The following is a 57,671-nucleotide window of genomic DNA, read 5'->3' as shown; positions in this document are numbered from 1 at the left end:
TGATGATCGCTGAAGCACGCTTCATCACAGGTTCCCAATCAGGATCGGTCATGTCAGAGACCAAGACGTCGCCATCTTGAACCTTACTCATTTCATTTAAATTGGTGACGATACGCACTTTACCGCTACCAACGCGCTGACCGATCGAGCGCCCTTCTGTTAGGACTTTGGCGCCTATTGAGTCGATCACATAGCGCTCCATGTGATTTTTGTCTTGGCGAGATTTAACCGTTTCTGGTCGTGCCTGTACGATAAAGATTTCACCGCTATCACCATCTTTTGCCCATTCAATATCCATTGGGCAGCCGTAGTGCTCTTCAATGATCATGGCTTGTTTTGCCAAGCGGGTTAGCTCTTCGCTGCTCAAGGCAAATTGATTGCGCTCAGCTTTATCGACGTCAACGATTTTGGTAGACTTGGTGGTACTACCTTCATCACCATAAATCATTTTCTTTTGTTTTGAGCCCAAATTACGACGCACAACCGCAGGGCGATTTTGTTCAAGCAATACTTTTGATAAATAAAATTCATCAGGATTGACCGCCCCTTGGACGACCATCTCACCCAAACCGTAGCTTGCTGTAATGAATACTACTTCATTAAAGCCTGTCTCGGTATCTAGCGTAAACATCACACCAGAGGTGCCCGTCTCTGAACGCACCATACGCTGAATGCCAGCTGACAGTGCAACGCCTGCGTGCTCAAAGCCTTTGTGCACGCGATACGCGATGGCACGGTCATTATATAATGAAGCAAAGACTTCCTTGATGGCGATCAGCACATTATCAATACCGCGAATGTTCAAGAAAGTCTCTTGCTGACCTGCAAATGAGGCATCTGGCAAATCTTCAGCCGTGGCTGATGAGCGTACAGCGACGGCAATATCTTCACCTTTTGACAATTCTGCAAAAGCAGTACGAATCTCATCTTCTAAATCTTTTGGCAGTTCTTGTTCGATGACCCAACCGCGAATTTTGGCGCCTGTTTGGGTTAATAAATCGACATCATCAACATCCAAACCTTTGAGTTCGGCATTAATCTTATCAAGCAAACCTGTTTCATTCAAGAAGCGATTAAATGCCTCTGCCGTGGTCGCAAAACCATTAGGCACATTCACACCTAAGTTACCCAAATGGCTGATCATTTCGCCCAATGAGGCGTTTTTACCACCGACGATTTCAACATCATTTTTACCAAGTTGATTAAAGGCAATGACTTGGACTTGCTTGTTCATAGTTAACTCCGATTGGTGAACAAAAACTTTGGCACTGATGATTCCAATTCCTTTTTTTACTCGTCAAAGAAATGATGCCAAAGGCTTTGAGATATTTTTTAGCGATTATAGCGACAAATGTTGCAATTCTCAATCAATTTATCTATTTATTCATAATAAAAATATACCCATAAATTATAAAAATATAAACCCTAAAAATTCTGCACATCCTCTGGGAAGTTCGCTTGTCCATCGCGTGCAAAATGGCTTTTTTATGCTATAATGACAAAACACTTGTTTTGGTCAAATAATGAAGCACAGACATGTACGTCCACACTCCCACACCTGCTCAACAAGAAAAACAGTCAAACATCCGAAGCGCTTTTTTTATTTCTGATGGCACAGCGATCACCGCCGAAACCCTAGGAAAATCACTGCTAAGCCAGTTTAACGATGTGGAATTTGACATTCAGGTCATCCCTTATGTTGATACGCCTTTATTAGCCTGCGAAGCAGTTCAGCGTATTAATAAGGCTTATGAATCCAGCGGTCTGCGCCCGTTGGTATTTGATACCATTGTCTCAGATGAGATTCGTGAAATTATTAATTCTGCTGATGCGCACAATTTGGACATCTATGAAGGCTTGATCAATCGTATCGCCACTGAAATCAATCATAAGCCCAATCCGCACGCTGGCATGGCGCACAGCAGCGTTGATTCAGATGATTATAAAGCGCGCATTGATGCGGTGCATTTTGCTCTGGATAATGATGACGGCGCTCGTACCAACCACTATGACGGCGCCGATATTATTTTGATTGGCTTATCCCGCTCAGGCAAGACGCCCACTTCTTTATACTTAGCACTACAATATGGCATCCGTGCCGCCAACTACCCTTTAACCGAAGAAGACTTAGACACCAGTCAGTTGCCAAGAGTGCTAAAACCATATCACCACAAACTTTTTGGTTTAACCATCGACACAGAGCGCCTCGTACGCATCCGTCAAGAGCGCAAAGCTGGTAGCCGCTACGCAAGCTTGGCTCAATGTCAAGAAGAGCAAAGAGCCATTCAAGCTATTTATAGCAGCCAAAAAATTCCTAATCTGAATGTCTCTGAGATGTCTGTTGAAGAGATTGCCACCCGCATTTTACAAATTACGGGTCTAAAGCGGCGCATTGGCGTTTAAGAATTGTTGATTAATTGTTGATTAATAGTATCGAGCAAAATTATGTCAAAAAAACTTCCGATAACGTTATTGACCATCTCAGCTGACTTAGCAGTATGTCAGACCATGCCGCCAAAACCCGCCCCTTATCAGGCTCCGCAGATCGTCACTGCCAATAGTCAAATTCTTGAAGTGCTGCCACTGCGTACATCTTGTGACTCATCATCACCCATGCAATGCTTAATGGTCAAGCCTGCAGGCAATGCTGACAGCGACATTTTTGGCATTGGGTTTAATGCCATCAAAGGCTTTGAACCAAAACTGGGCGTTCGTTATAAGATTCGCGTCAGCCAAGAATTTGAAAAGAGCACCAACACACCGACAGGCTCTTGGCAATTAGAATAAATTTTATCCCAGACGATCAATTAAAAAGCTCTATTAGAACGATTATTAAGGATTATGTATGTCAAAAAAACCTAAAACCACCCAAGATGCTGACCCAGTTGCTTTGCTCGAAGCCCCTACCCAAACAAAAAAATCTCAAACTTTTGAGCATGTGGAGCACGATCACAGCCATCCTAGTCTTATCAGCCCCTTAGATGGTCAGCGCGTCGGTCTAAATCGCCCTAATAAAAATAAAATCAAGCACAATTATGAATACGATGCCATCGTGCTTGGCGCAGGTCCTGCTGGTGAAGCGGCGGCGATGAAACTTGCCAAATCTGGGCATCGCGTTGCAGTAATTGATCCGCGTGATCAAGTTGGGGGTAATTGCGCGCACGTAGGCACGATCCCAAGTAAGGCACTGCGTCAGTCTGTTTTTAATATCATTAACTTTCGCCGCGACCCTCTGTTTAAACAAACCAAAGACAGTTATCAAGTCCCACTAAGCAAAGTATTAAGCCGCGCGCGTGAAGTCATTCGCCATCAGGTCAATACACATAAGCTTTTTTATGAGCGTAACCAAATTCAGGTCATCCATGGTTGGGGAAGTTTTGTTGATGCGCATACATTAGAAGTGTATATCAGTGATCACGAACCGACTAAGACCATTACTTTTAATCAGGCGGTGATCGCGGTTGGCTCGCGCCCCTATCGCCCTGATATTTTGGATTTTAATCATCCGCGTGTCTTTGACTCAGACAAAATCCTACAAATGGACTATGTGGCACGCAAAATCATCATCTATGGTGCTGGCGTCATTGGTTGTGAGTATGCCTCTATTTTTACAGGCTTAGGCTATGTGGTTGATTTGATTAATAATAAAGAACAGCTGTTGAGCTATTTAGATAAAGAAATTTCTGATGCACTAAGCCATGACTTCCGTCAATTTGGCGTACGCATTCGCAACCACGAAGAAATCGATCACCTTGAAACGCATGATGACTGCGTGGTATTACATCTAAAAAGCGGTAAAAAAATCAAATCTGATGCCATCTTATGGTGTAATGGCCGCTCGGGCAATACCGATAGCCTAAACTTAGAAGCCGTTGGCCTCACCGCAAACAGCCGTGGTCAGCTTGAAGTGGACAAAACTTACCGCACCAGCGTACCACATATTTATGCTGTGGGTGATGTGATTGGCTGGCCATCATTGGCTTCAGCAGCCTACGATCAAGGGCGTAACGCTGCAGGATTTATGGTAGGTGATGAGGATGCTGAATTTGTCAATAGTGTTCCGACCGGTATTTATACCATTCCTGAAATCTCAAGCATTGGTAAGACTGAAGCTGAGCTGACCGCCGAAAAAACACCTTATGAAGTTGGGCAGGCTTTTTTTAAGCACTTGGCGCGCTCTCAGATTATTGGCGAGCGTTCAGGTGTCTTAAAAATCTTATTTCATCGTGAAACACTTGAGCTGCTTGGTATCCATTGCTATGGTAACCATGCTTCTGAAATTATTCATATTGGGCAGGCAGTGATGAAATGTGGTCATACGCTTGAGTATTTTATTAATACAACTTTCAACTATCCCACAATGGCAGAAGCCTATCGTGTTGCTGCCTTAAATGGTCTAAATCGGATTTTTTAGTCTATCAATAAACACAAAACAGCCGATGGTTATACCGGCTGTTTTTTATTGGTGAATTAATATAAAAATACATTTCAATTGAAATGGCTAATGATTTATTATAAAATAAAAATAATAAATCTTAACAATCTAAACAGCTTACTTAAAGGTCATACCATGGCGCGTAGAATCCTATTAGCAGCCCTGATAGCAGGGACAACTTTACTGACTGCTTGTGATGATGTTGTGAAAGGCGTCGCACGTGAAATATTAAAAGATGAAGCACCTCCTGCACAAACGGCGCAGCAGCCACAAGTACAAGATCTACAGCCTGTCATTCCCAATGGTCAGCAGCCTGTGCAGCAATACAATCAGTACGGGCAACCAATCACCAATCAGCAACAGATGCCCATGCAGCCCAATCAGATGCCCCAAACTCAAGATCCAAATGCAATGGCACAAGCTGCACCCTTGCCACCTAAGCCTGCACCTGCCCCACAAGTCAGCGAACGAGTTGTCCGTAAACGCGCCTATGTACTGACCAGCATGGCAGTAATGTCATGGTTCGTAGCGCACCAAATCGCAACGCGCGCAAAGCTGGCTACTTGTATGACGGCGAAGACATTTGGGTCGTTGGTGAAACAACCAACTGCCAAACCATCAATGGTCTATATGGCTGCTGGGTAAAAGTTGTGGATGCTGCTGGATTAACTGGTTATAGCTTTGGTGCTTATTTGCAGTATTAATTTTTTAAACCCAAGCCCAACATTGCTTGGGTTTTAGATATTTGAGTCATTATGCCCCCTAAAAGAAGTTATACCCCCAAAAACCCAAAGAAACCCAACTATCTAAATAAAATGGGTTGGGTTTTGATTGTCTTTGGCTCATTGGGCATGACTGTTTTTGGTTATCAGTTTTATCAGCAAAATCAGACAGATGAAGACAAAAATCACACTTTAATGAGTGCATTAACACAGCCTCAAATGCAACAACCGTATATGGGCGGCTCCAATCCAGTTCAGCCAGTGATTTATACCAATCAGTCAATTGAGATAAATGAATTAACCAAGCCCTTGGAGCTCACGACATCTAAGCCAGCTCGCCTGCAAGAAGTTCATGGCGTTTTTAATCAAAGCTCGATCAAATTGGTGCCCATTCCAAAAAAATACACCTTAAAGCCCGAAAAAATTCATCCTGAAGTTTATAACCCTTTGATCACTATGATTCAGGCTGCACAAGCGGATAATATTAAACTTAGCGTCGTATCAGCATTTCGTTCTTATCAAAGACAAAAGCAAATTTGGGAGAATAAATGGGGAAATCGCCCAAATGATGATATTAATCATGCCAAAAATATCCTAAAATGGTCTTCATTTCCAGGAACCAGTCGCCATCATTGGGGGACTGATGTCGATTTTAATAGTGTGGAAACAGCCTATTGGAAATCAAAAGCAGGTGTAAAGGTTTATGAGTGGCTACAAAATAATGCGTCCAAATATGGATTTTGTCAAACTTATGGTACTGATCGTCATCATGGATACAATCCTGAACCTTGGCATTGGTCATATATGCCAGTCGCTGACAGGTATCTTGCTCAAATCAGTAATCCTGCGGTTTTAGAGGTCGTATTAAACCAAGGCGTCAAGGGTTCTGAAGCAGTTCGACAATCAGGGGATTTAATGAATTATGTGACCAGTATTAACGCTTGCCAAGTCACATATCCACAAGATTCTCAGCAAAATATACAAAATGCTCAATATCTTGCACAAACTGATCTGAATCCGCCAGAGCAACACTCAGATCCAAATCCGCCAGTACTAACCAAGCCACCCTTAGGATCTAAGCCCTATATCTCTCATGAGGGTCATAAGATTGCACCAAACATCGAGGATAATCTTTCAGAACCCAAATAATAAGCAAAAAATTAGCTCATATTAAAATTCTTATCAATCTCCCACGACTTAGGCAGTGGCTTATCCATCAGCATCAAGGTTTCACGCTCAATCATTCTCACCATCATATCAAGTGCCAAATCATGATGGTCAGAGCCAAAAGGTTCTTCTAGTTGCCGTGCCAGCTCATCTAGCCCAAGCAATAAATAAGAAATAAACCCAACCAATAACGGTGTCCAAAAACCCATCGCGGATTGCAAACCAAAAGGCAGCGCCCAACAAAAACAATATACCGCCCGATGCAGTAGTGCTGAGTAGGGAAATGGCAATGGCGTGCTGTGAATACGATCGCAGCCCGCTTGGATGCCCCCCATTTCAATCACATGTTTTTGGATGGTCATATAAATGACATCACTCATTTGACCTTGCTGAACTGATTTGATTAATTGCTTTTGCATCGCCTCCAAAACTCGTTGCGGCGCATTGATCTGCTGATCAAGCCAGTCCAAATAATGATCATCAATCTTCGTGTAGCCAAACTGTGATCGCTGAATATTTTGTCCACGCAACCGATCACGAAGTGTCGCCACAAACAGTAGCATCTGATACAGTAGTGATTCACGCTCATTTGGTGCTAAAAAATGGCTATCACGGCTTAGATGACGCGTATTAGCCACCAAAGCACCCCACAGCTTACGACCTTCCCACCATCGATCATAACAAGCATTATTACGAAATCCCAAAAATATGGAGATGATAACACCAAACATCGTAAAACCAACCGCAGGCACGGTAGCGACATAATACCACTGAAACTGTGCCACAAAACCAGCGATTAAAGACAGTACCATGATACCTAATATCGTTGGCAACACTTTGGGTAGCACCGTGCCACGCCATGCAAATAGTAGTTTGAAACTGTTTGATTTATCTCGGACGATCACAGCGCTCTCCTGATTTGAATGTGGGGTAATCTAGTCAAGCAGGACAATTTACCATTGCACATCTTGTGCCATTTACCCTTTTAAGGCTTAATCACGCGAGGATTTGAGTTACCCCAAATGGTATAAAGATCCGCCAACAAAGCATCATTAATGCCTTCAATTTCACCTTGGCTGATTTGCGCCTTACCTTGGCGACCGTAGATCACCACCTCATCACCGATATTAACAGCTTGCCTAGTGATAATATCTGTCACATCCACCATCGTCGTATTCATCGATACCTTGCCCAATACTGGCGCGCGCATACCGCCAATCAGTACCACGCCTTTATTAGTGAATGCACGCCGATATCCATCTGAATAACCAAAAGGCAGATTCGCCAAATAAGAGTCGCGCTGCAAGGTATGCGTGCCATCATAGCCCACTGTTGAGCCTTTTGGATAAAATTGCACGCCTGCCACCTTAGTCTTAAAGCTCATGATCGGCTGATACGCAGGCTTAGCATCGATCGTGTCACCATAAATCAGCCCGCCTGGGCGAACCATATCCAAATGACTTTCGGGTACAGTGATGGTCGCAAAGGAATTGGCAGTGTGTAAAGTCAACTGGCTACGATCCAGTTTTGCTTCATTTATCAGCCAAGCGCTTTGCTCATTAAATCGAGCCAAACGCTCACGTACATAGTCTTCTTCTTCAAAAGCATAATGCGTCATAATGCCAGTCAGTTTCAGCGCTGATAACTTTGTAATGGCAAGCGCATCGGCTTTGCCTTGGGAGTTTTGGACATCCAGACCATTTCTATCCATGCCGCCACTGTTAAGCGATAAATGCACATTAAGCTGTTTACCATTTGCTGCAGCAAGCTCATTTAGTGCTTGGGCATGAGCCAGACTACCTGTAAGTTCAGTGACATCATATTCCAATGCAGTCTTAGCCTCATCTGTGCTTGCCAAGCGCACACGCATAATCACTCCCTGATAGCCATGTGCACGCGCGATTTTGGCTTCTTCGTTACTTGCAATACCAATACAAGGAACATTCAGCTTAATGATACTTGGCATCAACAAATCAATGCCATTACCATATGCATCCGCCTTCATGATGGCGCAAATTTTGGTTGAATCGGATAAATTGTGCTGCAAGCGCATGATATTATTTTCAAACGCTTTGACATCGATTTCAAGCCAAGCATTGGCTTTGGCGTGATTGACATAACTATAATCTTGATGTGCCTGCAAAATCGGTGCAGCTTGTGCGATACTGACGGCATTTAGCCCAAATAAAGCAGTGACTATGGCAAGTTTTAACGAAGAATATTTCATCGCAATTTCATCCTTAAATCATTCAAATAATAAAGCATTCATACAAAATAGATGCTGTGTTATTTTAAACAAAAATTAATACATCGCAAGCAGTTTTGATATTTTTATTTATAATACAAAAAAAATCCCAAGCCATAAAGACTTGGGATTTTGAGATATGGCGCAGCGGACGGGACTCGAACCCGCGACCCCCGGCGTGACAGGCCGGTATTCTAACCAACTGAACTACCGCTGCAATATGGTGGGTGGTAACGGGATCGAACCGCTGACCCTCTGCTTGTAAGGCAGATGCTCTACCAACTGAGCTAACCACCCTAAAATGTGTTTTTTCTTTAAACAGTTTACTGTGTTTAAGAAAAAGATTCGATACGGTGTCAAGGTATCAACATTTTAAGTTCTTAAACGACTTAGTGAGTGATGTCTCACTGTGTTCGTTCGTTGTGGTGCGTATTATATAGAATTTCACAGCAGTGTCAAATGCTTTTTGGGTGAAATTACCTGATATTTTGGATAAAGTTTATAAGTGATTGATATTTAATGGGTTATTTTTTAATTTTTACCATATTTATTTTGGATGTATGCCTCGGTTTCAGCGAGCCTATCAAGCGTGCCGACATCCATCCATTGATCGGTGATCCGCTCGCCGCTCACCAACTGCTGATTAATGGCAGATTTTAAATACGGCGCTAGCGGTGCGATCTGTCCTTGATCTAATGATGTTACCATCTTAGGTGACATCACACTGATCCCTGCAAAGGTCAATGCGCTATGACCATCACTTTTTAGGGTGACTGTGTCTTTGATTAATCCAAAGTCGCCCTCAGGGTGATGCTTAGGATTATCCACCAAAATCAGATGCGCCAACCTGTGATTAAGCTGATGACTCAGCAGCTGATCAAACTCAAACTCCGTCCAAACATCACCATTAACCAAAATAAATGGTGAATCATGCAGCAAGCCTTGATCCAAAGCAAACTTGATACCGCCGGCAGTCTCAAGCGGCTCACCCTGCTCAACAGAAAGCAAAATCTCAATGCCAAATTTTTGAGATAAATTGAGTGTCTTAAGTTCTGTGAGTAACACCTCAGATAGATAGCTGGTATTGATGACAATGCGGTGTACGCCTGCCGCCGCCAAGCGCTCGATGTGCCATTCGATCAATGGCTTGCTGGCAACCGGAATCAGCGGCTTAGGCTTTGTGAGCGTCAATGGGCGCATACGCGTGCCCTTGCCTGCCGCTAAGATCATTGCTTGCTCAATCATAATCCCTCCGAGTACCCAAACTTGGTGCGATAAGATGGCAGCACATTTACTTTAAGACACGCCATAAATTCACCATAGATTGACTCATTACCACGCTCAGATAGCCAAGACAACTCAGATAACAAGTCGCGCATCACCTTAGGGATATTGTCAAGGTAGCGATGCTTGCCATCACGCTCTGATAAGCGAATAAAAATTCCTAAGACTTTCAAATGACGCTGTACACCCATGATATTTGTTTGTGAAATGAATGTCCCCAAATCAACACTAGGCTTGATCAATTGATAAAATTCATGAATGCGCTTTTGGGCCCACGCTTCATCATAATCAATATATGCATCTCGCACTAGGCTGACCAAATCATAAGTATAAGCACCAATCACCGCATCTTGAAAATCAATCACACCAAGATGATCGCTGCCTTTATCCATCATCAGATTACGGCTGTGGTAATCGCGATGCACGATCACTTTGGGCTGCTTGCTGATCTGCGTGATGAGTGTTTTTTTTAAACTTTCCCATGTTTGGGCATCCTCCTTATTTAGCCCAATGCCTAAATAAGGTAAAAACCACTCGCTAAATAAGTCCATTTCTTGAGCGAGTTTTTCGTCACTGTACTTGGGTAAATCAGCGCCCTCAATCGTCTGCAGCTGAGCCAACGTCTTTAGGGCTTTGGTGTAATAGTCATCTTTTTTATCAGTATCTTTGGCGATCGCGTGAGCAAACTCCACCACCCCAAAGTCTTGCAAAAGTAAAAATCCCATCGCTTCGTCACGCGCCACGATGTCAGGCACATTCACCGTTTCGCTCATGATGTCCGCCACGTGGATAAACTCTTGGATGCTTTCTTTGTCAGGCGGTGCATCCATCAAAAGATACGTCATCTCGCGGCTGCCCTCCTCACCACTCGTCGGTAAATAAATGCGGTGGTAGCGACGAAAACTGGCATCTCCTGGCAAGCTCTCCACACGAAAGTCGGTTGCCAAATTTGCATTCAAAAACTCCATCATCTGAGTGTGGCGCGCATCGCTCATAAATTTTCTCAACGGTTGGTAATATCAAAGTGACAGTTTAGCGGATTTTGGTGGTTTAAACCAGTATCATAATGGAAAATAATCAAGCATTTGACAAACTTATCATTAAAACACTCAACCAAAAAATTGACCGCTCTATCAAGCATATGACCATGGTGTGATTGCAATTTCATCCACAAAACCGATAAAATAATCGCACCAAATGCTGAGAATGGTGTAAAATAGCAAAAATTTTATATTGATTTGTAAGGTTTAGCTGTGATTCGCTCTCGTATTCTTTCTGCCAGTTCAATGCACACCGCTCACCACCATCGCTCAAAGTCAAATTCGTATTTGACTGCCGCTATCCGTTATGCGCTGTTTGGTGCAGCCAGTTTGCCATTTGTGATGCCAACTTATGCAGAGATCAATACCAGTCGTTCACTCACAGTTGTTGGCGCAGACAGTGACATTAGCAAAGAAGATTTGCCTTATGCACCAGATGCCAAACCTACCGCTGCATCAGATCTAGATGCTGATCCACAAAGTATTGATGAGACGGCAAATGCTTTTGATGGCTTCGATCTTGAGGTCATCGCACAGCAAGCAGCCGAGCAAACTGGTGATCAAAAAAGCCAAAGCAATCATGAAATCAGCCAGCTGGATGCCTTTGCTGGTCAGCCAGATAATACAAATTCACAGACCGTCAAGCCACCTGCTGAGCATGCTACGCTCTCTGCCAGCAGAAGCTTAGCCAAATTAGCCGAAAACTATCACGCAAAACCCAGCTCAGATGCTCGCTGTCAAGGTGTGTGGATGCAGCCAATCCACCAAGCTGCACGTACAAATAACCCCGTTGCCCCAAGACTGGGTGAAAATGGCAATCCGCTTGCAGCAGGCAGTATTTTTGCTCAAGCGGATTATGGCTATTATGATGCCCAAACTTATGCCGAACTGTCTGGCAATGTCATTGTCGAACAAAACGGTCAGCGTGTGATGGCCGACAAGCTCACCTTAGATACCCAAACAGGGCAAGCCATTGCTTCAGGTCAAGTGCAGTTTAGTGATGGCAGCGCAAGCGATAACAGTACTGGCATTATCGGTGTAGCAGAAAACTTAGAATACCGTACGGACGGACAAACAGCAGTCGCGCAAGATGTTGCTTTTGCAAGTACCACCATTAACGCGCACGGTTACGCCAGTCAAATGGACAAGGTCAGCAGTAGTGAATATCAGCTTCAAGATGTCATGTTCACCACCTGCCCACCAACAGAACGCAAATGGTATTTAGATGCTGATAGCATTGATATCAATACCGACACAGGTCGTGCGATCGCCAAAAATACCACCCTGCGCATCAAAGAAGTGCCTGTATTTTACTTGCCGTACTTTAATTTCCCAATCGATGCTCGTCGCTCTTCTGGGTTTTTATTGCCATCAATGGGATTTGGTGCGTCAGACAGTTTTGAAATTAGTACGCCTTATTATCTGAATTTGGCACCAAATTATGATGCAACCATTACGCCAACTGTATTTACCAACCGCAATCCTATGCTGACTGGTGAATTTCGTTATCTGACCCAAGATTATGGATCAGGGGTGTTGACTGCTTCATATCTTCCAAAAGATCGTCAATATGATCATGAAGACCGTAGCCAAGTCAGATTTGATCACACCTGGCAGCCCAAGCAGTTTGATAAAATCACCACTTACGCACAATATCAATATGTCTCTGATGCCAGTTATTTATCAGATTTTGACACTTTAGGCATTGAGACCACCAAGCTAAATCTCCCAAGACGCATTGGCGCAAGCTTTTTGGATGAAAATGTCTCAGCTGACTTAAGATTTGAAGATTTTCAGCGCTTAGATGGCTTTAACTTAGATGGCACGCCAATCACAGACAAAGACAGACCCTATGCGCGCCTACCCCAGCTGTCAGTCAATTATCGCTTGCCTCGAACTTGGATGGGCACGCCCAGCGGTCTTGAGCTAAGCGGCATTCACAATTCAGCCTATTTCAAAAAATCCATTGAAGATAACTCTGAACCAGAAAAAAGCGGCGGCAGAATATTTAACCAATTCACAGCCAGTTACCCACTGCTGCGCTCGTGGGGATATTTCACACCTAAGCTTAGCTTGACGCATCTGTACGCCAACTATGATGAAGACAGCTTAGCCGACCAAAATCTCACCAAGCAAGACGGCAGCTATTCGGTATTTGCGCCAACGGTCAGCTTGGATGCTGGACTGTTCTTTGAAAAAGCAGGCGCGCCATTTGGCATGCGTCAAGATGCAGGTGGCTATCAAGTACTAACACCAAGATTACACTATACCTACACGCCTTTTAAAGATCAACACAATGTGCCAAATTTTGAGACAAAAATTGCACAGCTTAGCTATGAGCAGCTTTTGAACAATAACTGGTTTTTGGGTCATGATCGCATTCAAGATTTACACGCCATCACGCCTGCAGTCAGCTATCGTTATATAGACCAAACGGGTCGGACGCGATTTGAAGGTGGCGCTGCAGAACAGATCTTATTGGATGACACGCGTGTTGGTATCAATGACAGTGAAAACTATAGCAGCAGAAGCTCTGGTTTGGCATGGCAAGCCAGCCTACAGCCGAAAGATAATTTATGGTTTGATGCATCGGGTTCATTTAGAACCAATTATGATTTGAGTAGCATTGTGGCACAAATTCGCTATCGTCCAAGTGATCGTAAGTTATTTAACCTAGGTATTGTAAAAAGAAAAGAAAATCGTGAGTTTAATCAAGCCGCCCTATCGGCATATACCGCTTCTGCCGTTTTTCCGATCAATAATCGCTGGCGTGTGATGGGGCAGCTACAATACGACTACAACCTAGATTATGTCATGGATTCTTTGGTGGGTCTTAATTATGAAGACTGCTGCTATGGCTTATCGATCTATGCAAGACGCTATCGTGATGCCTTCAATCCGCACTTATCACCAAATACGGCAATGATGGCAGAAGTTCGCCTAAATGGCATCGGTGGCGGTGGTCGCTTGAATCGACTTTTGAGCGAGAAAGTTATGGGCTACGATCAAGTCCAAAATGCTTGGCAGCGCGACTATTAAGTATGCAGCCATGCCAAAAACAGTTTAAATTAACACTAATTATCAGCAAGTTTTTGGCGTGGTTTGACGCTAAGACAGACAAATGCTAAACTTTACGCATTTAAGTTAATATTTTATTATTCACAATTAAGGATTATCCAATGCAAGGTAAATTTATCATCAAAGCTTTAACCGCTGCTGTCATCAGCTGCACAAGCCTTGTGTCACAAGCATCAATCAGCGGAAACAGTCATGACGGCATTGTCGCTGTTGTCAATGATGAAATTATTTTAAAAAGTGAGCTCAATCAAGCCACTGAGTTGGTCGCAGCTGAAATTCAAAAAAACGGCGGCAATGTCACCCAAGATCAAGCACAAACGCTGGCTTTAGATGAGCTGATTAATGAAAAACTTCAGCTTGCCATCATTAATCGTGCCGGCGTCGTTCCAAATGACGCTGTGATCAATCAGCAGTTACTACAAATTGCTCAGTCTCAAGGCTTGAATAGTTTATCAGAGTTTCAATCCAGACTTGATGCCGAGCGTGCAGGCAGTTATGCTGCGTTGCGTGCAAACTTAATTCAAGATGCCGCCATACAAGCATTATGGCAAAATCAGATTCAAAGCCGTGTACGCATTACCGACGATCAGATTGACGCATTTTTAAAGAGCCCTGAATCAGCGCGCTTAAATCAAGTTCAGTACCGCCTTTTGCATATTCGTGTGCCTTATCTTGACAATACCGCCAGTGAGCAAAACCGCCAGCAAGCTGCTTTGGTTGCTGAGCGTGTTAAGTCCTCTTTAGATGCTGGCATGAATTTGGATCAAGCCATGCAAAATGCTCGTGGTAACTACACCCCCGAGCTCCAAGGTGCCGATACTGGATTGATCAATGTGGTTGCCCTGCCGCCAGCCATTGCTGCCGAAGTAGATAAGCTTGACATCGGACAAACATCGGCGCCGATCGCTACCTCAGGCGGTATTGACATTGTCAAAGTGGTAAATAAACAACAGCAAAACCAAGTCATCGTGCCAGAATGGCAAACCAGCCATATTTTAGCTCGAATTGATGATAATCAAAGCAGCGGTATCGCTGAACAAAAAATCAATGCCATTTATCAGCAATTACAGCAAGGCGCTGATTTTGAAACTTTGGCAGCGACTTATTCAGATGATGCAGGTTCAGCATCTGAGCGTGGCAGTTTGGGCTGGGTTAATGAAGGCGACATGGTACCGGAGTTTGAAGCTGTAATGAAAAATACAGCACAGGGTGATTTTTCCATCCCATTTCGCTCTCAATTTGGCTGGCATATCTTAAAAGTCAATGACGTTAGACAACGTGATGTCACCGAGCAATATCGTCGTAACGCTGCGCGCGAATATTTGTTCTCGCGACGCGCCCCACAGGCTCAAGAAGACTGGTTACAAGAGTTACGCTCGAGCGCTTATATCAAAATTTACGAATAAATAAAAAACACCGAAGATTTAATCTTCGGTGTTTTTTAAGGTCATTAAAATTATCTTAGCAGTTTAAGTCAGGCTAACTTGATGGATTTTTCAATATTTCAGTTAGCCTGGCATCTGGCAGCTATTTAAGCACTGTCAATGGATCAACATAAACGCCATTTCTAGAAATTCTAAATTCAAATAGTGCCGCACCGCTTGGCTGATTTTTCATACTTGCAATACGCTGACCGGTGCGCACCGTATCGCCGGCGCTGACTTGAGCGTCTTTGATATGAATATAGCTGGACACAAAGCCATTGGTATGCTGAATCACGATACTGGCTCCATCCATGTTGCGATCAGCCTGGATCACCGTCCCTGCATTACTGGCATTGATTACATCCCCATCTCGTCCAGAGAACCACATGCCATTACTGGTAACAGTTGAGCCTGCCACTGTCGCTGTACCAAAGCGTCGAACCACTGGATTGGTCGCACCAACAGGATAGCGAAACTGCATCACCCCTGAGCTACCAGTGGCAAATGGTGCTTCTGTCACTGGTGGGACAACTGGTGCTGGCTGCTGAACCACGGGCGGAGTTGGCGTGGTTTTCTGTACCACAACAACAGGCGGCGTGGGTTTTTGTACGACAGGATGCTGCTGCACTGGTGGTTTGCTTGACTGAATCACCACAGGCGTAGGTTTGTGAGCGGTATTCACACCAGAGCTAATACTACGCTCACGCACTTTAAGATCACCTGACCATAAAGTCAGCCACTGACCTGTATAAATAGTATAACTGCTATTTAGATGATTAATGTGTCCAATCTCACGCCAATTTAATCCATAGCGCTGAGCGATCTTACTGACAGTATCACCCTGTTTGACTTGATAGCGATTTGGTACGCCCTTGCTGTCTGTGATGACTTGCGAACCCATCCCTGAACCACCTGAGCTTGACGCACTGTTATAAGTTGGCTTACTGGCACATCCCGCCAAAATGCAAGTGGTGATCACACCAAAAACCAAGCCCAAGCGCTTGATAGGTCTTTGGGTTTGTGAATTGATTACTATCGTCACAGTCATACTCCAGTACTGATTATTAATTAAGCAGATTTGGCAAATCATTTTGCCCAAATTTTAAACGACAAATGCCCTATTGTAACATGGGAGCAGTTAACACAATACCCACAATAATTGAGCTTTTGTATTTTTTTGTCAAAGTTTTTTGCCAAAATGTAAATAATCAGCCGAATATACTTTATAAGATTTTAAAGTAAATATGACAACTCAATGATTATCAAATAAAAACGACTAAAAAACTTTAGCCGTTTTAACTGTAAAGTCAGATAAATTCAGATGACTTATCAAAATAGCGTTGGCTTAGTAATCGCCAACACAATAATACCCACATAAGCCACCGAAGCGATCATCAGCCCTGCTTTGGCTTGAGATGGGGCATTGGTATAATGACGCTGTGCCTTAATGGTGGCGGACGCAGCAACAATCAGTAAAATCAACTTGGCAAGCGCCCAGTGCTGAACACCTGCAACCTGATAAATCTGCCAAACCAATCCCAATCCAGTCAAGACAACCGCTGTGTAGAAGACATGGTTTAAGATTTTGATGGCATTTGATACTTTTGGCGCTTTACCCATAAACATGGGCAGGGCTTGAAATATGAAAATCAATAGCACAATAATCGCCAAAAGCATGTGTAAATGTTTCATAAAAATCTCTAATGATTACGCATAAATCACTTCCAAAATCTCAAACTCAGCCAGTCCGCTGGGCGTTTGGATTTTGGCTTCATCCCCTTCAGATTTACCGATAAGACCACGGGCAATTGGAGAGTTGACTGAGATTTTACCTGCTTTAAAGTCCGCTTCATCATCGCCAACAATTTTATAGCGGCGCTCAGCACCATCATCCATATTCTCAAGCACAACCGTCACCCCAAAAACCACACGACCATCTTGAGGCAGTTTAGTTGGATCAATGACCTGAGCGCCGCCAAGTTTGGCTTCAATATCTCTGATGCGCGCTTCGCACAAGCCTTGCTGCTCGCGTGCGGCATGATATTCGGCATTTTCTTTGAGATCGCCATGCTCACGCGCTTCTGCGATCGCTGTGGTAATGCGCGGGCGCTCAACGGTTTTTAGCTGTTTTAGCTCATCTTCAAGCGCCTTGTGCCCTTCGGGCGTCATTGGATAACGTTGCATAATTTTCCTTTCAATGTTCATGATTTAAATCAATTTAAGTCAATTCATTAAACATTAACTCAAAAAATCATTTAAATACAAATATTAAGAATGTAAAAAAACTTGCCAAATACAATATCTGGCAAGATTTTGTTAAATTAGATTTAGTTAGGTATTGTACTGGGTTTTAGAAAAAATGCAAGCGCAATTTGGCAAATGCTCTAAAGCGCAAAGACACAGTTATACCAAGCAAAACAAATTTGCCCAGCGCAAAAGCTTGAGCAAATTTGTTCCAAAACCCTTCTTAGGCGTGCAAATCTTGCAGCTTATAAACATCAAACGGCAAAGTGACTTGATAGGCTTTACATACCGCTTGTGCCGCACTGATGGTAGTGACATAGAATATCTTAGCTTGCAACGCACTTCGGCGAATCAAGAAAGAATCTTCTTGGGCTTGCTTACCTTCAGTGGTATTGACCACCAAATGGATTTCACCATTTTTGATCATATCCACAATGTGCGGACGCCCTTCATTGACTTTATTAATGCGCTCACACTCAATGCCTGCCTCAGCAAGTACGCGCTGCGTACCGCCTGTAGCAACCAATTTAAAGCCGTAGTCAAGCAGCTGCTGAGCAACTGAAGGCAAATTCTTCTTATCGCTGTCGCGCACCGATAAAAACGCCTTTTTAATCTCACCATCAACGGGCAGACCAGGCAGGCGCTCATTTGAGCCAATCACCGCCTTATAGAACGCCTCACCAAATGTCTTGCCGACACCCATCACTTCGCCTGTAGATTTCATTTCTGGACTTAGGATCGGATCCACACCTGGGAATTTGGCAAATGGGAAAACAGCTTCTTTGACTGAATAATGACTTGGTACAATCTCTTTGGTAAATCCTTGCTCAGCAAGCGACTTACCCGCCATACAACGTGCTGCAATCTTAGCCAAAGAAGCGCCAATACACTTAGAAACAAAAGGCACCGTACGGCTAGCACGTGGATTGACCTCAAGGATATAAACGGTGTTGTCTTTGATGGCGTACTGCACGTTCATCAATCCAACCACGCCAAGCTCTTTTGCCATCGCAATCGTTTGCTCACGAATTTGGTCTTGAATGTCTGCACTCAATGAGTATGGCGGCAAGCTGCACGCTGAGTCACCTGAGTGCACACCTGCTTGCTCAATGTGCTGCATGATGCCACCGATGACCACTTCTTTACCATCCGATACACAGTCAACATCCACTTCGATGGCATCATCCAAGAAACGATCAAGCAGCACTGGCGCTTCATTGGATGCTTGGACTGCCTCTCGCAGATAGCGCTTTAGCTCATCTTCATTATATACGATTTCCATCGCGCGACCGCCCAATACGTATGATGGACGCACCACCAAAGGGTAGCCAACCGATTGCGCCTTGACGATGCCGTCTTCGCTACTGGTAGCCAGTGCGTTAGGCGGCTGATTCAGATTCAACTGATGAATCATATGCTGAAAACGTTCACGGTCTTCGGCGCGGTCGATGGCATCAGGACTGGTGCCGATGATTGGGGCACCCGCTTCTTCTAGGGCACGCGCAAGTTTTAGCGGAGTTTGACCGCCGTACTGCACGATCACGCCTTTTGGTTTTTCGGTACGAATGATCTCAAGCACATCTTCAAGCGTAACGGGTTCAAAATACAAGCGATCAGAAGTGTCATAATCGGTTGAGACGGTCTCTGGATTACAGTTGACCATGATGGTCTCATAGCCATCTTCTCGCATTGCCAAAGCAGCATGAACACAGCAATAGTCAAACTCAATACCCTGTCCAATACGGTTTGGTCCACCACCAATGACCATGATCTTGTCTTTGTCACTTGGACGCGCTTCACATTCTTCATCATAGCTTGAGTACATATAGGCAGTCGAAGTCTCAAATTCGGCAGCACACGTGTCCACGCGCTTATAGACAGGATACACGCCCAAATCCCAACGCTGTTTGCGCAGCTGTTTTTGGCTGATGCCCATCAGATTAGCAATGCGCAAGTCGCTCATGCCTTTACGCTTAAATTGGCGCAGATTTTCAGCAGTCAAGCCGCCAAAGCCAAGCGCTTTGATTTGTGCTTCAACTGTTACGATATCTTGGATCTGCACCAAGAACCATTTATCAATTTTGGTGTATTTAAAGACATCATCCAAGCTCATGCCATGACGAAACGCCTCGGCAATATAAAAAATACGGTCTGGCGTAGGGATGCTTAAGCGGTTCTTAATTTCGCTTTCAATGGTTTCAGCTGATTTACCCTCAAGCTCTAAAAGTTCATCAAAACCTGTTGCGCCCGTCTCAAGACCTCGCAATGCTTTTTGTATGGACTCTTGGAAATTGCGACCAATCGCCATCACCTCGCCCACAGATTTCATTTGAGTGGTAAGTGTTTCTTCAGCTTGTGGGAATTTTTCAAAGTTAAAACGTGGAATCTTGGTAACGACATAGTCAATCGACGGCTCAAAGCTGGCAGGCGTCTTACCACCTGTGATGTCATTATTAAGCTCATCAAGTGTATAGCCGACGGCAAGCTTGGCGGCGATTTTAGCAATCGGGAAACCTGTCGCCTTAGATGCCAATGCCGATGAACGGCTCACGCGAGGGTTCATCTCGATGACGACCATGCGACCATTTTCAGGATTAATGCCAAACTGTACGTTTGAGCCGCCCGTTTCGACGCCAATCTCACGCAATACAGCGATCGATGCGTTACGCATGAGCTGATACTCTTTATCCGTCAAAGTCTGCGCAGGGGCAACTGTGATGGAATCACCCGTATGCACACCCATTGGATCAAAGTTTTCGATAGAGCAGACAATGATGCAGTTGTCATTTTTATCACGCACCACTTCCATTTCGTACTCTTTCCAACCGATCAAGCTTTCATCAATGAGCAGCTGATGCGTTGGCGATAAATCAAATCCGCGCTCACAAATTTCCACAAACTCTTCACGATTATAGGCAATACCACCGCCAGAGCCGCCCATGGTAAATGAAGGACGAATAATCACAGGGAAGCCAAAACGCGCTTGGATCTCAAGTGCCTGCTCCATGGTTTCTGCAATATCGGCACGCGGACATTCAAGTCCAATTTTTTTCATTGCTTTATCAAACAGCTCGCGATCTTCTGCTTTTTCGATGGCATCTTTGGTCGCGCCAATCAGCTCACAGCCATATTTGGCAAGCACGCCATGCTTATCAAGATCAAGTGCGCAGTTAAGCGCTGTCTGACCACCCATTGTTGGCAAAATGGCATCAGGACGCTCTTTGGCAATAATCCCCTCAACGGTCTGCCAGGTAATCGGTTCAATATAAGTGGCATCAGCCATGGACGGGTCGGTCATGATGGTGGCAGGATTTGAGTTTACCAAAATCACCCGATAGCCTTCTTCTTTTAAGGCTTTGCAGGCTTGGGCGCCTGAATAGTCAAATTCACAGGCTTGCCCGATGACAATGGGGCCTGCCCCGATGATAAGAATGGATTTAATGTCGGTACGCTTTGGCATGGTGGCTCTCTTTGTTGATAAATTATTGATAAATTTTTTTGATTGATAAAATGGGTTAAAAAAGTGTTGCCATCGCTTGTTCTTCTTGACGGATACGCTTAAATAAGACCAGCAAATAAATGGGCAAGCCAATCAATAACACATACCACGCTTGGCATAATAAGGCGATGCCAATTAATTCAGGTATGATGTTTAAAAAATAATTGGGGTGGCGAAATGTTTTAAATAACCACGAACGATTAATCTGATGTTCTGGTAAAATATAGATTTTAACCGTCCAAATCTCCCCCAACTGCTTGATAATCAACGCCAATATCACAAATGAAGCCGTCACCATCAGCGTGCCAATCAAGGATATGCCATTAAAAGCAGTGTCAAAAATCCATACCGAGATAAAACACGCCAAATAATAAAGCGTATGAACCACCGCAAGCACCGTGGAATTGGTTTTTCCGTATTGTGTCGCCCCTTTGGCAATTAAGGCTTTTTCATGTTTAATGGAGACGGCTAAAAATAACAGTCTGATGATAAAAAATAGGATTAAAATGCTTAAAATCATTGTCATTGATGTTTTTTCCGAAATATAATTAAATTGTCATGCCATATAAACAATTCTCATAAGTCCACGCCACAATCTTGTTATCCTTGTTATCATCATTGTTTTCATAAAATGACTTCAACGATGTTTTTTTCGCCAAAAACCAATTTTGTTCAAGGCTTAGGTTGATTTTGAAACCCTGTCAAAACTTCAGCTCTGGTAATGGCAGAAATATAACATAATTTGTGATTTTTCTTAATAAAGTTGGTTGCTTGACTGATATTATTAAAATGGTCAATTAAGATAACAGAATCTAATAAATATTTTTTCATATCTATTCCCATACTGTCCGTAATTTATCTTGAAACACCAAGCCATCACCATGTTGCCAAGTGCCTTTGGTTTTTTCTAATAATTGAAATAACTCATTATCATCACTATTTTCTTTGGCATTTTTTTTGTAAAAATTCTACCTATAACTTTTCAGTCATTTCATCAAAAGAAACATCATGTTTGGCAGTATAAGCAAACATTTGACTAATGACTTTGTCTGAAATATTAACAACTAATTGGCTCATATTTTTCTTCTTTAAAAAGAGTTTTTTAAGGTTTACATTTTCTCATAAATCTCTTTTGGCGACTCATATTATAAAAATAAGCAATATGTCCTAACACTTTTGCAATAACACCTTGTACAGGTCTTCTATATATCAACTCTGATGATGTTTTATGGATATGAATTTACCTGTTTTTGCCGTAGAAATATTCCATTTAAATTACAAATTAAGATTTAAACTTCTGCATCTCTACCACAAATCTATCAAACAGCACCGCGCAATCATGCGGTCCTGGGCTTGCTTCAGGGTGACCTTGGAAACTAAACGCAGGATGATTGGTCAGCTCAATGCCTTGGTTTGAGCCATCAAACAATGAACGATGCGTTGGGCGAACATGCTCAGGTAAAGTCTCTTCATCCACACAAAAACCATGGTTTTGTGAGGTGATCATCACTGTACCATCTGCCAGATTTTGGACAGGATGGTTGGCACCATGATGACCGAATTTCATCTTAATGGTCTTAGCACCGCTGGCCAATGCCAGTAGCTGATGACCAAGACAAATGCCAAAGATAGGAATCTGGGTCTGAGTGATCACATGGCGAATCGCCTCAATGGCATAGGTACAAGGCTCAGGATCGCCAGGTCCATTTGATAGGAAAATCCCATCAGGATTATGCTTCAAAACATCTTGGATTGGCGTGGTGGCAGGCACAACCGTCACATGGCAGCCACGATCTACCAGCATACGCAAGATATTGGTTTTTACCCCAAAGTCATACGCCACGATATTAAACTGTTTTTCAATATCCACCCCAAGCTTGGCAAATCGCCCGCCTGTTTCGGTTGTCTTGGCGTTACGACCATCATTGGCAAGCTCCCAAGAGCCTTCAGTCCACTCATAACCTTCTTGATCACAGCAGACTTTTGCCAAATCTTGACCTTTCATGCTCGGCGCTGAGCGTGCCAATTCTACCGCTCGCGCTTCATCAATCTCACCTTGTTCATCAGCTGTCATGATACAGCCATTTTGAGCACCTGTGGTGCGCAGTAGTGTGGTGAGTCGGCGCGTATCAATGTCAGCGATTGCCACCACATTGTGCTCATTGAGATACTCAGACAGCGAGCCTGTAGCGCGAAAATTGCTGTGCAAAAGCGGCAAATCACGGATAATCAAGCCAGTTGCCCAAACTTTATGAATGCGGCCAGATTCAGAATCTTCTTCATTGCAGCCAGTATTACCGATATGCGGATAGGTCAAAGTAACCATCTGACCTGAGTAACTGGGATCGGTCAAAATTTCTTGATAGCCCGTCATGGCAGTATTAAATACCACTTCGCCAACGGTACTGCCTGCTGCGCCAATGCTTACACCACGAAAAATCGTGCCATCAGCGAGTGCCAAAACGGCTTTTTTTGTTGTTTGAGCTGTCATGAATTTCACCCGAATTTTTTATTAGAATTAAACTTTTATGTGATAAAATCTTATAGATTAAATTGGCGTTTACCAAATTTTAGATAAAATTTTTTAGCGGTTGGCCGCCAAAAAACTCATCGCTATTGCTTGATTTTGCCCACAAAAAAGCGAATGATTAAAACAAATAACTCACCCTGCGTCTCTGCCAAGATAAAGTTATGTGGATTCATAATCACTCGCTCATCATAGATTTTGCTTATTATATATAAAAAAATACAAAAAATCTATATTCTGAGCAAAATTTTTAGTCAGAATATTACCACATTAAGATCGCTTTAGGCTTCATCGAGCACAACTGCTGCCGAATTAATGCAATATCTTAGCCCAGTGTCGGTTACATGATTATCCGGAAAAACATGACCTAAATGTCCGCCACAGTGATGGCAGGTCACCTCAATGCGGCGCATCCCATGCGATAAATCCAGCGTTTCATCAACGACATTATCGCCGATGGCTTTGTCAAAGCTTGGCCAACCGCAGCCTGAATGAAACTTAGCACTACTATCAAAAAGCGGTGAATGACAGCCCTTACAGCGATAAATACCCTCCACTTCGGTATCGGTATAAAGTCCTGTAAAAGCTTGCTCGGTGCCTTTTTGTCTTAGAACATAATATGACAAATCATCCAAGCGATTTTGCCAATCTGTCTCACTCATCGTATTTATCACGGCTTTGTCAAGCGGATTCATCACTCACTCCTTAAAATTTTTTGAAAAAATGCTTTACTGATCAATTTAGGATGATACATTGCAAGATTTACTTGCATAAAAAATCATCTTAATACACCAATTTAATACACCAATAAATTTTGTAAAGTATAACTTGCAATTCATCACTTTATCACATAAAATAATCTTCACACTTAAGGATATATTAGCATGAATGACCCACAAAATACCATCACAGAACAAGGCTTACGGCTAAAATTACGGCGAAAAGCTTTGGGGTTATCCGCCGAAGCTCTAGCCGTCAAGATGAGCGAGCTTGGCGCGCCTGTCAGTCGCGGTGCAATCGCTAATTGGGAATGCGGTAAAAATGGCATCGTCATGAGCAAATTACCCATATTAGCGGCAGCTTTGGGCGTCAGTGAAAGTTATCTTGTGAGCGGTGACTCAACCCCACAGGCACCTGAGCAACAACCCATTAATGAAATTCACCCAAAATCAACTCTCATCAAACCACAGCCTGATCAGATCTTTGTTACTTTGCCATCGGAATACACCATCATGCCCCAAACCAAGCCCTTAAAAAAATCCAATAAACTTGCCAATGTCTGCTACGATATTCGCGGTGAGCTACTACAAACTGCCAATCGCATGGAAGCTGAAGGTCAGCGAATCATTAAGCTCAACATCGGCAATCCTGCCCCTTTTGGGCTATTAGCTCCTGAAGAAATTGTTCGTGATGTGGCGCTGAATTTACCTGAAGCGTCTGGTTATTCTGACTCTCAAGGGATTTTTTCTGCCAGAAAAGCGATATTACAATATTATCAAGGTAAGGGGCTATTATCTGCGATAGATGTCAATGATGTTTATATCGGTAATGGTGTCAGTGAATTGATTGTCATGACCATGCAGGCGCTACTTGATGACGATGATGAGATTTTAATTCCAATGCCTGATTATCCTTTGTGGACGGCAGCGGCAAATTTAGCAGGCGGTAAAGCGGTACATTATCGCTGTCTTGAAGATGATAATTGGCAACCAGACCTAAAAGATATTGAAAACAAAATCACATCACGCACCAAGGGCATTGTCATCATTAACCCCAATAATCCAACAGGTGCGGTCTATACTGATGAAATCCTAAAAAGCATTGCTGCACTTGCCAAAAAATATGATTTGGTGATTATGGCGGATGAAATTTATGACCGCATTTTATATGATGGCGTCACACATACCCCCATGTGTACGATCACAAATGATTGTTTGGTTTTAACCTATAATGGGCTATCCAAGTCACATCGCATTGCAGGCTATCGTGCAGGCTGGCTGATGGTTTCGGGCAAAAAACACCATGCCACCGATTTTATTGAAGGGCTGACCATGCTGGCAAGTATGCGTCTGTGTGCCAATGTTCCCGCCCAATACGCCATCCAAACAGCCATGGGCGGCTATCAATCAATGCAAGCTTTGACCGCACCGACAGGACGCTTATATAAGCAGCGTAATTTAGCGGTTGAGCGTCTGAATGCCATCAAAGGCATCAGCTGCACCATGCCCCAAGGTGCATTTTATTGCTTTGCTAAGATTGACCGTGAGATCTACCCTATCGATAATGATATGAAATTTATGATGGATCTACTCATTGAAGAGAAAGTATTGATAATCCAAGGTACAGGATTTAACTGGGATCAGCCCGATCATTTCCGAGTCGTATTTTTACCAAACCTCATTGATTTAGAAGATGCCATGGACAGATTGGATCGTTTTTTTGCCAAAAAGCGTCGAGAATTTGGAACAAATTAACCCATCAGTCATGATAAAAACGCCCCTGCTTTATATGGGGCGTTTTTATCATGACTGGTCATGGCGATAATATCCCCAAAATCACTACCCATATTCCATTTTTGCATTTAAATTTTTGGCATCAAACACTTAACATAATGCAAAACAAATCAGCTAAGCCAAATAGGATATGTGAATGTACCAATACAGCTATGCCGACCAAAAGCTCGTCGATGAGCGGGTGTCACAATTTCGCAGCCAAACTGAACGCTTTTTATCAGGTGAGCTGCCTGAAGAGCAATTTTTACCTTTGCGTCTGCAAAATGGTCTTTATATTCAGCGTCATGCGCCAATGCTGCGTATTGCGATTCCTTATGGCTTAATGAGCAGTCATCAGCTGCGTACTTTGGCAGAGATTGCGCGTGATTATGATAAAGGTTATGGGCATTTTACCACACGCACCAATTTACAACTAAATTGGGTGAAACTTGAAGAAGTGCCTGATATTCTAGCCAAATTGGCTGCCAATCAAATGCACGCCATCCAAACTTCAGGCAACTGTATTCGTAACACCACCACCGATCCTTATTCTGGCATTCATGCTGATGAGATTGCCGATCCGCGCCCTTATTGCGAGATCATCCGTCAGTGGAGTACTTTTCATCCTGAATTTGCCTTTTTACCACGCAAATTTAAAATTGCCGTCATCGGTACAAAAACCGACCGCGCAGCCACACAAGTGCATGACATCGGTCTGCACTTGGTGGAGCGTGACGGTGAAATCGGTTTTGAGGTCATTGTCGGCGGCGGCTTAGGTCGCACACCGATCATCGGTAAGCTGATCAATGAATTTTTACCGCGCAGGCATTTACTTAGCTATCTTGATGCCATTTTGCGTGTTTATAACTTGGAAGGTCGCCGCGATAATAAATATAAAGCTCGCATCAAGATTTTGGTGGAAAGCTTGGGTAAAGATGTCTTCGCCCAAAAAGTCAATGATGAATGGCAATCTTTAAAAGATGGCGACTTGACATTAACTGATGCGCACTTCGCCAAAGCCGAAAGCTATTTTACCACGCCTGCTTATGAGCAAATTGATGGCTTGGCAGCGCAAGCAAAGCTAGATGAGTTCTTAGCTGACAAGGCTTTTCGTGATTGGTATGAGCACAATACCGTCGCCCATAAAATCAATGGCTATAAAGCCGTTGTCATCTCATTAAAGGCTGGCGTTGTTGATGGTGTGTATGTGCCTGCAGGCGACATCACCGATACGCAAATGTTTGCGCTGGCGGATTTGGCAGATGAATACAGCTTGGGTGAAATTCGCGCCACACACCAACAAAACTTAGTGCTCGGCGATGTCAAAGTCACCGACCTATACGCACTTTGGCAAAAATTAAGCGCGCTTAACCTTGCGCGCGCCAATATCGGCACTTTGACCGACATGATCGTCTGCCCTGGTTTTGATTATTGTGCGCTTGCTAATGCCACCACGCACAATATTGCAGAATCCATCGAAAAACAGTTCGATGACTTAGATTATCTGTATGACTTAGGTGATATCCGCTTGAATATGTCAGGCTGTATGAATGCTTGCGCTCACCACCATGTGGGTGATATCGGCATTCTAGGCGTTGATAAAAAAGGCGAGCACTGGTATCAAATCAGCCTAGGCGGCAATTCAGGCGAGAATGCCAAATTGGGTCAAATCCTAGGGCGCGCTGTAGCCGCTGACGAAGTTGCCCAAACCATCGCCACCATTGTTGATGTCTATAAAAATGAGCGCATTGAAAGTGACGAGCATATCGAAAGCTTTGCTCAAGCTGTTGAAAGACTTGGCATAGCACCCTTCAAAGCAGCCGTATTTAGCTAATTAGCTAATTAGCTAATCAAATTTATAAAATATTATAACAGATAGGTTATGTGTTAAGGATAAATAATGAGTACAATCAAAGTTGATCGACATGCCAACTCAGAGCCCGCTGAGCTTGATCTAAGCCAAGCGCTCACGGCTGACGCTACACCTGATGATATCGAAGCCGCCATCGCTGATCAAGAGCGCCTTGTTTTTGTGGTTGCCAACTTCATGGACGGTCGCGTCTTTAGCTTGATTCGCCATGCCAGACACCAAGGCTTTCAAGGTGAGATCATTGTAGGCGGTGAGTTCGCTCTTGATCAAGCCAATTACTTTATCAAATCTGGTGCAACGGCTTTTTTGGTGAACGAAGCAAATGTTGAGACGCTGACTAAAACCTTACAGGATCTGGCGACAGGTTATGATGGCGAATCGGTTAATCGTTTGCCATTGTTTAGATAATATTAAAATAATAAAGTGAGCGTTATGAAGACTTTGCCATTATTTTTTAACTTAAACAATAAAACTGTGCTGATTATCGGTGGGGGTGATATCGCCCACCGAAAAGCACTCTTAATGGCAAAAGCTGAAGCGCGACTTATGGTCATTGCTAAGCATTTTGATGACGAGTTTTTAAATTTTTTACAGTCCAATCATCATCAAGCTCATCAAAAATCCTTTGAGCCAACCGATCTTAACGAGTATAAGCCTGCGTTAGTCATCGGTGCAACTGATGATCATGAGACCAATCTAAGCATTTATCATGCGTCAAAAGCGCACGGCGTGCCAGTGAATATCGTCGATACGCCTGATCTGTGCGATTATATTTTCCCTGCCATTGTCGATCGAAGCCCGATCATGATCGGCGTATCTAGCAACGGTAAAGCGCCTGTGCTTGCTCGCTTGATTAGAGCCAAAATTGAATCGTCATTACCCAGTCGCTTAGGAGAGCTTGCACACAAGGCGGGCGAGTTTCGCCAAACTGTCAAAAACACTCTCCCCACCATCACCGAGCGGCGATATTTTTGGGAGTCAATTTTTAAGCGTGTCTTAAAAGATGAAAAAATCAACTCGCTCAGTGATGAGCTTAATCAATTTAAAAATGCCAATAATCACTCAGGTGAAGTCTATATCGTCGGCGCAGGTGCAGGCGATCCAGATTTACTGACTTTTAAGGCGCTAAGACTCATGCAACAGGCAGACATCGTACTGTATGATGCATTGGTGTCGAATGAGATTTTGGAGCTGTGCCGCCGTGATAGCCAAAAAATCTTTGTGGGCAAAAAAAGAAAAGACCACGCCAAAACCCAAGATGAAATCAATCAATTATTGGTTGATTATGCCAAAAAAGGTCATCGCGTGTTGCGCCTAAAAGGTGGCGATCCGTTTGTCTTTGGGCGCGGCGGCGAAGAGATGCTTGCTTGCCAAGCTGCCAATATTCCCTATCAAATTGTCAGCGGGATTACAGCTGCTTTGGCGGCGGGTAGTTATTCGGGCATACCGCTGACACATCGCGGTGTCGCAACTTCTGTACGATTTTTGACCGGCTGTTATCAGACCAACGAAGCCTTTGATGGTCTAATAAGCGCTTATCAAACTGATGAAACGTTGGTTTTTTATATGGGTTTACACGCGCTTAATAAAATTGTCGATTCTTTGATTGGCTCTGGTCTACCAAGCGATTTGCCCATCGCCATCATCTCAAATGCCAGCTTGCCCACCCAACAAGTATTGACGGGCACACTGACAGATATTATTGATAAAAAAGATAAATCTGGTATCAGCGCGCCTGCCATCATCATTGTTGGTCGTGTGGTGGATTTGTACCAGCCACAATAACCCAAATTGACATCCAATTTTAAATGGAGAATGTCAGGCTTGGTTGATTTATATTGATAAATTCATCAATATCAGCAATAATAAAAATCCAGATGGATAAGTTTATCACAATTAATGAACAACCTAAAAAAGGATTTGGAATTTGGCGACTTTGCACACTTATTTTCGCAGCTCGGCTGCTTATCGGGTACGCATTTTTTTGGCACTCAAAGGTCTGGAGTATCAAAAGGCGTTTGTTAATCTAAGACAGGGGCAGCAGACCGCAGAAGACTATCAACAAATCAATGCTCAAGGACTAATTCCTACTTGGGAGGATGATTCTGGGAGCTATAGCCAGTCTCTTGCCATCATGCTACTTCTTGAGGATAAATATCCCACACCCGCCCTATTGCCCAGCGATCCTGCCAAAAAAGCTCAGGTTTTAAGCGTCGTGCAGCACATCGCTTGTGATATTCATCCGCTGAATAATTTAAGAGTACTCAATTATCTAAAAAACACACTTCACTTGGGTGCTGCTGCCGTTGATGATTGGTACGCACATTGGATACAGCTTGGCTTTGATGCCTTAGAGACAATATTAAGCCAAACAGCAGGCCGATATTGCTTTGGCGATACGCCGACCTTCGCTGATTGTTTTTTAATTCCTCAAATGTACAACGCCATTCGCTTTAATGTGGATCTGAGCGCCTATCCGACACTTCGGCGGATTTATGAATATGCCAACACTCAGCCTGCCTTTATTGCTGCGATGCCCGAAAACCAAGAAGATGCTGTTTAATTATTAATTTAATAAAAAAGCCAGTAAGATACTGGCTTTTTTATTAATCATTGGCATGTCTTTTATTGTATTGAATCGAATTAAATACTGACAACACAATAAATGCCACGCCAATCAATCCAGTGATAATCTCAGGCACATGGAAGCGTGTCGATAGCAACATGATGATAGCGAGCGCCCCAATGGCATAATGTGCGCCGTGCTCCAAATAAATAAAGTCACTCAAAGTCCCTTTATCTACCAAATAAATCGTCATAGAGCGTACAAACATCGCACCGATCGCCAAACCAATCATAATCACAATCACATCATTCGTGATGGCAAAAGCACCAATGACGCCATCAAAACTAAAAGATGCATCAAGCACTTCAAGATATAAAAAGCCTGCAATGCCACCCTTTAGGATTGTGGACGACACGCCAGCGGTATTTGTTATCTTATGACCGTTTGCGTCATATACGGCTTCCTCATCGTCACTATCACCCTCTAGGAGAGCCGATAGTACACTCACGCCCAAATAGACCAAAATCCCCCAAATGCCTGCAACCATGACAACGCCTTGCTTTGCTTCTTCTACCCAGCTCATAGAGATCATCAAAACAACCAGCGCAACAAACACACTCATGGCGTCCACTTTACTAAACTTGACCAAGCGAGACTCTAGCCACTTAAACCAATGTACATCCTTATCGCCAAACATGAAATTTAAGAACACCAGTAATAAAAACATCCCCCCAAATGCTGAGATTTCGGCATGATGTGCATTAAGATGCTCGGCATACTGGACTGGATTATTCAGTGCCAGATGAATCACCTCGCCCATACCCAAATTGGCAGTTACTGCGACGATGGCGATTGGAAATATCAATCGCATCCCAAAAACTGCGATCAAAATACCGACGGTCAAAAAAATCTTTTTCCAAAAATCATTCCAACCCTTTAAAATAGAGGCATTCACCACGGCATTATCAAATGATAATGAAATCTCCATGATTGCCAAAATTGCTGTAATACCCAGTGCTAAAAACATCTCAGAGATGCCACCATGGCTATACCCCCACCATGCTGCAATCACCAAACAGACAAAAGTGAAAATGATATCAAATAAAAAATGTCGCATAACTGCCTTTATATTATATTAAAAATAATTATTTAGATTGTATTAAAAATAATTCTTTAGATTGTGTTAAAAATAATTGTCAAAAAAATCGCCCAGAGAACATCACTACCGAGCGACAGGATTTGCCATTGACTCAAGAATAATTATACCGCTAAATTCCGTACCAATCAATCGACGAATATGTCAGATCCATCATCAATACCAGCAATACCACGATGACTTGTCAAAATCAATCATAACAATATGTCAAATCCCTGAAAAAATAAAATTTGCATAAAATGCTTGTCAAATGATAAAAATCCGCTATAATAGCACGCACAAAATAGTAATGCTTATAACCAAATTTGGGGACGTGGCGAAATTGGTAGACGCACTGGATTTAGGTTCCAGCGCCGCAAGGTGTGAGAGTTCGAGTCTCTCCGTCCCCACCATTTTTTAAAAAACCTTGCCGATTGGCAGGGTTTTTTATTGGATTAATCCATCACGATGAAATAAAAAACAGCGAATCATTCAGCTGTTTTTTTGGTCTAAAAATTCCTTAAGGCGTTTTTGCTGTGCATCATAGTCTATCTTATCACGCTGATAAATCTCATAAACACAGTACTCTCCGCACTCGCTGCCACAGCATTCCCATGCTTCAGGATAGTCAGGCTTAGGTAATAGCACTTCATTAAAATCACTTTGAGTCATCATCAACCTGTTTATATTTTAACCTTTGTATTTTAACTTTGATTAAAGTTAAAAAGCGCTTAAGTTGCCCAAAGCGCCTTTTAACTGTTAAGAATACTATTAAGAAATCTATCAAGACCAATCTCAAGATGATTGATATGATTGCAATGGCTGATTATTCATCGATATAGCTTAACCAATGCTGATACTTATCGCTACGACCTTGAACAACATCAAAATACAAAGTCTGTAGTTGTTCGGTCAATTCACCACGACCGCCATTGCCTATCATGCGATCATCATATTCACGAATCGGCGTCACTTCAGCCGCTGTACCAGTCATAAACACCTCATCTGCCAAATAAAACTCATCACGAGTAATACGACGCTCAATGACCTTAATGCCCAAATCTTTGGCAAATTCAATAATCGTGCGGCGTGTAATGCCATCAAGTGCACCGCCTGACAAGTCAGGGGTATGCAACTCGCCATTTTTGACCAAAAATAGGTTCTCACCAGAGCCTTGACAGACAAAACCTTGTGGATCCATTAAGATGGCTTCATCGTAGCCATTACGAGTCACCTCTTGGTTGGCTAGGATTGAGACAGGATAATTACTGGCAGCTTTTGCCTTACACATGGTGACATTTGGGTGATGATGGGTATAGCTTGAGGTTTTAACACGGATACCTTTTTTAATACCTTCTTCGCCCAAATAAGCCCCCCAATGCCATGCAGCAATCGCAGCATGAATGGTATTATCTTTGGCGGCGATACCAAGCTTTTCAGAACCCACCCAAATCAATGGGCGAATGTATGCTGATGCCAAATTATTCAGACGCACAACATCTTTTTGAGCTTGGACAAGCTCATCAAAGCCATAAGTACAATCTAATTGAAAAATTTTGGCAGAGTTTAATAGACGCTCTGTATGATCTTGTAAACGGAAAATAGCTGTACGCCCATCTGGCGTCTGATACGCACGCACCCCTTCAAACACCGCCAAGCCATAATGCAAGCTGTGAGTCAGCACATGTACCTTAGCATCTGGCTGCTCTACCAAGGCACCATCTAGCCACATTTTGCCTTCTTGGGTTGCCATGCTCATAAATTACTCCATATCGGTTGTTAAAATTATTACCATTTCATATCTCAAGCGATTATAACAGATGCCATAAAAATAATAAAATGGTTTTCTTGGTCAAATTGATTGCTTTTTATTATGTCAAAACACACTTTTGATCATAAATTTCATCATAAATTTTGTGGATTAACCGCTATTTTATTGATTAGCCTAAGACATCTTCCCAAACCTCTCGCACAAATTGACGCAGCTCATGCCACTCTTTATCTTCGACGATATTTTTTTGTTCAGATAAGGCAAGTTCGTGGGTTTTTTTACGCAAGTCCAAATACGCTTGCGTCAGCTTTTGACAGCGATCGGCAGTCCAAATGCCTGTTTTTTCTACTTCCTCAAAAATGCGTACGTTATCTGGCCAAATTGCCAAATTTGGGTGCTCGTGCGCATAGGCAAGCACCATAAATTGAGCCAAAAATTCAATATCTATCAAGCCACCAAAATCTTGTTTGAGATTAAATTGCTCGGCTTCTCCATGCTCACGTCTCGTCGTCTTTGTGCCCAAATGATTTTGCATTTTTTGGCGCATTTCAATGACATCTTGGCGCACTTGTGCCGCTTGTCTGGGCGTGGTCAGGACTTGCTTACGAATGCGGTCAAACTCTTTTAGCACTGACACATCGCCTGTCAGACCCCGCGCCCGAACCAAAGCTTGATGCTCCCAAGCCCAAGCCTTGTCTGTCTGATACAGCTCAAAAGCATGGGTAGAAATTACCGGCACGCCAGCATTGCCCGAGGGGCGTAAGCGCGTATCGATCTCATAGGCGCGCCCATCACGGGTTTGGGTTGCCAGATAATTCATCAGTTTTTGGATCAAGCGAGAAGCAAATTTCATGCCACTGATTGGCTTGTCGCCATCGGTTTCGCTTTTTTCGTCGATGCGGTGCAAAAACACCAAATCCAGATCCGACGCATAACCCATCTCAAGACCGCCCAGTTTGCCATAACCAGTGATCGCAAAGCCACAATCGGCGACGTGCGCACGCTCACCGTTATTTAATAAAGGAAACCCATGCTTGACGGACAGCTCATGGAACGCTCGATACAGCGCTGATTCAAGTACCACTTCGGCGATATAGGTCAAACTGTCGGATACTTTCATCGTATGGCGCAAACCCAGTACATCTGCGGTCGCCACTGCCAGAACTTGAGTTTTTTTGAATAATCGTATGGTGGTCAAATAGCCTTCGTCATCAAAGAGCTCCACTCTAAGCAGGCTTTGTCTGAGAATATCGGTAAGCTCAGTTTTATCAGGCAAATGCAAATAACGTTTTTGAAGGAATGTATCAAGCAGCACTGGATAATGCGCAAGCTCTCGGGCGATCCATGGGCTTGCCGATAAAGTCGGGATCAGGCGCACCGTTGCATCTGGATTTTCGCTCAGCATCACCAGATAAATTGACCTACGGCAAATGGCTTCTAGGAGCGCAATCAATCTGGGCAAGGCGATTTTTGCTGACTCTGCGCCATCTTTTTCGGCGTGTGTCAATAAAGCATGCAAGATGATGGGATAGGCTTGATTGAGCCGATCTTTTGCGACATCATCAAGCCCCGTCACCAACCGAGAACTCATAAACTCATCGAGCACGACCGCTGAATTATCCCCCAACGCATCGTCCAATGACGACTGAATCTGAATAATGTCTAAGCTTTCTTGCTTAGGAGACTGCCTATCTGTCACCATGCGCCCAAAGGGTCTGCTGACATTATGACGATGTGCATCCAGCACCGAGCGAAATGCCTTAACCGACTCATAGCCCAAGGTCTGTGCGATGGCAAGCATCTCATCAGGATTGCTTGGCAGGCATTGGGTTTGTTGGTCGTGGCGCGCTTGGATGGCATGTTCTAATCGGCGCAAGAATCGATACGCCGCCGCCAGTTGTTTACTTTCATCTTTATCAATATAATCAAGCTCAGTTAATACCGTCAAACAGTCAAGACATGCAGGATTTTCAGCAATGCGAATATGGTGACCGCCATAAATCAAGGCAAACGCTTGAACAATAAATTCAATGTCACGGATACCGCCCACCCCAAGCTTGATATTATCCAAATCCTGCCTTTGAGTTTGCTGATTGATGATCATGGCTTTCATTTCGCGCAGCGCGCTAAATGCACTATAATCAATATAATAGCGATGCACAAAGTTTCTTGATAATTGGTTAAGCTGTTGTGAAAATTCATCGCTAATGTCATTGACCACGCGTGCCTTTAGCCAAGCAAAACGCTCCCAAGTCCGCCCATGTTGGCTAAAATATTTATCCAATGCCGCCATGTGCATCACCAGTGGTGAGCCATCGCCCCAAGGACGCAGGCGCATATCCACCCGAAAGACAAAGCCATGTTCGGTATTTTCATCCAAAAGCTTAATCACGCCGCGCCCAAGATCGCGCATGAATTTATGATTATCAATGATTTTTTTGCCGTCTGTTTCGCCATTATCAATATGCACAAAAATCAAATCAATATCACTGGATAAATTCAACTCTTGTGCGCCCAATTTCCCCATGGCGATGATGGCAAGTTCATCTTTGAGCGTTTTATTTTTTTGGTGAATCATAGGCTCGCCATAGCGTTTGGTCAGCTTGTGATACACAAAATCCTTTGAAAACTGGATGCAACTGTCGGCAAAATCTGACAGCTCACGCGTCAGCTCCTCCAAAGAAATCACCGACAAGGCATCTTGCCAAATCCACTTCAGCATCAGCATTTGGCGTAGCTTACGAAGCCCCGACATAACCATCTCTTCATTGGTAAAATCAAGGTAATTGGTCGTGCCAAGCCCAACAAAACGGCGGACTAATGCGTCAAAATCTGACCTTGACAAACTTCGCCCAAACCCATATTCTCCCAAAAATACTTGGGCGTCTTCGGTGTGTTTTTGATAAATTTGAGATGCAAATGGGCTTGCCAGTGATAAGTAGTCAAGCTGAGTTTGATTGGGCACAAAATACAAAGAAGCCATGCAGTCGCCTTAAAATCCATGTATCAATAAAAAATGACTTGGGCTTATTTTACACCAATTTTTGGGCTATAATAAACGATTATCATGATTTGTTGATTAAAAAGCTGCTTTCATTTATGACTTTACTACTTGTTACCTCATCACCGCACAGCCATGCAGGCAAGCTTGCGGTTGAATACGCCGCCAAGCAATTACACTTAGGCAATCCAATCTCGGTGTTTTTTTATGGCGATGGGGCTTATACCGCCAATCGACTGATATGGCAGACCGCTGATGTACCAAGTGTTGCTAAGCAGTGGCAAGTATTGGCAAACGATCATGGCATCGCCCTGCCCGTTTGTGTCAGTACTGCTTTGGCTCGAGGTGTCTGCGATGCCCAAAATGCCGCTCGACATGGGCTGACAGGGGATAATCTGTTGCCACCGTTTTCTTTGGTTGGACTGTCTGAGCTTGCCATGATGATTGATGATGCCTCGTCAGTGGTACAATTTTAAGGATAATAGATGAAATTTTTAATTCATATCAATACCGACAGCGAATTAATCGGCTATGAAGCGATTGCTTTGACACTGACTTTGGCGACATTTGATCATGATATTCAGATTGAGCTGGGTGAAAAAGTTTTAGTTTTATTAAATAATCCCAAAAGCCGATTATATGGTATGATCCAGTCTTTGGCGCTTTATGATCTTCCCAAAGCATATCATGATTTTCAAGTAGTTGACGCCTTAGATAAGGTCATTCAATTATCATTACAATCAGGCAGTTTGGCATTGGATGACTATGACTCAAAACTTTATTTTCAGTAGATAATTATCATCACTATGAACCATTTACCCAGCCTAGATGACGACGGTCACCTAAAAGATCATACCGATTGGACACCCAAAATCGCACAAAGGCTTGCTGATACGCTCGGAGTGACACTTGAAAGCGAGCATTATCAGATCATTAGTGAGGTGCGTGCTTTTTTTGAAACTTATCACCACAGTCCATCAACACGCCCATTAATCAAGCATCTGATGGCACGCTTGCCAAACCTTGATATTAGCAATCAAAAGCTACAACAGCTGTTTAAGACAGGCTTGGTCGCTCGGCATGTCAACCGCATTGCAGGTTTGCCTAAGCCACCGAATTGTTTATAATTCATTACATAAGGATTTGCCATGAGTGGATTTTGTACTCTAAATATCGCCCCGACTGACTTGACCATGACGGTACTGATGACGCCTGATATGGCGAATTTTTCAGGGAATGTGCATGGCGGCACTATCTTGAAGCTGCTTGACCAAGTTGCTTATGCCTGCGCCAGTCGCTACGCGGGCAGCTATGTGGTGACGCTGTCTGTTGACCAAGTGATTTTTAAAGAACCGATTTATGTTGGTGAATTGGTAACTTTTTTGGCGCGTATTAACCATGTAGGCACCACATCAATGGAAGTAGGCATACGCGTAGAAGCGGAAAATATCCAAACTCGCACAGCGCGTCATACCAACAGCTGTTATTTTAATATGGTGGCTGTCGATCAAGAAGGCAAACCTGTGCCTGTACCGCCTTTGGTTTTGGATGATCCGCTTGCCAAACAGCGCTACGAAATGGCAAAAAAACGTAAAGAGCTGCGCATCGAGCTTCAGCAGCACGAATGGTAAAATTTATGACGCCCACTTCATCCAATCGCCTGACCACCATCTCTGTGATCGGGCATACCAATGTCGGTAAGACATCGCTACTAAGAACCTTGCTGCGCGACAGCTATTTTGGCGAAGTGCAAAACGCTTCAGCGACCACGCGCCATGTCAGTGCTGTTGATGTACTAAGCAAAGACAATGTACCGCTAATCACTTTACATGACACGCCAGGATTAGAGGATGCCACAGGTGTCATGGATTTTTTGCAGGATCATACCAATGGACGCGCCGATGGTGTGGAGCGCCTATCTGCTTTTTTACAGGCAGTTCATAATAATGATGCGCGACTAGACGGGGATTTTAGCCAAGAAGCCAAAGTCATCAAAAGCTTACTTGAGGCAGATATTGCGCTTTATATTATTGATGCCAAAGAGCCGGTGCTTGGCAAATATAAAGATGAGCTTGCCATCTTGGCTGGATCAGGCACGCCGATTTTACCGGTTTTTAACTTCATTAATCATCCCAATCATCACATGCAGACTTGGCGCGAGATGCTGTCACGGCGTGCACTACATGTGGTCAATGCCTTTGATACAGTTGCTTTTGACTTTGAAAATGAGATGGCTTTATGGTCAAATCTTAGCCTATTATCCAACCATGATCAAAATATCGAAAGACTCAAGCAAGAGCGCAGCGACACATGGCATGAGCTGATGGAAACTGGCTCTGAGATGATCGCTGATTTTTTGATTAATGTCGCCGCATATCACCAAAAAATCGCAAGCGACGCCGATGCTACACCAACACTGGAGCAGATGCAAAATACAGTGCGTCAAGGCGAATCTATTCTACATGATAAATTACTAAATTTATATCGATTTTATCATCAAAGCATCACCTCTGAGCGGCTAGACATCACAAGCAGCATCCAAGACGTGTTTGATAGCGAACTATTGGCTCAGTATGGGATACGCACAGCAGGCGGTAGCGTTACGGGAATGATTATCGGTGCAGGCATTGATGTGGCGACTTTGGGCGCAAGCCTTGGTCTTGGCACAGCCATCGGCGGTGTGATTGGCGGACTGCTGCCCAATTCCACCACCATCAAAGACAAAGCGATGGGCGTGCAGACGCTCATGATTGATGCATCGACAATCACATTGCTCGCCGCTCGTGCCCAAAATCTACACCACCACCTAAGACATCGTGGGCACGCCAGCTTCTCAGAGATTGCCGCCAGCGATCAAAATTTGCCTTGGCAAAGCGATAAATTACCAAGCCCGATCAAAAAAGCGCGCAGCCATCCTAACTATTCAAGTCTCAATGGCAGCTACGATGACAAGGTAGCGCTTAGATCGGATTTGGCGCAACATTTGGCAGAAATTTTAGTGACACACTTACAAAGACTGCCCATCAATCACTAAAAAAGTTTGATCAATGTCCAAATTTTTAAGTCAATGTATTAAATTTAAAATCTGACCCAATCACATGCACGCAGACAGATTAATTCAATTTAATTTAATTCAATCTAACCAAGTCCAAGCGATTGCCTTCAAACAGCTCCATATCTGGTGCCAAAGTTACCATAAAGCGGTCAAAATATAAAAGCTGCTTGGTTAATAATGCAAAATCTCTAGGGAAATGGATGCCATGACGCTTACCAATATCGACCATTTCTAGCATCATGGCATTTAGGCTATCGTTATTGGCTGGTGCAGGCGTGGACTCAGGCGTGATTTTGCCAAGCATCCGCCGTAAGTCATTTGCCAGATGATCAATATTCATTTTATCAGGTGCGTGTGTCATACCAATATTGACCATCGCTTGTGCCATACCATGATAATCGTTCATTTGTAGGCTTTGTACCAGATTAAAACATGCCTGCAGGCTACTTGGTTGAATTTGCCCCATTAAGCCAAAGTCCAAAAAAGCAATCCGTCCATCATCAAGCAACATCAGATTGCCTGCGTGTAAGTCAGCATGAAACTCACCCGTCATCATCAAGGATAAAAACCATGTATCCAAAACATCATTCATGATTTTTTTACTGTCTTTGCCTGCTGTGCCATCCCAAACAAGCGACTCATCCACCAATGACTTACCGACTAATAAGTCCATGACCAGTACTTTTTTGGTGGATAATCTATGATGTACCTTGGGTGCGGTCACTTGGGTATTGCCCACTTGATGTAGATGTGCTAAGAATTTATCAATATGATGACTCTCCGCCAAAAAGTCAGTTTCTGCCAACATTCTGGCACGCATTTCATCAATAATTGGTGCAAGATTTGCCGCTTTTAGGCTCGGTACTGCTTTTTCTAGCACCCAAAATACACTATGCAGTACCCCTAAATCGGTTTGCATGATCGTATCTACGCCTGGTTTTTGGATTTTTAGTGCCACTTGTCTGCCGTCAGCAAGTACTGCTTTATGCACTTGGGCGATACTGGCAGATGCCAGAGGCTTAGGATCAATATAAGAAAAAATATCGCCCAATCCACGCTCAGGCGTTTCAAGTTCATCAATCAACACTTGGCGGATTTGCTCAAATCGTACTGGCGTTGTCTGGTCTAAACACCCTTGAAAAGCCAAAACATATTCTTTGGGGAAAATAGAAGGTGTACTTGCGATAAACTGTCCAAGTTTGATATAAGTTACACCCATCTGCTCAAACGCTTCACGCAAAAGGTGTGCATCCATTTTATCACCCTTAGCCATTCTAAGTGCTGACAAGCCTGCAACACTGGCAGTTTTTTGAATACGACCTAAGACATGCACACTTTGGTTCAGTGCTTTTTTGGCGGTAGATACTGGATTTTTTGGTAAAAATGTTGGCATAATCATCATTTTTTATGAAATAATTGAAATTGTAATTGAAATGGTCATCAAAGACCGTAAATTCAAGAGTACCACAAAAATACTTAAACTGCTTCAGCGGTCATGAGCCACAAACCGAACAATGCTCATCACGGCAAATGTTTAGTTTTTTTAATTGAAATTGCTCACCTTGCCAAATCAGTAATTCATTGGCAATTGGATTGATACACTTGCCCAAAAAACTAAGTGCAACCTGCGATGCCAAAGCACCAATCACAGATACGGTACTTGCCAACACGCCAGAGGTGCTACAGTTCATCTCATCGCCCGCCTCCTCACCAAAGACGCATTGATAACACGCCGTATCAGTCGTATAAAGTGCAATTTGTCCTGTCTGAGCGATGGCAGATGTTGATAACAACGCAATCTTATGGTGATGACAGGTGCGATTTAATATATCACGAATCAAAAAATTATCCGTACAATCGATCACCAGATCGGCATGTTTGATGAATTGATCGGTATTGCTTTGGGTAATTTTATCAGTGATGGCGGTGATGCTCACCCATTCGTTTTGCTTTTGTAGTGCATCTTTGGCAGCCACCGCTTTAGATTTGCCGACATCCAACGCAGTGTATAAAATCTGTCGCTGCAAATTACTGACATCAACCACATCATGATCAATGATATCTATTGAGCCAATCCCTGCTCGTACCAAGATTTGTGCGATAGGACAGCCTAAGCCGCCCATACCCACAATAATCGCATGGCTATTTTTTAGGCGAATTTGTGATGTGATATCCCAATCATCCAGCAAGATTTGACGAGCATATCGCATCATTTCATCATCAGTGAGATGACCATCAACTGCATGACTGTCCATAACGCACCTTATTTATCCATAGTTTATCCACAGTTTTTATATCTCCCAAGCGTTACTCTGTCATTACCCCCATAATCTTGGATAGTATATACATCAAGATAACCAGATGACAAATATAAGTTACGCACCGCCTCCGCTTGGTCAAAACCATGCTCAATTGCCATCAATCCGCCATCTTTGAGATACGCCCTACCCGTTTCAATAATATGGCGAATATCTGTCAAACCATTCTCAGCTGCCACAAGTGCCGTGATTGGCTCATGCTTAAGATGTGCCAAATGCTCGTCGTTTTCATTAATATAAGGTGGGTTGGTGATGATCAAATCAAATTTATCCACCACCTTTACAAACCAATCAGACTGCAAAACTTGGCAATCAGCTTCAAGGCGCTGACTGTTTTGTGCGGCGACATTTAGCGCTTCAGTGCTGACATCGACCAACGTTACCTGCGCTAAAGGCAGCTCAAGCGCCAACGTGATACCGATACAGCCTGTGCCTGTGCCCAGATCCAAGATAGTGACGGGTTTTGTGATGCCATCTAGACGGTCAGTATTTTGCTTAAATTTAGGATGATTTAATACAGTTTCAATCAAAATCTCGGTATCTGCTCTAGGAATCAGCGTGTGTGCATTGACCGAAAATTCACGACCCCAAAAGCTTTGCCGCCCAATGAGGTAGGCGAGCGGCTCACCTGATGACAGTCTTGCCAAGCCTGCTTGAATGCTTGACAGCTCATCTTCGGTCGGCTGATAGTCGCCATCAGTGATAAAAAATGCCAACGGCTGATTAAGCACATAACTTAGCCAACCATCAAGCCAATGCAGCGGCAAGGCATCAGAACTAAGCGTTTTAAAAATCTCACGGATCTGGCGCACAGTCAAACCGTGTAACTGAGTTATCGTTGGCACGGCTTATTCACCTATTTGGGGCTGGCTGATGTCAATATACTTATTCACAAGATAAATCAAAAATAGCACAGGAATACCAACCAAAAAGGTAAATCCAAAGAAAAACGCATAGCTTGTTGCATCCACAATACTGCCTGAATAGCCGCCGATCAACTTTGGCGCCAAAGTCATTAATGATGAAAATAACGCATATTGCACCGCTGTAAAACGAATCGAAGTCAGCGCCGATAAAAACGCAATGAACACCGTACTTGCCAAGCCTGCCGCTAAGTTATCCGTAATCACCGCAAAGTACATCATAGGCACTGTCGGGGTATAAAACAGTAAAATAAACAAAAGATTGGTCACACAAGCCAAGATGGCGCCAATACTCATCGCCTTGATGATATTCATCTTTTGGGCAAGCCAGCCACCAATGAAACCACCGCCAATACTGGCGATCACCCCCACTACTTTCACTGCCTCGGCAATTTGGGTCTTGCTAAAGCCTAAGTCTTGATAAAAAATATTTGAAATATTGCCTGCGATGACGTCACTGATGCGATATAGCCCAATCAGCGCCAACAAAAAGATGGCTTTTTTGCCATAGCGGCGGAAAAAATCCATCACAGGCTCAACCCAAGTTTTGACAGCCATTTGCTTGGGTACCAGCCCTGCTTTGACCAAGCCAAAGCCCATCAAACCAAAGGCGGTCAGACTTGCCATAAATCGAAGCGTCCCATATATAAATCCAAGCAGCGTGCTGTCAGTCTCTGGCAGCACGCCGCCCACGCCTCGGAACACCAAAATAAATGCAGCCACTGACAGCACAAACACCATCACCAATCTGACATGGTCTTTTGAGTCTTGGGTGATGGGTCTGACCACCGTTTTTGGTTCTGGAATGATCAGCGTGGTCAAAACACCAATGCCCATGACAGCTGCCATGATGAGATAGGTTTTTTGCCATGCTGCATAAGAATACGCCTCCATCGTCGAACCAAAAAAATCTGCCAAATACAGTGCACCTGCGCCCGACACGATCATACCGATGCGATAGCCCATGACATAAGTCGCCGATAAAGCAGGCTGCATATCAGCAGGCGCGCTCTCAATACGATAGGCATCAATCACGATATCTTGGGAAGCTGAAGAAAAACCAAGCAAGACAGCGCCTGCTGCCATGATGCTTAGCATCGCTTCACTACCCTGGGGATTGGTCATCGCCATCAGAATCAATGCACTGATGACCAAAATTTGGGTAAGTAATAGCCATCCGCGGCGTCTGCCCAAAAGGCGCGTCAGCACAGGTAATGGCAGCGTATCCACCAACGGCGCCCAAATGAATTTAAACGAATAACCCAGCGCCGCCCAGCTGAACATCGTCACCGTCGCGCGATCAATGCCCGCTTCACGAAGCCAAAGCCCCAAGCTTGAAAACACCAACGAGAAGGGTACACCTGCTGCAAATCCCAAAAATAATAGCGCGACCGCCTGCTGATTAAAGTACGCCTGACGAAATGCCTGCCATGCGCTTGGATTGGCTTGATGCTGGATTGGACCGTTCATAATAGCCTGCTTAGGTTGAATGATGACAATGGGATAATAAAATTTTCCCATTTTACCTGAATTTTGTATACTTTTCTTGTTTGTTTGGTAAATTTTTTTACCTTTTGGGGTAAAAATTCGGTATGATAAGCCAATTTATCTTGACAACTTATTTACTCAAGGAATTTTATGGCTATCGACATTGTCATCAACCAGCGTCACCTACAAATTCAGCTCAAACAGCTTGAGACTGTTTGGCATACTGTGGTGAATGGCTATAATCTTAGCCAAGCAGCTGAGCTTTTGCACACCAGTCAATCCAGCCTATCCAAGCAAATCGCCGCACTTGAAAATCAGCTAAAAGCAGATGTATTTACGCGTCAAGGTAAGCGTTTAACAGGTCTAACCCCTATCGGTCGGGCACTTTTGCCACACATTGAAGCGATTTTTGCTGAAATTCGTACCATTGAGAATTTAAGCCTTGATTTTAATAATGCTCAAGCAGGCACTTTGACTGTTGCCACCACACACACCCAAGCCCGCTATGTCCTACCCCAAATCGTCAAAGAATTTCGTGAAAAATTTGATAAAGTCAACTTAGTATTACAGCAGGCTGACCCTGAAACGATAGCTCAAATGGTGATTCGTGGTCAAGCCGATATTGGTATTGCCACCGAGTCGCTACTTAATAATGCCGTGCTTCGTTGTTATCGCTATTATGATTGGTCGCATGTGGTGATTGTTCCAAAAACACATGAGCTGGCAGAATTTGCCGATGTGCCTGATGGTATTGATTTACCGACCTTAGCCAGTTATCCGATTGTCACTTATCATGGCGGATTTACAGGTCGTGGTACGATTGATAAGGTCTTTGAAAAAGCAGGATTTTCTCCTGACATTGTTTTGGCGGCACTTGATTCAGATGTCATCAGCACTTATGTATCATCAGGGCTTGGCATTGGCATCATTGCTGAGATGGCATATCAGCCCAAACACTATCCTGATTTGGTTGCCATTCCTGTGAACCATTTTGGGCGATTTACCAGCTGGATTGCGGTGCGTGACGACAGCGAAATTCGTAAATTTGGTCATGAATTTATCAAATTATGCCAAGCACAGTTTGACCAAAACTAACTTAAGCCCCAAAAAACCTTTTTTAAACCACCGTTGAGTGATGGTTGTTTGATTTTAAGGATTAATGAGCATTTACAAAAATCAAAAAGATTAAAATCCCCAAAATCTCATTTGGGGATTTGTTGTTACAATCACATTAAGCCAAGAATAGATACGCCCATGCGGTTACAATCACGATAGCAACTAAGTTTAGCCAAAAGCCAACTTTCATCATATCTTTTTGTTTGACATAACCTGAACCCATAATGATGGCATTCGGTGGTGTGGCAACTGGCATCATAAATGCACAAGATGCACCAATGCCGATAACCATAATCAAAACTTCAGGCGGCAGCCCAAGCTGAACGCCAATTGGTGCAAACAGTGGCACAAGTAAGGCAGCAGATGCGGTATTGCTGGTAAATTCTGTCAAAAAGATGATGAATGCTGCAATCACCAAGATCACAAGCAAGCTAGATGATCCGCTTAAGAAAGTTGCGATACTCTCACCCAAGACTGCAGATGCACCTGTGTCTTTCATGATATTTGATAAAGCGATACCACCACCAAACAGCATTAAGACACCCCAGTCGGTATTATCCGAGATTTGCTTCCAGCTAACCAAACCAAGCAGCAATACCGCCACCGCAGCAAACAAAGCGATGACTGTATCAGGACTACTAAATCCCAAAGCAGTACCAAGCTGCTTACCAAAAATCCAGCTGGCAGCCGTAATGACAAACACAATCGTCGTCAAAATACGCGGCATTGTCATTGGGATGGCTTCTTGGGTACCAAGTTCAACACGCTGACCTAAGTTTGGGCGCAAAATCAGATACATGACACCGATCAAAAATGGCATGAGTACGATCGCCATCGGTAAGCCAAAACTCATCCACTCGCTAAAGCCGATGCCAAGCTCCTTGGCGGCGATCGCATTAGGCGGCGAGCCAACCAATGTACCCAAGCCGCCGATAGAAGCAGAATAAGCAATGCCCAAAAGCACAAATAAAAAGGTATTACGATCTTTGGTGGCATCTACTTGGGCCAGCAAGCCGATCGCCAAAGGCAACATCATGGCAGCTGTCGCCGTGTTACTGATCCACATTGACAATGCCGCTGTGACGCCAAACATCATGATCACAGCACGCCCCAAATGACCACCAGCCAACCCAATCAAGCCATAGGCAATTTTTTTATCCAGCTTTTGGACATGCAAGGTAGCTGCCAGCGCAAAACCACCAAAAAATACGAAAATGATTGGGTCAGCAAAACTGGTCAATGCCGCTTTGGTATTAAAATCAGGAATACCAATAAATAATGCAAGCAGTGGCACCAAAATCGCTGTTGCGGTCACATGAATTGCTTCGGTAAGCCACAAAATACCGATGAATGTTAGCAGCGCCAAGCCCTTATTTGCCAAAGGCTCAAATGGTAAAAAAGCATACAGCACATAAGCGATGATGGCTGCAATAACGGTAATCACGATGCCTTTGATGGCATCGGGTCGTACCTCACCAGAGGGTGGTACGCCATCATCATCATGCTGAAAATCTGTTCTCAGCGTAAAGTCTGTTTCTTTTGATTGATCTGATCGTGTCATATTAAATCCTAGATCATAAACTCTCATGCAGTGCCGATGATCACTTCGTCAACACCCATAAGCTCACCCAAATCGACGAAAATCAACTTAAGCACAAAAAAGTCTGCAAGCCACGACTAGTAGACCCTCCCCCTTTTGCCCATTGATTTTCCACTATTAAAAATATGATAACAAAAATATAATAATTTACAATGATTTTATGACACCCACCAAACAAAGATTAGCAATTCATAGGTTTTATCTTGATAATGAGCGTGCTTAATGGTTAAATTTATAAACGACTTAACATCATCCCAAAAATTCGTTACAATAACCAGAATACTTTGACGATCAAATGATGAATACCATGAGCCAAACCACCCCTGAAAATTTTAAAGACGCTTACCACATCTTAAAAACCAACGCCGATAAACTTGAGCAGTCTCAAACCTTAGATATCGATAATCTGGTGACGATTGTGGAGGAGTCTTTGGCGGCGTACCGTATTTGTCAATCTCGCATTGAGGCAGTGGAGCGGGCGCTGCAATCGGCTTTTGAACAAGCAGAAGTCGCCACCCAAGACGAATAATCTTACGCTTTATTACACTTTCATAGCAGACTTTTATTCATATAAAAAGCTGGATGACCAAATCAGTTCATCCAGCTTTTCATGCTTATTCTTTGATTTCAAAGACCTGCTTAAGATACGCCAAATAGGTATCATCATCAATCATCGTCTTACCTGGACTGTCGGACAGTTTGGCGACTGGCTGTCCATTACAAGCAACCAGTTTTAGGACGATGTTTAGCTGCACCACACCCATATCATTGGTCAGGTTTGTGCCGATACCAAAGCCTGTTTTGATTTTTCCTTTAAAATGCTGATGCAAATCCCACGCTTTTTGTAGGGTCAAGCCGTCGCTGAAGGTCAGAATTTTTGTTTTTGGGTCAATTTTTAGTTGATGGTAGTGTGCGATTGCCTTTTCGCCCCACTCATAAGGATCGCCACTATCATGGCGAAGCCCATCAAATAATTTGGCAAAATACAAATCAAAATCACGCAAAAACGCATCCATACCGACCACATCGGTCAGCGCAATGCCCAAATCGCCGCGGTACTCGCGCACCCAACAATCCAGTGCCGCTTTTTGAGAATCTCTTAGTCGTACATCCAAAGCTTGAAAGGCTTGCATAAACTCATGCGCCATCGTCCCAATTGGCGTAATGCCAAGCTGCTTAGCCAAATAAACATTGGAAGTGCCACGAACGATCTCAGGGCACGCCTCATAAAGTGATTTGACCACATGATATTGCCACGCTTTACTGAATCGGCGACGCGTCCCAAAATCAGCCACCGTAAAGGCTTTATCAGCGGACATCGGCTCGGCGCTTTGTTTGGCTTGATAGTCGCGCAATAACGCAATCTTAGCATCCAATCGTTTTTGACCTTCTGCCATGATATCATCCGTCACCAAGCGACGATAATAAAGCTCACTGACAATACAAAGCACGAAAATCTCAAAAAACATCGCTTGGATCATCGGACCTTCGATATCGATGTTTAAAAAATTATTGCCATCTGTAGAAACCGTAATAAAACGGCGCTTAAGCGAAAATAATTCTAAATAGTCCACAAAATCCGATTTAATAAATCGCAAGCTGCGCAAATAATCAAGCTCGTCTTGAGTGAATTTTAGCTGACACAAATAATCCATCTGCTGCTCAAGATCTGCTTTAATCTCCCCCAAAGCAAAGGCGGTTTCGTGATTATTGCGACAGCGAAACCGATAAACACCATGCGTCTGCGGAAACTGGTGCAGCATGGCTTGAAGCATGGTAAATTTATACAAATCATTATCAAGCAGCGATGTGACAATCGGTTCATCGGCGTTCAAAAAGACATCCATAAGCCTTAAATCCGTGGTTGATTCTTATAAAAAATCCCTATCATACACAAAAACACCCTTATTTGCATCATTTTATGGGGTTTTTATCTATTTTTCATTAATTATACATTAATAATTATCAAACATCTTCTGCCCTACGGTCAGCTGACCATAAATTATCTTGCAATCTGCCAATAAACCCCTTATTATGACAAAAGTTTATAACCATAAAAACCAAGTCCAATCCCTTTGACATGAATACTATCACGCCCTCTTGTTATCCTGAGCTTCAAACTCTATCGACCGATGATCTGATCGTGCGGCTTTTTGATGATGCTGACTATCAAGCCACTCACGAAGCTATGCTAAATCACACCCTGCAGCGCATCGAGGATAAAAAGTCAGCACAGCATCATGCTGACGAGCTATGGATTGTTGAGCATCAAAATGTCTATACACTTGGGCAAGCAAGTAAGCCTGAGCATATCTTATATCGTACAGACACGCCCATCATTCAAACAGATCGAGGCGGTCAGGTCACTTGGCATGGAGATGGTCAATTGATCGTGTATTGGCTATTTGATTTACATCGTTTAAATTTTGGCGTAAGAGACTTAGTTAGCCATGCCGAACAAGCCATCATTGATATTGTGGCACACTATTTACCCAAAACACTCACCGTCAAAGCACGCCGTGATGCACCCGGTGTATATATTTATAATCATACAGGCGATATGCTTGGCAAGATTGCAAGTTTAGGATTTAAGATTAAGCAAGGTTTTAGCTATCATGGTATCGCCATTAATCTTATCAATGATTTAAGTGCCTTTCATGCCATCAATCCTTGTGGTTATGCAGGGATGCCAATGGCGAAATTATCAAGTTTTGGGCAATTTACAGCAGATGACATGGGGGCATTTATCACCCAGTTGATTAAAAATATTGCTCGTCGGCACGCTGGTTTGGTTGAATTACGACCCCAAGATACGCTAAAATGAGCTTGGTTTTTATTATCTTATTTACTTTATGGAGTAACTCATGGCAGATTTTAATAAAATTCTAGATGCAGGCGATGTTGATGGCGGTATCATCAATGTGGTTGTTGAAATTCCGACTGGCTCAAACCACAAAATTGAGTGGAATCGTCATTTGGCATGCTTTGAGCTTGATCGTGTTGAGCCAATTGCCTTTGCCAAACCATGCAACTATGGCTTTATCCCCCAAACCTTAGACGAAGATGGTGATGAGCTTGACGCCTTAATCATCACAGAACAGCCTTTGACGACGGGTATTTTTCTTAAAGCCAAAGTCATTGGGGTGATGAAATTTGTAGATGATGGCGAGGTCGACGATAAAGTCATCGTTGTTCCTGCCGATGATCGCAATAATGGCAACGCTTATAATAGTCTTGATGACCTACCACCACAGTTAATAAAGCAACTTGAATTTCATTTTAGCCATTATAAAGACTTAAAAAAACCAGGCTCAACTGTGGTTGAGGGCTTTTTTGATGCCAACACTGCCAAAGAGGTCATCAAAGAAAGCCAAAAACGCTGGACAGAGCAATAATTTGGGCATATCGATAAAAATGGTCGAAAATCAGTTTTCGACCATTTTTTAATACTCATCTTTAGGTGGAATGATATCAATTTGGATGACATAATCCATGATTGGCGGTCTACTACCAAATGCATCGTATTGTAAACGGATCACATGACGACCATTTTTGGTCACCATAAATCCACCATTGTCAAAATCATGCCAATCTGACCGTGTTAATTTAAGCTCAATCCGTCGATCCGAGACGCTCACCTCAACAGTGTCGCCAATATTAGGATAAATGAAATAATCACAAGAATCGGTCGCCAAGGTGTCGTGTCTTAATATTTGAGTGCGATCAACCTTTTTTTGTACTAATCTTGGGCAGCTGTTTTGGGCTTTGGCTTTTTTGAGCAGATTGGGTGGATTCACTGTACTATTTTTGGCTTGCCTGATCCTCTTGACAAGCAGTTAATCCCATCAGCGATAATATCATTGCAGCAGGATAGCTGTTATAATTTTTAAGCGTTTGCTTAATTGGTAGCAGTATCTTCACCATTAACACACTTCATGGCTGCATCATCAAAAATGTCAGATAATTGATCAGTCATCATCTCGCTCATATCCATTCACACACATCATACCGACTCAATGACATCAGCAAACATCGCATTCAACAATTTTGCCAAATCATTTGGATGGATACCAACATCACAGCCACGCTTACCGCCGCTGACATACATACACTCAAGGTGTCTTGCTTGGGTTTGTATCACGGTTTTGAGACGCTTTTTTTGAGCCAAGGGACTGATGCCACCCACCAGGTAACCGGTGATTCTCTCGGCATCTTCAGCGTTCGCCATTTGTAATTTTTTAGCGCCCACGACCATTGCCAGTTTTTTGAGACTCAATCGACAATCCACAGGTAAAATTGCCACAAAGCAGGCTTTGCCGTCTGTCGCCAATAACGTCTTAAATACTTGATCAGCGGGCAAATTAAGTTTTTGGGCAGCTTCAAGCCCAAAGCTAGACGCATTTGGATCATGCTCATACTCAAGCACCTGATGTGCAATTTTTTGTTTTTGTAACAATTTGATAGCAGGTGTCATGACAGTCCATTAGTCAGTTTAATAAGAGGTATTAATTTTCAATGGGCGTTAGTGGTGGCACAACATCAGCATTTTGAGCACGATGACGCAAATAATGATCCAAAATCACAATGGCAAGCATCGCCTCAGCGATTGGTGTGGCACGCACACCCACACAAGGATCATGGCGACCTTTGGTAATCACATCAACCGCTTCACCAGCCAAATTGATTGTTTTACCAGGTGTGGTGATACTGGCGGTCGGCTTTAGAGCAATGGCAACACGAATGCGTTGACCGCTTGAGATACCGCCCAAAATACCGCCAGCATGATTGCCAGTAAATCCATCAGGCGTTAGCTCATCTCGGCTTTCATGCCCAAATTGAGCGGCTACATCAAAACCATCGCCAATTTCTACCGCCTTAACGGCATTGATTGACATCATGGCATGAGCAATATCAGCATCCAGACGATCAAAAACAGGTTCACCAAGCCCGACAGGGACATTCTCGGCAAATATCTCAAGCTTAGCACCGCAGCTAGTGCCTTGTTCACGCAGCGATGTCACCAGTGCTTCAAATCTGGGAATGGTATCTTTATCGCCACAAAAAAACGGATTGGTATTCACCAAGTCCCAATCAAGTGCATGGGCTTTTTGCGTACCGATTTGGGTAACATGCCCTCGTATCACGATGCCCAAACGCTCTTTTAGGTACTTTTTGGCGATTGCACCCGCTGCCACACGCATTGCGGTTTCACGAGCGGATGAACGACCACCACCACGATAATCTCGAAAACCATATTTCATGGTATAAGTATAATCGGCGTGATTTGGGCGAAATGTATTGGCAATATTGCCATAATCTTTGGATTTTTGATCGGTATTATAAATCAAAAGCCCAATCGGTGTGCCTGTTGTATGTCCCTCAAAGACACCAGAGATAATCTCAACCTTATCTTCTTCTTGACGCTGGGTGGCAAATTTGGATGTGCCAGGCTTTCGGCGATCAAGCTCACATTGTAAATCTTTAGCATCAAGCTTAAGCCCTGGTGGCACGCCGTCCACAATCGCCATCAAACCTGTGCCATGCGATTCTCCACAGGTTGTTACAGTAAATAGTTGCCCAATGGTATTACCTGCCATGATGCTACCTTTATCGGATTAATATAAATGTGTTATTTTAGCATATTTTGGGTCATTAAAAAGCAAGATATTTTATGCTTTGCTTGTTAATATCGTGATGATTGATCAACAATGATTTATAAAAATTTACCGCAACATGCCTTGAATTTTTCACCAGAACCGCATAAGCATGGCTGCTTGCCACCCAAAGTGATTGGCAATGTCGGATCAAGAAAATACCACCGATTTTGTCCATTTTCATTGATTTTAACAAATGCCGAGCGCTCATTATGACACCCTTGAATACCCAACTCTTCAAAATACGCACAAAAATGCACTTGGGCATGACGCTTGCCAATTTTAGGCGTAGTAGATATTATCTTAAGATAAGTCCACCAAGTTTGCTCTGCCCATGCCTTTAGTGCAGCGACATCTAAAAGTGGTTGCAAAGCTGGTAGAGTAGTTTGTACGATGTAATCAATATTTTGATATACAAACGCACTGTAGCGAGATCGCATCAAGCATTCGGCGGTAGGTGCAAACTCATCACCGCCATGATACCGATGGCAGCAGTGAGCATAGCATTTTAGTGAGCCGCACGGGCAATTATCATCTAATTTCACAAGGTGATTTTCTCAAGTAAAGTTTTTTGGGCATCGTGTGTGCCACCTGATGCTAAAAGCGGTTGCCATTTGCCATCACCCAACAGCTCCCAAGCCTGTACATCGTCTTTTAGATAATTCATCAAGCCATCTTCATAGATTTTCTTAAATATTTTTTTATCAAGTATAGGAAATGCCACTTCAACACGATGCAGTAGGTTGCGATCCATCAAGTCCGCTGAGCTACAGTACAGACGCTCTTGCCCACCATTGGCAAAATAATATACTCGGGTATGTTCAAGAAAACGCCCGACAATTGAGCGAACACGGATATTCTCAGAAAGACCTGCCACTTGCGGACGAAGACAGCAAATAGAGCGTACAATCAAATCAATTTGAACACCCGCGATGCTTGCTTCATACAGCTTATTGATAATTTTTCGCTCAGTCAGCGCGTTGAATTTCATGATGACGCGCCCTTTTTTGCCGGCTTTGACATGAGCAATTTCATCATCAATCAGATGCATCAAGGTATTATGGAGCGTAAATGGTGCATGAAGAATCTGCTTGGATGGTACGGGTCTACCCATCCCTGTCAGCTGCTGGAACACGCCTGCCACATCTTCGGTGACTTCGGTATTGGCAGTGAACAGACCATAGTCTGTATAGGCTTTGGCATTCCCTGCATGATAGTTGCCCGTACCCAAATGCACATAGCGGCGAATTTTGCCATTTTCACGGCGTACAATCAGCATCATCTTGGCATGTGTCTTATAGCCTACGATACCATAAACAACCACGGCACCTGCTTCTTGGAGCATATTGGCGACAGCGATATTTGACGCTTCATCAAACCTTGCGCGCAGCTCAATGACTGCGGTCACTTCTTTACCGCTTCGAGCGGCAGCAGCAAGTGCCTGAACGATCTCAGAGTTCACTCCTGATCGATAAATGGTCTGCTTAATGGCGAGAACATTGGGATCATTGGCCGCCTGCCACAGCAAGTTAATCACCGGATTAAAGGTATGAAATGGATGATGGACAAGCACATCTTGGCGTGATATTGCCGCAAACATCGAACCTGCACTACTCATATCTATATCACGAAACGCCTTTGGCATGGCAGGCGTAAAAGGCTTAAATTTTAATTCAGGTCGATCAAAACTGGTCAAAAGCCGCGTTAAATTCACAGGGCCATTGACGCGATACAGCTGAGATTCATCTAACTCAAATTCATCCAATAGAAAATCGCAAATTTCTTGAGGACAATTTGTGGTAACTTCCAATCGCACTTCTTGACCAAAGCGGCGATTATCAAGTTCACCTTCTAACGCTTTGGCGATATCATCGACATCATCAGCCAGTGCCAAATCAGCGTTTCGAGTGAGGCGGAACTGATAGCAGCCAGTTACTTTCATACCCAAAAACAGCTCATTGACATGCTCATGAATGACCGCCGAGAGCATGACATGATGCTCTTTACCATCGGTGATCTCATCAGGCAGGCGAATGACACGAGGCAATGAACGAGGCGCAGGTACGATCGCACGATTGATATCACGACCAAAGGCATCTTTACCTTCTAGACTGATGATGAAGTTCAAAGATTTGTTCACAAGTCTTGGGAAAGGATGTGCCGGATCAATGCTGATCGGTGTCAATACTGGCTTAACTTGGCTTAAGAAGTATTCTCTTAGCCAAGCGCGCTGTTCTGCATCCAGCTCATCACGGCGCAGATAGCGGATTTCGTGCTTGGCAAGCTCTGGCAGGATTTCATCATTTAAGATCTGATACTGCTGAGCGACGGCGCCATGAGCGATATCGCTGATGATTTGTAAAATTTCGCTGGGCTTACGACCATCTAGGCTGCTCACCTGATCGCCTTGCTTCATTTTTTGTAATAAGCCGGCAACGCGAATCTCAAAAAACTCATCTAAGTTTGAGGAAAAAATGGTCAAAAAGAACATACGCTCAAGCAAAGGATGATTTGGGTTGGCAGCTTGCGCTAAGACTCTGAGCTGAAATCTCAGCGCCGATAAGTCACGATTGATATAGCATTCAGGCGTAAAACCACCCTTTTCATCAAATAAATGATCAATCTGAGTCAGATGCGACTTAGCTACTGGTTCGCTCACAGGAACAGGGGCATCCGCCAAATCAAGCTCACCAAGAGCGATTGGGCTTGAGTAGCTTTGAGCGCTTTGCTCAACTTGGTCGAGTTGCTCAGGTTGGTAAATTTGAGTGTTTTGGTTGGTTTGATCAAATTGATCGGTTGGCTTGTTAGTGTCAGCTTGATTGGCTTGATTGACATTATTCATAGTGTTAATCATGGCATATTCCCTAAAAGTTGCCAAAATTTGGAGGATGGATGTGTATAATGCCTGAAGGCGAAATTTATGATTCATATTGCATTTCGATGATTACAGCTTAAATTATTGTTGAGCTTAATTAACCGGTCACCGACTGCCATGTGGGCACTTGTGGATCCCCGTCAAAATACCAAAAATTAATGACAGCTTAATGACAAATCAAGCTGATAATGTCTATATTATAACTCTCAAACTGTCTTAGGGAATCTGTGCGCTATTCATTCGCCGCATGATGATTCTTTGCTTATTTCTGAGTCGCTTGGCGTTAAGCCTTTCTCCATAATATTTAGGATTTGGTAACAAACTGATTAATAAAGCCGCCTGATCACGGCTCAAATTTGCTGCCGAACGCCCAAAATAATGCCGTGACGCAGCTTCAATACCATAAATCCCTTCACCAAATTCAGCCACATTAAGATATACCTCCAAAATACGCTGCTTTGACCATAAGGTTTCCATCATCACAACAATGATCGCTTCTTCTGCTTTTCTGACATAAGAGCGATGCGATGTCAAAAATAAGTTTTTTGCCAGCTGTTGACTAATGGTTGAGCCGCCTACCGATACCGCACCTTGACTCTCATTACGGTGCATGGCTTTTTGCATACTGTCAAAATCAAATCCATAATGGGCAACAAATTTACCATCTTCGCTGGCAATTGCAGCTTGCTTGGCAGACTTAGCAATGTGCTCATAATCTACCCAAATTTGGGTAACATGACCGCCTGATAACCTGTGCCAAAGCATAAAAGCAGAATTTTGAACAGGCAAATTCCCCCACACCACCAACAGCCCCATCACCATCATATGGAAACTAAAAAATAGTACTAATAAAGGTGTCAGAATCCATTTAAAAAATGTGCGAAACACGCTAAAATACTCATTTGTTAATTAATACGCTTATCATACCCTATCGGCACTCTGTTGTATAGCCTTGCAAATTTATGTCAAATTACCTTAGCTTACAGACACTTAAAGCACTCGGTCAGCTTTTGGATGATCGCCATGCTCTATCAAGATTACCCAAAGAAACTTATCAGCACATTTACGCCCAAATTTTGGCGGCTTTGGGTGTAACAAATAAGGGTTGGTATTTGCTTGGTACAGAAGGCTGTCATTTATGCCACAACACTCAAGCTATCATTGAGCATGCTTTGGCAATGACTGCTGTGCCGATTGTTTTTCGTGTTTTGGATTTGGCGGATAGTCAAGATGAAGCATTGATTGACGCACTTGGCACACACATTCCCATTTTGATCACTCAAGATCAGATAATGCTGTATCCTTTTGGGCTGATGGATGTGATAAATTTACTCAATTAATCAGCTTTTAGACTGTTTTAAGCTTAATAAAAATGCCATCATCATTGACAGCATCTTAATCAAACTAGACTCTACACAAGACGAGCACTGGCAAGCTCGGTCAGCAGATGCAACCCCTGACGATAGCGGTTGTTGGGTAGATTATTAAGGGCTTGTTGGGCTTTTTGAGTTTCTTCAAGTGCACGCGCCTTACAATAGTCAAGCGCGCCTGATGACTGCACAAGCTTGATGAGCACTTGCACATCATCGACTTTGCCTGTTTGCACCGCGATGCGCAGCTTATCATACGCTGCAGGATCTGTATTTTCTAAGAGGTCTAAGGTTTTGATGATGGGTAGCGTAGGCTTGCCCTCTGCCAAATCATCGCCCAAGTTTTTGCCCATGACGGCAGCATTACCACTAAAATCCAGCACATCATCAATCATCTGAAAGGCATTGCCAAAATGGTAAGCAAATGCGCCCAAATCATCAAGTAGCTCATCACGACCTTGTAGCAGCGCCGCGCCTTTGGTCGCCATCATAAATAGCCTTGAGGTTTTACCATCAATGATTTGCAAATAGTCAGCTTCTACGGTTTTGGGATTATGCTGATGCTGCAGCTGAAGCACCTCGCCTTCAGCGATATCACAAGTGCCATCACTGAATAATTTTAACAGCGGCAAATTATTAAAACCGACCAATAAATTGAATGATCGAGCAATCAAATAATCCCCCACCAAAACTGCCGTCGGATTGTCCCAAGTGGCGTTTGCTGTCGGTTTGCCTCGTCTAAGACCTGAAGCATCGATCACATCATCATGCA

Annotated in this window: 52 protein-coding genes and 3 tRNA genes (2 of these 55 only partly in view); 23 read left to right on the top strand and 32 right to left on the bottom strand. The window is 43.5% G+C overall.

Annotation, left to right across the window (positions count from 1 at the left end; genetic code table 11):
• Positions 1–1,234, bottom strand: partial view of a phosphoenolpyruvate synthase gene (gene ppsA, locus AO382_RS01875; protein WP_064617664.1) — the 5' portion only. It extends 1,163 nt beyond the left edge of the window; only the first 1,234 of its 2,397 coding nucleotides appear in the window; its start codon is at positions 1,232–1,234; its stop codon lies off the left edge, out of view.
• A gap of 302 nt (positions 1,235–1,536) precedes the next feature.
• Between ppsA and AO382_RS01865 the strand changes: the two genes are divergently transcribed.
• The 5 genes from AO382_RS01865 (at position 1,537) to AO382_RS01845 (ending at position 6,306) form a co-directional block, all read left to right on the top strand.
• Positions 1,537–2,403, top strand: a complete 867-nt coding sequence (locus tag AO382_RS01865) for a pyruvate, water dikinase regulatory protein (RefSeq protein WP_064617662.1) — start codon at positions 1,537–1,539, stop codon at positions 2,401–2,403.
• Positions 2,404–2,445: 42 nt separating this feature from the next.
• A complete protein-coding gene (locus AO382_RS01860; RefSeq protein WP_064617660.1) occupies positions 2,446–2,787 on the top strand; it encodes a DUF4377 domain-containing protein in 342 nt (113 codons plus the stop codon).
• A gap of 58 nt (positions 2,788–2,845) precedes the next feature.
• The gene (gene sthA / locus AO382_RS01855; RefSeq protein WP_064617658.1) at positions 2,846–4,414 is read left to right on the top strand and encodes a Si-specific NAD(P)(+) transhydrogenase; all 1,569 of its coding nucleotides are present in this window, start codon (positions 2,846–2,848) and stop codon (positions 4,412–4,414) included.
• Positions 4,415–4,953: 539 nt separating this feature from the next.
• Positions 4,954–5,139, top strand: a complete 186-nt coding sequence (locus AO382_RS11410; protein WP_081261332.1) for an SH3 domain-containing protein — start codon at positions 4,954–4,956, stop codon at positions 5,137–5,139.
• Positions 5,140–5,190: 51 nt separating this feature from the next.
• A complete protein-coding gene (locus AO382_RS01845) occupies positions 5,191–6,306 on the top strand; it encodes a M15 family metallopeptidase (protein WP_227513599.1) in 1,116 nt (371 codons plus the stop codon).
• A gap of 11 nt (positions 6,307–6,317) precedes the next feature.
• Here the strand turns inward: AO382_RS01845 and AO382_RS01840 are convergent, their stop codons facing one another.
• The 6 genes from AO382_RS01840 to AO382_RS01815 all read right to left on the bottom strand — a co-directional run bounded on the left by AO382_RS01840 (position 6,318) and on the right by AO382_RS01815 (position 10,848).
• Positions 6,318–7,229: a bestrophin family protein gene (locus AO382_RS01840; RefSeq protein WP_064617654.1), complete on the bottom strand. Its 912-nt coding sequence runs from the start codon at positions 7,227–7,229 to the stop codon at positions 6,318–6,320.
• 80 nt (positions 7,230–7,309) lie between these two features.
• Complete coding sequence (gene alr / locus AO382_RS01835; RefSeq protein WP_064617652.1) at positions 7,310–8,551, bottom strand: alanine racemase; 1,242 nt, start codon at positions 8,549–8,551, stop codon at positions 7,310–7,312.
• 158 nt (positions 8,552–8,709) lie between these two features.
• A tRNA-Asp gene (locus AO382_RS01830) sits at positions 8,710–8,786 on the bottom strand.
• Positions 8,787–8,790: 4 nt separating this feature from the next.
• A tRNA-Val gene (locus tag AO382_RS01825) sits at positions 8,791–8,866 on the bottom strand.
• 234 nt (positions 8,867–9,100) lie between these two features.
• The gene (gene murU, locus AO382_RS01820; RefSeq protein WP_064617650.1) at positions 9,101–9,814 is read right to left on the bottom strand and encodes an N-acetylmuramate alpha-1-phosphate uridylyltransferase MurU; all 714 of its coding nucleotides are present in this window, start codon (positions 9,812–9,814) and stop codon (positions 9,101–9,103) included.
• Complete coding sequence (locus AO382_RS01815) at positions 9,811–10,848, bottom strand: aminoglycoside phosphotransferase family protein (protein ID WP_064617648.1); 1,038 nt, start codon at positions 10,846–10,848, stop codon at positions 9,811–9,813. Before AO382_RS01815 ends, murU begins: the two co-directional genes overlap by 4 nt.
• A 291-nt stretch (positions 10,849–11,139) precedes the next feature.
• On the opposite strand from AO382_RS01815, the gene AO382_RS01810 reads away from it, so the two are divergent.
• Both AO382_RS01810 and AO382_RS01805 read left to right on the top strand, forming a co-directional pair.
• Positions 11,140–13,932 (top strand): LPS-assembly protein LptD, encoded by a 2,793-nt coding sequence (locus tag AO382_RS01810; RefSeq protein WP_064617915.1) that lies wholly within the window; start codon positions 11,140–11,142, stop codon positions 13,930–13,932.
• Positions 13,933–14,072: 140 nt separating this feature from the next.
• Positions 14,073–15,377, top strand: a complete 1,305-nt coding sequence (locus AO382_RS01805; protein WP_064617646.1) for a peptidylprolyl isomerase — start codon at positions 14,073–14,075, stop codon at positions 15,375–15,377.
• A 121-nt stretch (positions 15,378–15,498) separates the two neighbouring features.
• Here AO382_RS01805 and AO382_RS01800 read toward each other — a convergent pair whose 3' ends face one another.
• The 8 genes from AO382_RS01800 to msrB form a co-directional block, all read right to left on the bottom strand.
• Complete coding sequence (locus AO382_RS01800; RefSeq protein WP_064617644.1) at positions 15,499–16,443, bottom strand: LysM peptidoglycan-binding domain-containing M23 family metallopeptidase; 945 nt, start codon at positions 16,441–16,443, stop codon at positions 15,499–15,501.
• Between the two features lie 281 nt (positions 16,444–16,724).
• Positions 16,725–17,087, bottom strand: coding sequence for a SirB2 family protein (locus AO382_RS01795; RefSeq protein ID WP_064617642.1), 363 nt, complete (start codon positions 17,085–17,087; stop codon positions 16,725–16,727).
• A 15-nt stretch (positions 17,088–17,102) separates the two neighbouring features.
• Positions 17,103–17,579 carry a transcription elongation factor GreA gene (greA, locus tag AO382_RS01790; RefSeq protein WP_064617640.1) on the bottom strand — a complete coding sequence of 159 codons (477 nt, stop codon included), beginning with the start codon at positions 17,577–17,579 and terminating at the stop codon, positions 17,103–17,105.
• A 283-nt stretch (positions 17,580–17,862) separates the two neighbouring features.
• The gene (gene carB / locus AO382_RS01785; RefSeq protein ID WP_064617638.1) at positions 17,863–21,099 is read right to left on the bottom strand and encodes a carbamoyl-phosphate synthase large subunit; all 3,237 of its coding nucleotides are present in this window, start codon (positions 21,097–21,099) and stop codon (positions 17,863–17,865) included.
• 55 nt (positions 21,100–21,154) lie between these two features.
• Positions 21,155–21,664: an isoprenylcysteine carboxyl methyltransferase family protein gene (locus tag AO382_RS01780; protein WP_081261331.1), complete on the bottom strand. Its 510-nt coding sequence runs from the start codon at positions 21,662–21,664 to the stop codon at positions 21,155–21,157.
• A gap of 146 nt (positions 21,665–21,810) precedes the next feature.
• Positions 21,811–21,969, bottom strand: coding sequence for a type II toxin-antitoxin system VapC family toxin (locus tag AO382_RS10610; protein WP_147286445.1), 159 nt, complete (start codon positions 21,967–21,969; stop codon positions 21,811–21,813).
• 451 nt (positions 21,970–22,420) lie between these two features.
• On the bottom strand, positions 22,421–23,629 hold the full coding sequence (carA, locus tag AO382_RS01775; RefSeq protein ID WP_064617636.1) for a glutamine-hydrolyzing carbamoyl-phosphate synthase small subunit: 1,209 nt from the start codon (positions 23,627–23,629) through the stop codon (positions 22,421–22,423).
• Between the two features lie 317 nt (positions 23,630–23,946).
• Entirely contained in the window at positions 23,947–24,360 is a 414-nt protein-coding gene (gene msrB / locus AO382_RS01770) for a peptide-methionine (R)-S-oxide reductase MsrB (RefSeq protein ID WP_064617634.1), read from the bottom strand.
• A 189-nt stretch (positions 24,361–24,549) separates the two neighbouring features.
• Between msrB and AO382_RS01765 the strand changes: the two genes are divergently transcribed.
• The 5 genes from AO382_RS01765 (at position 24,550) to maiA (ending at position 30,590) form a co-directional block, all read left to right on the top strand.
• A complete protein-coding gene (locus AO382_RS01765; protein WP_309544251.1) occupies positions 24,550–26,139 on the top strand; it encodes an aminotransferase class I/II-fold pyridoxal phosphate-dependent enzyme in 1,590 nt (529 codons plus the stop codon).
• Between the two features lie 175 nt (positions 26,140–26,314).
• Positions 26,315–27,991, top strand: a complete 1,677-nt coding sequence (locus AO382_RS01760; protein ID WP_064617632.1) for a nitrite/sulfite reductase — start codon at positions 26,315–26,317, stop codon at positions 27,989–27,991.
• 66 nt (positions 27,992–28,057) lie between these two features.
• Positions 28,058–28,435, top strand: a complete 378-nt coding sequence (locus AO382_RS01755; protein ID WP_064617630.1) for a DUF934 domain-containing protein — start codon at positions 28,058–28,060, stop codon at positions 28,433–28,435.
• Positions 28,436–28,459: 24 nt separating this feature from the next.
• A complete protein-coding gene (gene cysG, locus AO382_RS01750; RefSeq protein WP_064617628.1) occupies positions 28,460–29,812 on the top strand; it encodes a siroheme synthase CysG in 1,353 nt (450 codons plus the stop codon).
• Positions 29,813–29,954: 142 nt separating this feature from the next.
• A complete protein-coding gene (gene maiA / locus AO382_RS01745) occupies positions 29,955–30,590 on the top strand; it encodes a maleylacetoacetate isomerase (protein WP_064617626.1) in 636 nt (211 codons plus the stop codon).
• Positions 30,591–30,633: 43 nt separating this feature from the next.
• Here the strand turns inward: maiA and AO382_RS01740 are convergent, their stop codons facing one another.
• Positions 30,634–31,710, bottom strand: coding sequence for a DUF475 domain-containing protein (locus tag AO382_RS01740; RefSeq protein WP_064617624.1), 1,077 nt, complete (start codon positions 31,708–31,710; stop codon positions 30,634–30,636).
• Between the two features lie 346 nt (positions 31,711–32,056).
• Between AO382_RS01740 and AO382_RS01735 the strand changes: the two genes are divergently transcribed.
• A tRNA-Leu gene (locus AO382_RS01735) sits at positions 32,057–32,141 on the top strand.
• A gap of 79 nt (positions 32,142–32,220) precedes the next feature.
• Here AO382_RS01735 and AO382_RS01730 read toward each other — a convergent pair.
• The 3 genes from AO382_RS01730 to glnE form a co-directional block, all read right to left on the bottom strand.
• Positions 32,221–32,403, bottom strand: coding sequence for an oxidoreductase-like domain-containing protein (locus AO382_RS01730; RefSeq protein ID WP_064611457.1), 183 nt, complete (start codon positions 32,401–32,403; stop codon positions 32,221–32,223).
• A gap of 151 nt (positions 32,404–32,554) precedes the next feature.
• Positions 32,555–33,487: a branched-chain amino acid transaminase gene (locus AO382_RS01725; protein WP_064603489.1), complete on the bottom strand. Its 933-nt coding sequence runs from the start codon at positions 33,485–33,487 to the stop codon at positions 32,555–32,557.
• 181 nt (positions 33,488–33,668) lie between these two features.
• A complete protein-coding gene (gene glnE / locus AO382_RS01720) occupies positions 33,669–36,482 on the bottom strand; it encodes a bifunctional [glutamate--ammonia ligase]-adenylyl-L-tyrosine phosphorylase/[glutamate--ammonia-ligase] adenylyltransferase (protein WP_064617622.1) in 2,814 nt (937 codons plus the stop codon).
• Positions 36,483–36,598: 116 nt separating this feature from the next.
• Here glnE and tusD point away from each other — a divergent pair, with 116 nt between their 5' ends.
• The 5 genes from tusD to AO382_RS01695 are packed head-to-tail and all read left to right on the top strand — an operon-like array spanning position 36,599 to position 39,534.
• Positions 36,599–36,976 (top strand): sulfurtransferase complex subunit TusD, encoded by a 378-nt coding sequence (tusD, locus tag AO382_RS01715; protein WP_064617912.1) that lies wholly within the window; start codon positions 36,599–36,601, stop codon positions 36,974–36,976.
• A gap of 9 nt (positions 36,977–36,985) precedes the next feature.
• Positions 36,986–37,291 (top strand): hypothetical protein, encoded by a 306-nt coding sequence (locus AO382_RS01710; protein ID WP_064617620.1) that lies wholly within the window; start codon positions 36,986–36,988, stop codon positions 37,289–37,291.
• A gap of 15 nt (positions 37,292–37,306) precedes the next feature.
• A complete protein-coding gene (locus tag AO382_RS01705; protein WP_064617618.1) occupies positions 37,307–37,627 on the top strand; it encodes a TusE/DsrC/DsvC family sulfur relay protein in 321 nt (106 codons plus the stop codon).
• Positions 37,628–37,648: 21 nt separating this feature from the next.
• On the top strand, positions 37,649–38,131 hold the full coding sequence (locus AO382_RS01700; protein ID WP_049235811.1) for an acyl-CoA thioesterase: 483 nt from the start codon (positions 37,649–37,651) through the stop codon (positions 38,129–38,131).
• A 5-nt stretch (positions 38,132–38,136) separates the two neighbouring features.
• Positions 38,137–39,534, top strand: a complete 1,398-nt coding sequence (locus tag AO382_RS01695; protein ID WP_064617910.1) for a DUF3482 domain-containing protein — start codon at positions 38,137–38,139, stop codon at positions 39,532–39,534.
• 94 nt (positions 39,535–39,628) lie between these two features.
• Here the strand turns inward: AO382_RS01695 and AO382_RS01690 are convergent, their stop codons facing one another.
• The 4 genes from AO382_RS01690 to AO382_RS01675 form a co-directional block, all read right to left on the bottom strand.
• On the bottom strand, positions 39,629–40,954 hold the full coding sequence (locus AO382_RS01690; RefSeq protein ID WP_064617909.1) for an ABC1 kinase family protein: 1,326 nt from the start codon (positions 40,952–40,954) through the stop codon (positions 39,629–39,631).
• Positions 40,955–41,048: 94 nt separating this feature from the next.
• A complete protein-coding gene (locus tag AO382_RS01685) occupies positions 41,049–41,810 on the bottom strand; it encodes a HesA/MoeB/ThiF family protein (RefSeq protein WP_064617616.1) in 762 nt (253 codons plus the stop codon).
• A 23-nt stretch (positions 41,811–41,833) separates the two neighbouring features.
• The gene (gene prmC, locus AO382_RS01680) at positions 41,834–42,718 is read right to left on the bottom strand and encodes a peptide chain release factor N(5)-glutamine methyltransferase (protein WP_064617615.1); all 885 of its coding nucleotides are present in this window, start codon (positions 42,716–42,718) and stop codon (positions 41,834–41,836) included.
• A gap of 3 nt (positions 42,719–42,721) precedes the next feature.
• Positions 42,722–44,266, bottom strand: coding sequence for an AmpG family muropeptide MFS transporter (locus tag AO382_RS01675; protein WP_064617613.1), 1,545 nt, complete (start codon positions 44,264–44,266; stop codon positions 42,722–42,724).
• A 168-nt stretch (positions 44,267–44,434) separates the two neighbouring features.
• Here AO382_RS01675 and AO382_RS01670 point away from each other — a divergent pair, with 168 nt between their 5' ends.
• Positions 44,435–45,379, top strand: coding sequence for a LysR substrate-binding domain-containing protein (locus AO382_RS01670; RefSeq protein WP_064617611.1), 945 nt, complete (start codon positions 44,435–44,437; stop codon positions 45,377–45,379).
• A 136-nt stretch (positions 45,380–45,515) separates the two neighbouring features.
• On the opposite strand, the gene AO382_RS01665 is transcribed toward AO382_RS01670, so the two are convergent.
• Positions 45,516–46,961, bottom strand: coding sequence for an SLC13 family permease (locus AO382_RS01665; RefSeq protein ID WP_064617609.1), 1,446 nt, complete (start codon positions 46,959–46,961; stop codon positions 45,516–45,518).
• Between the two features lie 346 nt (positions 46,962–47,307).
• Here AO382_RS01665 and xseB point away from each other — a divergent pair, with 346 nt between their 5' ends.
• Positions 47,308–47,529 carry an exodeoxyribonuclease VII small subunit gene (xseB, locus tag AO382_RS01660; protein ID WP_064617607.1) on the top strand — a complete coding sequence of 74 codons (222 nt, stop codon included), beginning with the start codon at positions 47,308–47,310 and terminating at the stop codon, positions 47,527–47,529.
• Between the two features lie 85 nt (positions 47,530–47,614).
• Here xseB and pncB read toward each other — a convergent pair whose 3' ends face one another.
• Positions 47,615–48,847, bottom strand: coding sequence for a nicotinate phosphoribosyltransferase (pncB, locus tag AO382_RS01655; RefSeq protein ID WP_064617604.1), 1,233 nt, complete (start codon positions 48,845–48,847; stop codon positions 47,615–47,617).
• Between the two features lie 233 nt (positions 48,848–49,080).
• Between pncB and lipB the strand changes: the two genes are divergently transcribed.
• Positions 49,081–49,824 (top strand): lipoyl(octanoyl) transferase LipB, encoded by a 744-nt coding sequence (lipB, locus tag AO382_RS01650; RefSeq protein WP_064617602.1) that lies wholly within the window; start codon positions 49,081–49,083, stop codon positions 49,822–49,824.
• Positions 49,825–49,864: 40 nt separating this feature from the next.
• Positions 49,865–50,395 (top strand): inorganic diphosphatase, encoded by a 531-nt coding sequence (locus AO382_RS01645; RefSeq protein ID WP_064611470.1) that lies wholly within the window; start codon positions 49,865–49,867, stop codon positions 50,393–50,395.
• 48 nt (positions 50,396–50,443) lie between these two features.
• Here the strand turns inward: AO382_RS01645 and AO382_RS01640 are convergent, their stop codons facing one another.
• The 6 genes from AO382_RS01640 to mtgA all read right to left on the bottom strand — a co-directional run bounded on the left by AO382_RS01640 (position 50,444) and on the right by mtgA (position 56,417).
• Positions 50,444–50,797 carry a hypothetical protein gene (locus tag AO382_RS01640; RefSeq protein WP_064617601.1) on the bottom strand — a complete coding sequence of 118 codons (354 nt, stop codon included), beginning with the start codon at positions 50,795–50,797 and terminating at the stop codon, positions 50,444–50,446.
• A gap of 206 nt (positions 50,798–51,003) precedes the next feature.
• Positions 51,004–51,474 carry a Cys-tRNA(Pro) deacylase gene (ybaK, locus tag AO382_RS01635; protein WP_064617599.1) on the bottom strand — a complete coding sequence of 157 codons (471 nt, stop codon included), beginning with the start codon at positions 51,472–51,474 and terminating at the stop codon, positions 51,004–51,006.
• Between the two features lie 31 nt (positions 51,475–51,505).
• Complete coding sequence (gene aroC / locus AO382_RS01630; protein ID WP_064617597.1) at positions 51,506–52,597, bottom strand: chorismate synthase; 1,092 nt, start codon at positions 52,595–52,597, stop codon at positions 51,506–51,508.
• Between the two features lie 116 nt (positions 52,598–52,713).
• Entirely contained in the window at positions 52,714–53,199 is a 486-nt protein-coding gene (locus tag AO382_RS01625) for a YchJ family protein (RefSeq protein WP_064617595.1), read from the bottom strand.
• Entirely contained in the window at positions 53,196–55,583 is a 2,388-nt protein-coding gene (gene ppk1, locus AO382_RS01620) for a polyphosphate kinase 1 (RefSeq protein WP_400260261.1), read from the bottom strand. The genes AO382_RS01625 and ppk1 overlap by 4 nt, the downstream gene beginning before the upstream one ends.
• A gap of 162 nt (positions 55,584–55,745) precedes the next feature.
• The gene (gene mtgA, locus AO382_RS01615) at positions 55,746–56,417 is read right to left on the bottom strand and encodes a monofunctional biosynthetic peptidoglycan transglycosylase (protein WP_064617593.1); all 672 of its coding nucleotides are present in this window, start codon (positions 56,415–56,417) and stop codon (positions 55,746–55,748) included.
• A 74-nt stretch (positions 56,418–56,491) separates the two neighbouring features.
• Here mtgA and AO382_RS01610 point away from each other — a divergent pair, with 74 nt between their 5' ends.
• Positions 56,492–56,869, top strand: coding sequence for a glutaredoxin family protein (locus AO382_RS01610; RefSeq protein WP_064617591.1), 378 nt, complete (start codon positions 56,492–56,494; stop codon positions 56,867–56,869).
• A gap of 71 nt (positions 56,870–56,940) precedes the next feature.
• On the opposite strand, the gene AO382_RS01605 is transcribed toward AO382_RS01610, so the two are convergent.
• Positions 56,941–57,671, bottom strand: partial view of a polyprenyl synthetase family protein gene (locus AO382_RS01605; protein WP_064617589.1) — the 3' portion only. The gene runs 313 nt beyond the window's last position; the window shows 731 of its 1,044 coding nt (coding positions 314–1,044); its start codon lies beyond the right edge, outside the window; it ends in the stop codon at positions 56,941–56,943.

The sequence above is a fragment of the Moraxella catarrhalis genome (genome assembly GCF_001656295.1).
GTDB classification, from domain to species: Bacteria; Pseudomonadota; Gammaproteobacteria; order Pseudomonadales; family Moraxellaceae; genus Moraxella; species Moraxella veridica.
Note: the sequence above shows the minus strand (reverse complement) of the source record. Positions and strands in the feature narration are given on the sequence as shown.

Coding starts and splice junctions, on each gene's coding strand:
- AO382_RS01665 (WP_064617609.1), bottom strand. CDS start 46,961: ATGACACGATCAGATCAATCAAAAGAAACAGACTTTACGCTGAGAACA.
- AO382_RS01800 (WP_064617644.1), bottom strand. CDS start 16,443: ATGACTGTGACGATAGTAATCAATTCACAAACCCAAAGACCTATCAAG.
- AO382_RS01685 (WP_064617616.1), bottom strand. CDS start 41,810: ATGGACAGTCATGCAGTTGATGGTCATCTCACTGATGATGAAATGATG.
- aroC (WP_064617597.1), bottom strand. CDS start 52,597: ATGGCAGGTAATACCATTGGGCAACTATTTACTGTAACAACCTGTGGA.
- AO382_RS01760 (WP_064617632.1), top strand. CDS start 26,315: ATGTACCAATACAGCTATGCCGACCAAAAGCTCGTCGATGAGCGGGTG.
- msrB (WP_064617634.1), bottom strand. CDS start 24,360: ATGAATCCGCTTGACAAAGCCGTGATAAATACGATGAGTGAGACAGAT.
- AO382_RS01740 (WP_064617624.1), bottom strand. CDS start 31,710: ATGCGACATTTTTTATTTGATATCATTTTCACTTTTGTCTGTTTGGTG.
- xseB (WP_064617607.1), top strand. CDS start 47,308: ATGAGCCAAACCACCCCTGAAAATTTTAAAGACGCTTACCACATCTTA.
- AO382_RS01860 (WP_064617660.1), top strand. CDS start 2,446: ATGTCAAAAAAACTTCCGATAACGTTATTGACCATCTCAGCTGACTTA.
- pncB (WP_064617604.1), bottom strand. CDS start 48,847: ATGGATGTCTTTTTGAACGCCGATGAACCGATTGTCACATCGCTGCTT.
- AO382_RS01865 (WP_064617662.1), top strand. CDS start 1,537: ATGTACGTCCACACTCCCACACCTGCTCAACAAGAAAAACAGTCAAAC.
- AO382_RS01805 (WP_064617646.1), top strand. CDS start 14,073: ATGCAAGGTAAATTTATCATCAAAGCTTTAACCGCTGCTGTCATCAGC.
- glnE (WP_064617622.1), bottom strand. CDS start 36,482: ATGGCTTCTTTGTATTTTGTGCCCAATCAAACTCAGCTTGACTACTTA.
- AO382_RS11410 (WP_081261332.1), top strand. CDS start 4,954: ATGGTTCGTAGCGCACCAAATCGCAACGCGCGCAAAGCTGGCTACTTG.
- AO382_RS01695 (WP_064617910.1), top strand. CDS start 38,137: ATGACGCCCACTTCATCCAATCGCCTGACCACCATCTCTGTGATCGGG.
- AO382_RS10610 (WP_147286445.1), bottom strand. CDS start 21,969: ATGAAAAAATATTTATTAGATTCTGTTATCTTAATTGACCATTTTAAT.
- AO382_RS01670 (WP_064617611.1), top strand. CDS start 44,435: ATGGCTATCGACATTGTCATCAACCAGCGTCACCTACAAATTCAGCTC.
- ppk1 (WP_400260261.1), bottom strand. CDS start 55,583: ATGAATCATAAATTTCGCCTTCAGGCATTATACACATCCATCCTCCAA.
- AO382_RS01795 (WP_064617642.1), bottom strand. CDS start 17,087: ATGAAACATTTACACATGCTTTTGGCGATTATTGTGCTATTGATTTTC.
- greA (WP_064617640.1), bottom strand. CDS start 17,579: ATGCAACGTTATCCAATGACGCCCGAAGGGCACAAGGCGCTTGAAGAT.
- AO382_RS01705 (WP_064617618.1), top strand. CDS start 37,307: ATGAACCATTTACCCAGCCTAGATGACGACGGTCACCTAAAAGATCAT.
- AO382_RS01730 (WP_064611457.1), bottom strand. CDS start 32,403: ATGATGACTCAAAGTGATTTTAATGAAGTGCTATTACCTAAGCCTGAC.
- murU (WP_064617650.1), bottom strand. CDS start 9,814: ATGATTGAGCAAGCAATGATCTTAGCGGCAGGCAAGGGCACGCGTATG.
- AO382_RS01610 (WP_064617591.1), top strand. CDS start 56,492: ATGTCAAATTACCTTAGCTTACAGACACTTAAAGCACTCGGTCAGCTT.
- AO382_RS01700 (WP_049235811.1), top strand. CDS start 37,649: ATGAGTGGATTTTGTACTCTAAATATCGCCCCGACTGACTTGACCATG.
- AO382_RS01765 (WP_309544251.1), top strand. CDS start 24,550: ATGAATGACCCACAAAATACCATCACAGAACAAGGCTTACGGCTAAAA.
- carB (WP_064617638.1), bottom strand. CDS start 21,099: ATGCCAAAGCGTACCGACATTAAATCCATTCTTATCATCGGGGCAGGC.
- cysG (WP_064617628.1), top strand. CDS start 28,460: ATGAAGACTTTGCCATTATTTTTTAACTTAAACAATAAAACTGTGCTG.
- sthA (WP_064617658.1), top strand. CDS start 2,846: ATGTCAAAAAAACCTAAAACCACCCAAGATGCTGACCCAGTTGCTTTG.
- AO382_RS01755 (WP_064617630.1), top strand. CDS start 28,058: ATGAGTACAATCAAAGTTGATCGACATGCCAACTCAGAGCCCGCTGAG.
- AO382_RS01780 (WP_081261331.1), bottom strand. CDS start 21,664: ATGACAATGATTTTAAGCATTTTAATCCTATTTTTTATCATCAGACTG.
- ybaK (WP_064617599.1), bottom strand. CDS start 51,474: ATGACACCTGCTATCAAATTGTTACAAAAACAAAAAATTGCACATCAG.
- AO382_RS01710 (WP_064617620.1), top strand. CDS start 36,986: ATGAAATTTTTAATTCATATCAATACCGACAGCGAATTAATCGGCTAT.
- AO382_RS01690 (WP_064617909.1), bottom strand. CDS start 40,954: ATGATTATGCCAACATTTTTACCAAAAAATCCAGTATCTACCGCCAAA.
- lipB (WP_064617602.1), top strand. CDS start 49,081: ATGAATACTATCACGCCCTCTTGTTATCCTGAGCTTCAAACTCTATCG.
- AO382_RS01725 (WP_064603489.1), bottom strand. CDS start 33,487: ATGAGCATGGCAACCCAAGAAGGCAAAATGTGGCTAGATGGTGCCTTG.
- AO382_RS01810 (WP_064617915.1), top strand. CDS start 11,140: ATGCACACCGCTCACCACCATCGCTCAAAGTCAAATTCGTATTTGACT.
- AO382_RS01845 (WP_227513599.1), top strand. CDS start 5,191: ATGCCCCCTAAAAGAAGTTATACCCCCAAAAACCCAAAGAAACCCAAC.
- tusD (WP_064617912.1), top strand. CDS start 36,599: ATGACTTTACTACTTGTTACCTCATCACCGCACAGCCATGCAGGCAAG.
- AO382_RS01675 (WP_064617613.1), bottom strand. CDS start 44,266: ATGAACGGTCCAATCCAGCATCAAGCCAATCCAAGCGCATGGCAGGCA.
- AO382_RS01645 (WP_064611470.1), top strand. CDS start 49,865: ATGGCAGATTTTAATAAAATTCTAGATGCAGGCGATGTTGATGGCGGT.
- AO382_RS01815 (WP_064617648.1), bottom strand. CDS start 10,848: ATGAGCGATGCGCGCCACACTCAGATGATGGAGTTTTTGAATGCAAAT.
- carA (WP_064617636.1), bottom strand. CDS start 23,629: ATGACAGCTCAAACAACAAAAAAAGCCGTTTTGGCACTCGCTGATGGC.
- alr (WP_064617652.1), bottom strand. CDS start 8,551: ATGAAATATTCTTCGTTAAAACTTGCCATAGTCACTGCTTTATTTGGG.